This window comes from Streptomyces sp. NPDC015345 (genome assembly GCF_043078805.1).
In the GTDB taxonomy this organism is placed as follows: Bacteria; Actinomycetota; Actinomycetes; order Streptomycetales; family Streptomycetaceae; genus Streptomyces.
In genome coordinates this window covers 1,244,242-1,299,190 of sequence record NZ_JBIBTX010000001.1, presented here as the reverse complement: position 1 = coordinate 1,299,190, position 54,949 = coordinate 1,244,242, and the positions used below count along the sequence as shown (strand labels likewise).

Below are 54,949 nucleotides of genomic sequence, written 5' to 3'. Positions count from 1 at the left end.
TACGTCCCGCCCGTCTCCCGCCGCCACCCTTCTGAGGAAGGGCTCCGCCCGCTGTGCCGTCCCGGTCGAGATCACCCGCCCGGAATCGGACGAAGAGACGCTTGTCGTCCCCGAGCCGGACGTCCCCTGGATCACGCTCGTGCACAACGATCCGGTCAACCTCATGAGCTACGTGACGTACGTGTTCCAGACGTACTTCGGGTACTCGAAGGAGAAGGCCACCAAGCTGATGATGGACGTGCACCAGAAGGGCCGCGCTGTCGTGTCCACCGGCAGCCGCGAGGAGATGGAGCGCGACGTGCAGGCCATGCACGGGTACGGGCTGTGGGCCACCCTTCAGCAGGACCGCAAGTAGCGGCGGACCGGAAGCAGCGACGCATCTGATGCCAGGACAATTCGAAGCGATTCCCGGGGGCGGCGCCGCCGTCGCGCTCGACGAGGTCGAGATCTCGATCATCCGTTCCCTCGCCGTGCAGCTCCTGGAGCTGATCGGTCCGGGCCCGGGCGGCGAGCCCTCCGACGACCCCCTCGCGGAGCTGTTCGCCGAGGGTCCCAGCGAGCCGCCCGCCGATCCGGTGATGCAGCGCCTGCTCCCGGACGCGTACGGCGGCCCCGGCAGTGAGACCGGAGACGTCGGGCAGGAGGACGAACTGCGGGCCTATTCGGCCGAGTTCCGCCGCTTCACGGAGAATGACCTGCGGGCCAAGAAGCGGGACGACGCGCTGGTCGTGATCCGATCGCTCGACTCGCTGGCGTCCTCGGGCGAGGGCGGAACTGTCCTGAAACTGTCGTCGGAGGAGTCGCGGCACTGGCTCGGCGCCCTCAATGACCTCAGGCTCGCGATCGGCACCCGCCTGGAGGTCACCGACGAGGAGGACGCCGATCTGCTCTACCGGCTCCCCGACTCCGACCCCCGCAAGCCGATGGTGATGGCCTATCTCTGGTTGGGCGGACTACAGGAGACGCTGGTCGGGACGTTGCTGGACTGAAAACCGGTGCATATGACAGCGAAATTTGCCGCACTGGACACCTGCCGCCCCCGTAGCGAACTGTTCGCTCAACGAACGCTCAAATCCGGATAACGATCCCATCACTTCATTGCCCGCATTTGCCGCGCGAGGAGAACTTTGTCCGCTTCTCCCTGTGGCGTGTGTCACAGGTGGCTGATTCCCTCACTGTTGCCGTCGTGATAAATCTTCACGACCGCTCGTTGACGCCACCCATGTCATCGAGGGCGCTCTGGCCGGCAGACCGCCGGTAGCACTCCATACATATCCGGGGGGATCAGGACCTGATCCGCAGCCATCAACGCGATACGCGGGCGCGGATCAACATGGAGAAAGGCGTCACCATGACCTCAGTGCAGGTCGAAGAGCAGTACGACGGGCACGACGGCAATGGTGCCGTGCAGGCCGCGGGCGGCCCGTCCGGCGAGGGCGAGGGCTACCAGCGCGGTCTGGGAGCCCGGCAGATCCAGATGATCGCGATCGGCGGTGCCATCGGCACCGGCCTGTTCCTCGGCGCGGGCAAGGCCATCCACAAGGCCGGCCCCAGCCTCATCCTGGCGTACGCCATCGCGGGCCTCGTCATCTTCTTCATCATGCGGGCGCTCGGCGAGCTGCTCATGTACCGCCCCGTGTCGGGCTCCTTCTCGGAGTACGCGCGCGAATTCATGGGCCCGTTCTTCGGCTTCGTGACCGGCTGGACGTACTGGCTCTTCTGGGTCGTCACCGGCATCACCGAAGTCACCGCCGCCGCCCAGTACATGCAGTACTGGACACACGGATCCGTTCCACAATGGGCGTACGCGCTCGTCTTCACGGTCATCCTGTACGGCGCGAACCTCATCTCCGTGAAGCTCTTCGGCGAGCTGGAGTTCTGGTTCTCGATGGTCAAGGTCACCGCCATCATCGGCATGATCCTGATCTGTATCGGCATCCTCACCATCGGCTTCTCCGACGCCGGTGACACCGCGACCGTGGCCCACCTGTGGAACCAGGGCGGTTTCTTCCCCAACGGCATCGGCTCCACGCTGATGACGCTCCAGATCGTGATGTTCGCCTTCCTCGCCGTCGAACTGGTCGGTGTCACCGCGGGCGAGTCCAAGGACCCGAAGACCGTCCTGCCCAAGGCCATCAACACCGTGCCGTGGCGCATCGCCGTCTTCTACGTCGGCGCGCTGATCATGATCCTGTCGGTCGTCCCGTGGACCACCTTCAAGCCCGGCGTCTCGCCGTTCGTCGCCGCCTTCGAGGAGATGGGTCTCGGCGTCGGCGCCGCGATCGTGAACTTCGTGGTCCTCACCGCCGCGCTCTCCTCCTGCAACTCCGGCATGTACTCCACCGGCCGCATGCTGCGTGACCTGGCGCTCAACGGCCAGGGCCCGAAGTTCTTCACCAAGCTCACCAAGAACGGCCTGCCGCTGGTCGGCACCACGGTCTCCGCCGGGTTCATGATGTTCGGCGTCTGGATCAACTACCAGTGGCCGGGCGAGGCGTTCAACTACGTCGTCTCCTTCGCGACCATCTCCGGCATGTGGGCCTGGATCATGATCCTGGCCTGCCAGATCCGCTACCGCCGCAAGGCCGACCGCGGCGAGCTGCCGCAGTCCACCTTCCGGGCCCCGGGCGCCCCGTACACCAGCTGGTTCGCGCTGCTCTTCATCGGCATGGTCATCGTGATGATGGGCGTCGACAAGGACGCGCGGATCTCCCTGTACGCCGCTCCGGTCTGGGCCGCGATCCTCGGCGTCTCCTACCTGGTCCTCAAGAGCCGCAACCCGCAGGCGGCGGCCTTCAACAAGCGGAAGATCGGCCTCCGCGAGGAGGCCTCCGGCGACCGCCTCTCCAAGGACTGACCGGCTCCCCAAGGCCTCTGTCCAGCATTCGGGCCCGCCCGTACCACACTTCGGTACGGCGCGGGCCCTCTGCTTATCCTGGCGCCATGCTGACCATCACCCAGGCCCTCCACGACCAGATCGTCGCGCACGCGCGCCAGGACCACCCCGACGAGGCGTGCGGCGTGGTCGCGGGTCCGGCGGGCACCGGCCGCCCCGAGCGCTTCATCCCGATGCTCAACGCCGCGCGCTCGCCCACGTTCTACGAGTTCGACTCGGGTGACCTGCTCAAGCTCTACCGCGAGATGGACGACCGCGACGAGGAGCCCGTGGTCATCTACCACTCGCACACCGCGACCGAGGCGTACCCCTCCCGCACCGACATCACGTACGCCAACGAACCCGGCGCCCACTACGTCCTGGTCTCCACCGCGGACACCGACGACGCGGGCCCCTTCCAGTTCCGCTCGTACCGGATCGTGGACGGGGAGGTCACCGAGGAAGAGGTAAAGGTCGTACAGGCATACTGATCTTTACCCACGAGGGCGGCAGGACCCAGGAAGCCGGTGCGAACCCGGCACGGTCCCGCCACTGTGACCCCGCCCCCCACCCGGCGGGGGAGTCAGGTACTGACCTGCCGCCTTCCTCCACGCAACGCAGGGGACGCGGAAATCCCCTGGAGGAGGCAGTACGTCATGTCCCGCGCCCTTCGCGTGCTCACCGCCGCGGCCCTGCTCGTCCCGCTCGCCGCGTGCTCCACCTCGTCCGGCGACAGCTCGGGCAAGCCCGCCGCCAAGGCCCCCGGCTTCCCGTACACCGTCACCAACTGCGGTGTGAGGACGACGTACGACGCACCGCCCGAGCGCGCCGTCACCATGAACCAGCACGCCACCGAAGTGATGCTGGAACTCGGCCTCAAGGACCGCCTGGCGGGCACCGCCTACCTCGACGACAAGGTCCTGCCGAAGTACGAGAAGGCGTACGAATCCCTCCCCGTGCTCGCCGAGGAGTACCCCTCCTACGAGAAGCTGCTCTCCGCCGACCCCGACTTCGTCTACGGCGGCTACGCCAGCGCCTTCCTCGCCGGCGACGGCCGCAGCCGCTCCGCGCTCGCCAAGTCCGGGATCAAGAGCCGCCTCAACGTCGAGGGCTGCGCGAAGCGGGCGGTCACCATGGACGACGTGTACCGCGAGGTGCGGGAGGTCGGTGCCACCTTCGGGGTGCGTGAGCGCGCCGAGAAGTGGGTGAGCGGGGCGAAGCGCGAACTGGCCGCCACCGCGAAGAAGTCGAAGAACTCGCAGAACTCGAAGAATTCGCAGAGCGGGAAGCCGGTCTCCGTCTTCGTCTACGACAGCGGTGACAAGACCGCGTTCACGGCGGGCGGCCGCGGCATCGGCAACGACATCATCGAGCGGGCGGGCGGCCGCAACGTCTTCGCCGACGTCGACAAGGCCTTCAGCGACGCGTCCTGGGAGAAGGTCGTCGAGCGCCGCCCCGAGGCCATCCTCATCCTCGACTACGGCGCCACGACCGTCGCCCAGAAGAAGAAGCGCCTCCTCGACGACCCGGCCCTCGCGGACGTCCCCGCCGTCAAGCACGAGCGCTTCGCGGTGCTGCGGCTGTCGGACGTGGTCACGGGGGTACGAGCGCCGGAGGCGGTGAGGAAGCTGGCGGGCCAGCTGTGAGCGCCCTGGAGATCCGGCCCGGGGGCGGCACATCCCAGCCCGTCCGGCGTTTGAGGACGAGCCCGGAGGGCGATCGGCGGGGGTCGAAGGGGCGGCGCCTCTTGATCCTGACGGCACTCACCGCGGCCCTCGCGGCAGCGACCGTCGCCGGCCTCGCCCTGGGCTCCGTACGCATCCCGCCGAGCCAGGTCCTGGACATCCTCACCGGCGGTGCGGAACCCTCTCCGTTCCGCACGATCGTGCTGGACGTCCGCCTGCCCCGAGTCCTGCTCGGCGCGGCCGTCGGCGCCGGCCTCGCGGTCATCGGCACCGTCCTCCAGGCACTGGTACGCAACCCCCTCGCCGACCCCTTCCTCCTCGGCGTCTCCTCGGGCGCCTCCGTCGGCGCCGTCAGCGCGATCGTCCTCGGCGGTGTCTTCGGCCTGGGCGCCGCCCTCAGCACCGCCGTCACCATCCCCGCGGCCTCCTTCGCGGGCGCGCTGCTCGCGCTCGTCCTCGTCTACGCCCTGGCCCGAAGCGGTGGCGGAGGCTTCGCCACCGGGCGGCTGATCCTCGCCGGCGTCGCCGTCTCGTACGTGCTCACCGCCCTGACCAGCCTCATCCTCGTCACCGCCGACAGCGCCGACCACCTCAAGGAAGTCCTGTACTGGACGCTCGGCGGCCTCGGCGGCGCCCGCTGGGACATGCTCGCCCTGCCCTGCGCCGTCCTGGCCGTGGGCACCGCCTTCCTGGTGGCGCTGGCCCGCCCGCTGGACCTGCTGCTCGTCGGCGAGGAGGGCGCCACCGTCCTCGGCCTGGACACCGCCCGCTTCCGCGCCGCCGTCTTCGTCCTCGCCTCGCTCCTGACCGGCGTCCTCGTCGCGTACAGCGGGGCCATCGGCTTCGTCGGCCTGATGGTGCCGCACGCCGCCCGCATGCTGGTCGGCGCCGCCCACCGCACCCTGCTCCCGGTGGTGGCGCTGATGGGTGCGGTCTTCCTGGTCGCCGCCGACCTCGCCGCACGCACGCTCGCGGCGCCCCAGGACATCCCGGTCGGCGTCCTCACCGCCCTCACCGGCGGCCCGTTCTTCCTGTGGCTGCTGCACAGGAGCCGTACGCACGAAGGGGCGCCCGCGTGAAGCTGCGCACCGAGAACCTCGGCTACACCACCCCCGGCGGCGCCCGTCTGCTCGACGGCGTCTCACTGACCGTCGCCGACGGCGAGACGGTCGGCATCGTGGGGCCCAACGGCAGCGGCAAGACGACCCTGCTGCGCTGCGTGTACGGCGCGCTCACCCCGACCGCGGGCCGCGTCCTGCTCGACGGGGACGACCTGACGGCGCTCGGCGCCAAGGCCCGCTCGCGGCGCGTCGCCACCGTGCCGCAGGACGGCCAGGCGGGCTTCGATCTCACCGTGCGGCAGGTCGTCGCGATGGGCCGCTCCCCGCACAAACGCTTCTGGGAGGGGGACACCGCGCGGGACGAGGAGCTGGTGGGGGCCGCCCTGGCGCGCGTCGGCGCCGAGGCCGTCGCCGACCGCTCCTTCGCCGCGCTCTCCGGCGGCGAACGCCAACGCGCCCTGGTGGCACGCGCGTTGGTGCAGCGACCCACGGTCCTCGTTCTCGACGAGCCGACCAACCACCTCGACATCCGCTACCAGCTGGAGATCCTCGGCCTGGTCGGCGGCCTCGGCACGACCAATCTCCTCGCCCTGCACGACCTGAACCTCGCGGCGTACTACTGCGACCGCCTGCACGTCCTGCGCGCCGGCACGCTGATCGCCTCCGGCACCCCCGAGGAGATCCTGACCAGCGATCTCCTCGCCGAGGTGTACGGCGTGACGGCGGAGGTAGCGGTGCACCCCGCGACCGGGTCGCCGACGGTCACCTACCTCCCCGCGCCCAGGTGACAGCCGTCCGACATCAGCCGACATCCAGCCGGTGGACGGAAACCATCCATCATGTGAGATCACATTCCAGAACCCGGACCGGGAATCGATACGATGAGCGCATGGTTTCCCACGACGTGAGCGACAAGATGCCGGGCATGCTGCTCGTGGCGCGTCTGCACGTCGACCTGTGCAGGCTCAACAGCGCCATCTGTTCGCGCTGACCCCTGCCGCCGTACGGCCGGAAACGGGCCGCGGCGCCTCAACCGCGTACGACCGCGCACACCGGTGCACGACAACGACCGGACCGCCGCGCGCCCCTTCACCTGAACTCTCCCGACAGGAGCCCTCAGCCATGGCCATCGAGGTCCGCATCCCCACCATCCTCCGCAGCTACACCGACGGCGAGAAGGCCGTCCAGGGCAGCGGCGACACCCTCGCCGAGCTCTTCGGCGACCTCGACTCGCGGCACGCGGGAATCGCCGAGCGCATCGTGGACGGCGACAAGCTGCGCCGCTTCGTGAACGTGTACCTCAACGACGAGGACGTCCGCTTCCTCGACGGCATCTCCACGAAGCTCAACGACGGCGACAGCGTCACGATCCTGCCGGCCGTCGCCGGCGGCATGGTCTAGGCCCGATCCCGGATGCCTCGCTACGACTCCCCGCTCGCCGCCGTCGGCAACACGCCGCTCGTCCGCCTGCCGCGCCTGTCCCCCTCCGACCAGGTCCGCATCTGGGCCAAGCTGGAGGACCGCAACCCGACCGGCTCCATCAAGGACCGGCCGGCGCTGCACATGGTCGAACAGGCCGAGAAGGACGGCCGGCTGACGCCCGGCTGCACGATCCTGGAGCCGACCTCCGGCAACACCGGCATCTCGCTCGCCATGGCGGCCAAGCTCAAGGGCTACCGCATCGTGTGCGTCATGCCGGAGAACACCTCCCAGGAGCGGCGCGACCTGCTCGCCATGTGGGGCGCCGAGATCATCTCCTCCCCGGCGGCAGGCGGCTCTAACACCGCCGTCCGCGTCGCCAAGGAACTGGCCGCGGAGCACCCGGACTGGGTGATGCTCTACCAGTACGGCAACCCCGACAACGCGGGCGCCCACTACGCCACGACGGGCCCGGAGATCCTCACGGACCTGCCCTCCGTCACCCACTTCGTGGCGGGCCTCGGCACCACCGGCACCCTCATGGGCGTCGGCCGCTACCTGCGCGAACAGAAGCCGGACATCAAGATCATCGCCGCCGAGCCGCGCTACGACGACCTCGTCTACGGCCTGCGCAACCTCGACGAGGGCTTCGTCCCCGAGCTGTACGACGCCTCCGTCCTGACCAGCCGCTTCTCCGTCGGCTCGGCCGACGCGGTGACCCGCACCCGGGAACTGCTCAAGGAGGAGGGCATCTTCGCGGGCGTCTCCACCGGCGCCGCGCTGCACGCCGCGATCGGCGTCGGCAAGAAGGCGGTGGCGGCGGGCGAGCAGGCCGACATCGTCTTCGTCGTCGCCGACGGCGGCTGGAAGTACCTGTCGACCGGCGTCTACACCGCCCCGACCACCGAGGCGGCCATCGAGACACTCCAGGGCCAGCTCTGGGCCTAGGGCCTGTCTGACCATGCCCGCCTGCCCTCCGGGCGACGCGACGCGAATTGTCAGACAGGCCCTAGCCGCCGCGCGAAGACCGCTGCCCGGGCCGGTTCCCCGACCCGGGCAGCGGCGTTCCCCGACCCGGGCAGCGGCGGCCGAGGCCGCCCGGCGACGCTCACCCCGCCAGATACTTCACCTGGTCCCACAGCACCGGATCCACCACCCCGGCCCTGCGCCGGAACTCCCACAGCGGTACGTCCCGCAGCTCATCGGTCTCCAGGAAGCTGGGACGGCCATGCGCGTCACCGACCGCGCCCGGCGGCAGCGGAATCACGCCCGCCCGCTCCTCGTGGTACTTGCTGGTGATCTTCGCGACGCGCGCCCGCTCCCCGCGCACCGACAGGACCAGGCACGGCCGGTCCTTGCCGCCGGGCCCGTCCTCATAAGGCACCCGCGCCCACCAGATCTCCGCGGGCCGCGGGACGGGAAGCCGCCGCCGGGGCCCCCGCGGCGGCCGCTTCCCGGGCGGGGCGCCCGGCGGACGGGTGCCGGGCCGCCGGGGCCCGCGCCCCCAGCCGTCCACCAGCGCGACGACCAGCGCGAGTACCACCACGGCGGCCAGCGCGAGCCACCAGGACGTGTCCATACGCACGACGGTACCGGTGCGCCACCCGTACCGCCCGCCACTGAACCCCCGGCCCGCACGCCCGCCCCGCACGCCCCCCGAACCGGTGACAGCGCAGGTGAGTTCCCCCACAACGGCCCGTGACGGAGGAGCGACCAGGCCTTTTGCGCCTTACGCTCGACGGACCGCACACCCACCCCCCAGCTCTTTCGCCAGCGCGGAGGTTCCAGCTTCATGAAGCTCACCGTCGTCGGCTGCTCGGGGTCGTTTCCGTCCGCGGAGTCGGCCTGTTCGAGCTACCTCGTCGAGGCCGACGGCTTCCGGTTGCTGCTCGACATGGGTAATGGCGCCCTCGGCGAGTTGCAGCGCCACATCGGTCTGTACGACCTCGACGCGATCTTCCTCAGCCATCTGCACGCCGATCACTGCATCGACATGTGCGCGTACTTCGTGGCGCGCTACTACCGGCACGAGGGCGGCCGCTGCGCACCCATCCCGGTCTTCGGCCCCGAGGGCACCGAGCAGCGGCTCACCACCGCGTACGCCGACACGCCATCGGCCTCCTCGATGAGCGAGGTCTTCGACTTCCACACGGTCAAGCCGGCGTCGTTCGAGATCGGCCCGTTCTCGGTGCGTACGGAGAAGGTGCGCCACCCCGTCGAGGCGTACGCCATCCGCGTCGAGCACGGCGGCAGGTCCCTCACGTACTCCGGCGACACCGGCAGCTGCGACAGCCTGGACGAACTCGCCGCGGGGACGGACCTGTTCCTGTGCGAGGCGGCGTTCACACACGGCAAGGAGAACATCCCCGACCTGCACCTGAACGGCCGTGAGGCGGGCGAGTGCGCGCAGCGCGCCGGTGCAGGAAGGTTGCTGCTCACGCACATCCCGCCGTGGACGGACCCGCGGGTGAACCTCGCGGACGCGCGGGCGGTGTACGGGGGGCCGGCGGACCTGGCGGCGGCTGGAGTGACGTACGAGGTCTGATCCCGCCGACGCACGACGAAGGCCCCGGAACCGAACCGGTTCCGGGGCCTTCGACGTGAGCGGGGTGAGGGCTACGCCTTGGTGAGGTCCTCGATCTCCTCCTCGGGCTCACGGCCCGGGGTGGTGAGGTTGAACTTGAGGATCGCGAACCGGAAGACGAAGTAGTACAGCGCCGCGAAGACCAGACCGATCGGGATGATCAGCCACGGCTTGGTCGCGAGGCTCCAGTTCAGCGCGTAGTCGATGAAGCCGGCGGAGAAGTTGAAGCCGGCGTGCACCCCGAGCGCCCAGGTCACCGCCATCGAGACGGCCGTCAGCACGATGTGGAGCGCGTAGAGGACCGGGGCGATGAACATGAAGGTGAACTCGATCGGCTCGGTCACACCGGTCACGAACGACGTCAGCGCCAGCGAGATCATCATGCCCATCACGACCTTGCGGCGCTCGGGGCGCGCGCAGTGGGCGATGGCGATCGCGGCGGCCGGGAGGCCGAACATCATGATCGGGAAGAAGCCCGACATGTACATACCGGCGGACGGGTCACCGGCCAGGAAGCGGGCGATGTCGCCGTGGACGATCTCGCCGCCGTCGTTGAAGGAGCCGAGCTGGAACCAGGCGATGGTGTTGACGAACTGGTGCATGCCGATCGGGATCAGCGCGCGGTTGATGCCGCCGAAGAGCGCGGAGCCACCGGCGCCGAGACCGGTCATCCACTCGGCGAAGTTCTCGATGCCGTGACCGATGGGCTCCCAGACCAGACCGAAGAAGACGCCGACGAGGATGCCGACGAAGGCCATGATGATCGGGACGAGACGGCGGCCGTTGAAGAAGCCGAGCCAGTCGACCAGCTTGGTGCGGTGGTACTTCTGCCACAGCATCGCGGCCAGCAGGCCCATGATGATGCCGCCGAGGACACCTGGATTGTTGTAGACGGCCGGAGCGTCCTCGCCCTTCTTGACCACCGCTTCGGTGACCGGGAAGGCCTCGAGTACCTTGCTGTAGACGAGGAAGCCGACGACGGCGGCGAGCGCGGTGGAGCCGTCCGCCTTCTTGGCGAAGCCGATGGCCACACCGATGCAGAAGAGGAGCGGCAGCGAGCCGGTGATCGCACCGCCGGCGTTGTTGAAGACCGCGGCGACCTTGTCCCAGCCGAGGCCGTCCTTGCCGAAGACGTCATCCTGACCGAGCCGCACCATGATGCCGGCGGCGGGCAGGACGGCGATGGGCAGCTGGAGACTGCGGCCCACCTTCTGCAAGCCCTGGAACAGGCCGGAGCCCCGCTTCTTCGCGGGCGCCGCCTTGGCGGTGGCCGTACTCATGTCTTCCTCCATGTGCGGGTGCTGTCGGGGACAGTTGGGGGTGGACAGCATCCAGGTGGTCTACACCACTCACTGGTGTAGACCTGTTGTAGCACGGTGAAGGTGACATAAGGAACCTGTGATTCCTGTGTGCTGGGCCATATCCGGAAAAGGCCGACGAAAGGCCCCCGGACCCGAGGTCCGAGGGCCTTGCGGAGGGGCCCGGGCGCTACCCGTGCCGCGGAGTCACGCCTTCGTCTGCTCCCGGTCCAACGCCTCCGCCTCCTCCTCCGGCTCCCGCCCCGGCGTCGCCAGATCGAACTTCACGATCACGAAGCGGAACACGAAGTAGTACACGACCCCGAAGCCCAGACCGATCAGCAGGATCAGCCACGGCTTCGTCGCCAGGCTCCAGTTGATGACGTAGTCGATCAGCCCCGCCGAGAAGCTGAAGCCGTCCTTCACGCCCAGCGCCCACGTCACCGCCATCGAGACACCGGTGAGCACCGCGTGCAGCGCGTACAGCAGCGGGGCGATGAAGAGGAACGAGTACTCGATCGGCTCGGTGATGCCCGTGACGAACGACGTCAGACCGACCGACAGCATCATGCCGCCGACCACCTTGCGCCGCTCCGGCCGCGCGCAGTGCGTGATCGCCAGCGCCGCCGCCGGCAGCGCGAACATCATGATCGGGAAGAACCCCGAGGTGAACTGGCCCGCGGACGGGTCACCCGCGAGGAACCGGTTGATGTCACCGTGCACCATCGTGCCGTCCGGCTTCGTGTAGTCACCGAACTGGAACCACACGAACGTATTCAGGAACTGGTGCAGGCCGACCGTGAGCAGCGCGCGGTTCGCGACGCCGAAGATGCCGGAGCCCAGCCAGCCCAGATCCACCAGCCACTTCGAGAAGCTCGTCAGCGCGTCACCGATCGGCGGCCAGATCCAGACGCACAGGCCCGCGAAGACCAGCCCGACGAAGGCCATGATGATCGGCACCAAGCGGCGGCCGTTGAAGAAGCCGAGCCAGTCGACCAGCTTCACGCGGTGGTAGCGCTGCCAGAACCACGCGGCCAGCAGCCCCATCACGATGCCGCCGAACACCCCGGGATTCTGGTACGCCGCCTGCGCGACCGTCCCGTCCTCCGCGACGCAGACGCCGCCCCACATCCCGGCGGCGGAGAAGGTGGTGTCGGTGGGGCAGTCGTCGGGGAAGGCGCGGAGCACCGCGTAGTAGACGAGGAAGCCCGCGACCGCGGCGAGCGCCGTGGAGCCGTCCGACTTCTTCGCCATGCCGATCGCGACGCCGATGCAGAACAGCAGCGGCAGGCCGAGCGAGGAGTCGAGCAGGGAACCGCCCGCCGCCGCGAAGACCTTGGCGACGTTCGTCCAGCCGAGCCCGTCGTCGCCGAAGACGTCCGGCTGGCCGAGACGGTTGAGGATGCCGGCGGCCGGCAGGACCGCGATGGGGAGCTGGAGGCTGCGGCCCATCTTCTGCAAGCCCTGGAACAGGCCGTTCCACCACTTCTTCCTTGGCTTCTTCCGCGGGGCCGCGGCAGCGTCGGAACTCATCGGCGTCCTCCCGGGACAGGCCTGGTTTGGCGGTCGTCGAAAACTGGTGTAGACCAGTTGAGAACGGGTGAGAGCGCCGCCTCGACGGGAACCGGCATGAGGCGACACCTTGATCGTCATCATTGGGCACGCGTGCCGTAACCGCCCGCGAAGATGGTCCAACCGTGCGTTAACGTGACATGGCGGACCCGCGGCGCGCTGAGGGCCGCGTCCTTTGGAACCAGGGAGAAACACATGGCCAGCAAGGCTGAGAAGATCGTCGCCGGGCTCGGCGGCATCGACAACATCGAAGAGGTCGAGGGCTGCATCACCCGCCTCCGCACCGAGGTCAACGACCCGAGCCTCGTCGACGACGCCGCGCTGAAGGCCGCCGGCGCCCACGGCGTCGTCAAGATGGGCACCGCGATCCAGGTCGTCATCGGCACCGACGCCGACCCGATCGCCGCGGACATCGAAGACATGATGTGAGTTCCTGAACCGCACGGCCGCAGGGCCGCACGGCTTCACGGCTTCACGGACGAGGGCCTTCCCCTGACCGGGGAAGGCCCTCACCCATGTCCCGATAGGCTCAGCCCATGTCCTCTACGCCCGCCCCCCGCATCGACGGCCGCACCCCCCAGCAACTCCGCCCCATCACCATCGAACGCGGCTGGAGCAAGCACGCCGAGGGCTCCGTCCTCATCTCCTTCGGCGACACCAAAGTCTTCTGCACCGCCTCCGTCACCGAGGGCGTCCCGCGCTGGCGCAAGGGCAGCGGCGAGGGCTGGGTCACCGCCGAGTACTCGATGCTGCCCCGCTCCACCAACACCCGCGGCGACCGCGAAGCCGTCCGCGGCAAGATCGGCGGCCGCACCCACGAGATCTCCCGCCTCATCGGCCGCAGCCTGCGCGCCGTCATCGACTACAAGTCACTCGGCGAGAACACCATCGTCCTCGACTGCGACGTCCTCCAGGCCGACGGCGGCACCCGCACCGCCGCCATCACCGGCGCCTACGTCGCCCTCGCCGACGCCGTCGCCTGGGCCCAGGGCAAGAAGCTCGTCAAGGCAGGCCGCAAGCCCCTCACCGACACCGTCTCGGCCGTCTCCGTCGGCATCGTCGGCGGCGTCCCCCTCCTCGACCTCTGCTACGAGGAGGACGTGCGGGCCGAGACCGACATGAACGTCGTCTGCACCGGCGACGGCCGCTTCGTCGAGGTCCAGGGCACCGCCGAGGCCGAGCCCTTCGACCGCAAGGAGCTCAACGCGCTCCTCGACCTCGCCGTCGGCGGCTGCGAGGACCTCGCCGCCCTCCAGCGCGAGGCGCTCGAAGCGACACGGTGACGATCACGCGGCGGTGACCTTCGCCGCGCACGCAACCAACGACCCCCTGACGGGCGTTGTTACAAGTAGTCACGAGTACGGGCGCACGGGCACCACCGTGCGCCCGTACGCACCTTGGGGAGGGACCGAACCATGGCCGCGCGCCACCGTCGTATCGCCACCACCGTCGCCGCCGTACTGATCGCCGTACCGGCCGGTGTCGGCCTCGTCGGCTGCAGCGCCGTCGAAAAGGCCCTGGACTGCGTCCAGACCGCCGACACCATCGCCGACAGCGTCACCGACCTCCAGCAGGCCGTCGAGAACGCCGCCGACAACCCCGCCGAGGCCGACCGGGCCCTCGACGACATCGGCAAGAACCTCGACAAGATCAGCGACAAGACCGACGACACCGACGTGAACAAGGCGGTCGACGACCTCGACAAGGCCGTCGACAACGTCCGCGAGGCCATCAAGAGCGGTGACGGCACCCCTGACGTGGGTCCCGTCACCGACGCGGCGGGCGAACTGACGAAGGTCTGCACGCCGTAGCGGACCCGCCGTGCCTCCTGGATGCCTACTTGGATACTGGGGGCATGACCCGCCTCATCCTCGCCACCCGCAACAACGGCAAGATCACGGAACTGAGGGCGATCCTCGCCGACGCAGGCCTCACCCATGAGCTCGTCGGCGCGGACGCCTACCCCGAGATCCCCGACGTCAAGGAAACCGGCGTCACCTTCGCCGAGAACGCCCTGCTCAAGGCGCACGCCCTCGCCCAGGCCACGGGTCTGCCCGCCGTGGCCGACGACTCCGGCCTCTGCGTCGACGTCCTCGGCGGCGCCCCCGGCATCTTCTCCGCCCGCTGGGCGGGCCGCCACGGAGACGACACCGCGAACCTGTCCCTCCTCCTGGCCCAGCTGTCCGACATCGCCCCGGAACACCGCGCCGCCCACTTCGCCTGCGCGGCGGCCCTGGCCCTGCCGGACGGCACGGAACGGGTGGTGGAGGGCCAACTGCGCGGCACCCTGCGCGCTGCCCCGTCGGGCTCGGGCGGCTTCGGCTACGACCCGATCCTCCAACCGGAGGGCGAGACGCGCACGTGCGCGGAACTGACGGCGGAGGAGAAGAACGCGATCAGCCATCGCGGCAAGGCGTTCCGGGGGTTGGTGCCGGTGGTGCGGGAGTTGTTGGGCTGAGGAACGCAAAGGGGCCGTCCGCAGCGGACGGCCCCTTTGTCATGTGCGGCCGATGGGAGTCGAACCCACATGGGCAAATGCCCCGAGGCACCTAAAACCTCTGCTTATACCATTCAGCAACGGCCGCGTACCTGCCCATGGTACCGATGTCCCTGTACTGCACTACGGGCGGCGCCGGTTTCCACCCCTGCACCAGGTGTCGGTGATGGCATGGCAGTTGGGGCATAACAGCCGCAGATTCTCGCGCCGGTCGTCGCTCCAGTCGCCGTTGATGTGGTCGATCTCCAGGGTCATGGGCCGTCCGTTCCATTCGGGCGGGGATCCGCACCCGTCGCAGACCTCGGGGACGCCGACCTCGCGCAGGGCTCGACGCAGCAGGTTGGTCCTGGTGCGGCGTGCCCCGCTGTGCTTGACGAGTACATCCGCGGCTGTCTTCACAGGCGTCGGCCCTGGCCTGCCCCGCTGGTGGGCCTGGCCGAGGAAGTGGGATGTGTCGAGCCCGTCCTCCGCGACCCATTGAGGCAGCAGGGCTCGCCGTCGACTGGTGTCCGGCCTTCCCAGAGCGCGCAGGGTCTGCGCAATCGACGAGCTCTGGGCAACGGCCCGCCGCAGCTCGTCTGAAGCCGGCTTGGGATATGGCCCGCCTCTTTGACGGCGCGGCATATGGGAGACATCGATGCCATAGTCGTCGAACCGTTTGAACAGGTGGCGGCGCAGACCCCGGTATGGGCGCGCCCCCACGAACGCGATGACCTCCTCCATGGTCGAGCAGTTCTTCGCGGCCGCTGCCAGCAGCTCCCGCGTGTAGCGGACCGGCTCGTTCACGACTGACGGCCCTTGCCGCGGCCACGGTAAGTGTCGGTGGTCGAGTGGCAGTTGGGGCACAGGAGCCGCAGGTTCTCGACCCTGTTGTTGCGCCAGTTGCCATCGATGTGGTCGACCTCCAGTGGCAGGGGATGTCCTCGCCACAGTGGTTCCGTCCCGCACATCGCGCACCGCTCTGCGACGCCGAGTTCGGCCATGGCCTGCCTGAGCCGGTCGCTGTGGACACGCCGGGCGCCCGCCGGGTCCTGCTCGACCAGGAGCTGGTCGGGTGTGCGGCGCTGCTTGGGGATGCCGTGCCGGGACGGCTGCTGAAAGTGCGATGTATCGATTCCGTATGCCTTGATGCGACGGCTGATGTGCGTGTGATGACCGCCCACGACCTCGACTCCCAGGTACCGCAGCACGTCGTTCACGCTGCTCGACGCGGCTACCGCTGTTTCCAGAAGCTCCTTGGTCCACCGAGTCGCCTCCCGCTGGAAATGCGACGTATCGACTCCCAGCCTCCGCATCCGTTCACGCACGTACCTCCGCGTCGGACTCTTCGGATCCACTCCCAGCTTGCCGAGTGCCTCGGAGAATGTCCGCGACGACTTCGTCGCCTCCTCCAGGCGTTCCCTGGTGTACGGACTGACCGGCATCTTCCCCTCCGCATCCGACCGCACGTTCGCAGCCCCGTACGGCCTAACGAACCGAAAATCGGACCGTCACGCCCGGAATGCGGAATGGCCCGCCCCACTTGGTGCTGGGGCGGGCCATTCCGGGGCGGGGGGCGGGGAGGGTCAGAACCGCGGGGCCGTTGCCTGGGCCTCCACCAGTTCCGCCGCCTCCTCCTTCGTCTCCACCGACGGCGGTGAGCCCGACAGCGGCTTCTGGGCCGTTTCCTTCATGCAGGCCACCGCGATGACGCCGACGACCGCCGCCGCCATCGAGTAGTACGCCGGGACCATGTCCGTACCCGTGACGCTGATCAGGGATGTGATCACCAGGGGAGCCGTGCCGCCGAAGAGGGAGGCGGAGAGGTTGTAGCCCACGGAGAGGGAGCCGTAGCGGACCGAGGTGGGGAAGAGGGCCGGGAGCGTCGCCGACATCGTGCCGAGGAGGCAGACCAGGGAGAGGCCGAGCAGGAGCATGCCGCCCGAGACCGCGAGCAGGCTGCCCTGCTTGATGAGGAGGAAGGACGGGAGGGAGAGGAACAGGAAGCCCAGCATTCCCGTCATCAGCAGCGGCTTGCGGCCGAAGCGGTCGGAGAGCCTGCCGACCTGGCTCATGATCAGCATCAGGACGATCATCGTGCCGATGAGGATCAGCAGGCCGTGGGAGTCGTCGTAGCCGAGCTCGTCGGAGAGGTACGTCGGCATGTACGACAGCAGCATGTAGTCGGTGACGTTGTACGCGCCGACGAGCGCGACGCAGAGGATCAGCGTCGGCCAGTGCCGCCGGAAGATCTTCGCCAGGTCGCCCTTGGCCGTGGTCTCCACGGTGGAGGCGCCTTCGGACGCCGAGTGGAAGCTGGCGTCCTCCAGCTTCTGGAAGGCGGGCGTCTCGTCGAGTTTGAGGCGCAGGTAGAGGCCGACGAGGCCCAGCGGGCCCGCGACCAGGAACGGCACGCGCCAGCCCCACGACTCCATGGTGTCCGGGCCGAGCGCGGTATTGAGGATCAGGACCAGGCCGGCGGCGCCGGTGTAGCCGGCCAGGGTGCCGAGCTCCAGGAAGCTGCCGAAGTAGCCGCGGCGCTTGTCGGGGGCGTACTCGGCGATGAAGGTGGACGCGCCGCCGTACTCACCGCCCGTGGAGAAGCCCTGGACGAGGCGGAAGAAGATCAGCAGGACCGGGGCCCAGAAGCCGATCGTGGCGTAGGACGGGATCAGGCCGATGGCGAGCGTGCCGATGGCCATCATGATCATCGTGAGGGCGAGGACCTTCTTGCGGCCGATCTTGTCGCCCATCGGGCCGAACACCATGCCGCCGATGGGCCGGACCAGGAAGGAGACCGCGAAGGTCGCGAAGGAGGAGATCAGCTGGACCGTATCGTTCCCGGAAGGGAAGAAGACGTGGCCGATGGTGACGGCGAGGTAGCTGTAGATGCCGAAGTCGAACCACTCCATGGCGTTGCCGAGCGAGGCGGCCTTGACCGCCCGCTTGACCGCGGCTTCGTCCGTGACCGTGATGTCGGTGCGGCGCAGCGGCGGGTTCTTGCGCCGTTTGGCGGCCCGGAACAGTGTGCGGTGGCGTCTGATCGCCTCGGTATCGGCCGCGGTCTCGTCGTGGGCCGCCATGGAGTGGTTCCTTTCGTTCTTCGGACGTGCTCCCCCGAAAATCCCCTCCGGCTCACTTGCTCGGTCATAGCCGATGCAAACGAAAGCCCCCTGCGAGGGGGGCTTTGTCACAGTTTGGGCCGGTGTCGGGACCGGGGGAGCCGTCGGTCAGACGCCGAGGTCCCTGATGATCTTGGCGACGTGGCCGGTCGCCTTCACGTTGTAGAAGGCGTGCTCGACCTTGCCCTGTTCGTCGACGACGACGGTGGAGCGGATGACGCCGGTCACCGTCTTGCCGTAGAGCTTCTTCTCGCCGAAGGCGCCGTAGGCCTCCAGGGTCTCCTTGGAGGGGTCGCCGACCAGCGTGACCTTGAGGTTCTCCTGCTCGCGGAACTTCGCGAGCTTCTCCGGCTTGTCCGGCGACACGCCGATGACGTCGTATCCGGCCGCGGCGAGGACGTCGAGGTTGTCGGTGAAGTCGCAGGCCTGCTTGGTGCAGCCGGGGGTGAGGGCGGCCGGGTAGAAGTAGACGATGACCTTGCGGCCCTTGTGGTCGGCCAGCGAGACGTCCTTGCCGTCGGCGTCGGGCAGGGTGAAGGCGGGGGCGGTGTCGCCGGGCTGAAGTCGCTCGCTCATCTTCGGTCTCCTCGCGGTGGGCATCTGTAAAAGGTGTGGTGACGGAGTCGAGCGTAATAGGGGTGCCGTGGGGTGCGGCGCGCGTGAAGCTGACAGACTGTGGTCACGGATCACGTCCACATCATCGATACGACCTGGAGGCAGCGCGGTGTCGGATGCCAGGACCCCTGCGCAGATCGAGGCGGACATCAAGCGCCGGCGCGACCAGCTGGCCGAGACCCTCGACGAGATCGGGGTGCGCGTCCACCCGAAGACGATCGTCGGGGACGCGAAGGCGAAGGTCGTCTCCAGTGTGGACAACTCACTGGGCCGGGCGTACGTCGGGGCGAACCGATTCGTCTCGGACGTGAAGGGCCGGTTCGTCGCGGAGGACGGTTCACCCCGTATCGAGCGGATCGTCCCGGTCGCCCTGGTGGCCGTGGGGCTCGTCGGGCTGTGCGTGGTGGCCTCGCGGCGCCGCGACAGCTGACCCGGAGGGCCGCATACCTGCCCCCGGAGGGCCGCATACCGTGCCGGTGCGGGTAGGTTCGGTGGCGTGAGCGAGAAGACCCACCACGACGACAAGCTGCCCATCCGGATGCTGCACGACCGCGTGCTCGTGCGGCAGGACACCAGTGAGGGCGAGCGGCGCTCCGGCGGCGGCATCCTGATCCCCGCGACCGCGGCCGTGGGCCGCAGGCTCGCCTGGGCCGAGGTGGTCGCCGTCGGGCAGAACGTCCGCACGGTAGAGCCGGGCGACCGGGTGCTGTACGACCCCGAGGACCGCGCCGAGGTCGAGGTGCGGGGCGTGGCGTACGTCCTGATGCGCGAGCGCGATCTGCACGCCGTGGCCGCGGACCGGTTCGAGGGCTCCGAGGACACGACGGGCCTGTATCTGTAGCCGGGCCCGCCAAGGACCTTCGGCAAGGGGCTGGTGACCACTGTCACCAGCCCCTTACGCATGCCTTTGCTACGGTGGAAGCACCCCGACGAGACGCGCCGTACCGGGTTTCCGCAAAGACGACGCACCCCCATCAGGCGACACGCGCCCGGCGCGTGTCCTACTCGTCGGAGGTGCTGTCATGGCCTGGGTTCTGTTGATCGTCGCCGGTCTGCTCGAAGTGGGCTGGTCGATCGGAATGAAGTACACCGACGGATTCACCCGGCTGTGGCCCAGTGTGTTCACGGGCGCGGGCATCGTCGCGAGCATGCTGCTGCTGTCGTACGCCGCCAGGTCGCTGCCCATCGGTACCGCGTACGGCGTATGGGTGGGCATCGGTGCCGCGGGTGCGGCGGTGCTCGGCATGGTGATCCTGGGTGAGCCGGTCACCGCCGCGCGGATCTTCTTCGTCTGCTTGCTGCTGGTGGCCGTGGTCGGCCTGAAGGCGACCTCCGGGCACTGACCCGGGCCGGGGGCGGCGGGCGCTAGGGCCTGTCTGACAATTCCCGCCTGCCTCGCGACGCCATGCACGCACTCTCGCCGCACCGGGCGCAGAGCCAAGTACATCCAGTACGAGGCCCTACGCCCGGCACGCCGAGAGCACGCACCTGACGCCGCGAGGCCGCCCTCCGGGCGACGACGCGAATTGTCAGACAGGCCCTAGTCGTCCGTCAGGGCGCCGATCGCGCCGCCGTCCGAGGCGCCGCCGTCGTCGGTGGCTCCTCCCGCGTCGGTGCCGCCGTCCGTCGGGCCGCCCGGGGTTCCTCCGTCGGCCGTTCCGCCGTCGGTGGCGCCGCCGTCCGTGGTGGCTCCGCCGTCGGTCTGGTCACCCGTCTGGCCGCCGGTGGCCGGCCCGCCGGTGTCCGTGCCGCCGTCGGTGGTGGTCGCGCCGCCGGTGTCCGTGCCGCCGCCGGTGGTGGTGGCGCCGCCCGTGTCGGTGCCGCCGTCCGTCGTGCCGCCGTCGGTGGGGCCGCCGTCGGTGGGCTTGCCGGTCTCCGGGGGCAGGGTGCCGCCGGTGGTGGTCGGGTCGGGCGGCAGCGGGAGGTCCGCCCCCTGCTCCAGCTCCAGGTCGAAGTCCTTGACCGGCTTGCCCTCCAGGGCGGCCTTGGTGAACTGCGCCCAGACGCGGGCCGGGTAGGCGCCGCCGTTGATGCGGGTCTCGCCGAGGGCGCCGTACAGCGGGGTGTGCGCGCCGGTCTCGGGGTCCTGGCCCATGACGGCGACCACGGTGGCGAGGTCGGGGGTGTAGCCGGCGAACCAGGCCGCCGTGTCGTTCTCGGCGGTGCCGGTCTTGCCCGCGGCGGGCCGTCCCGCGCCCTGGGCGGCGGTGCCGGTGCCGCCCTGGACGACGCTCTGCAGGATGGATGTGGTGGTGTCGGCGGCCTCGCGGGTGACGGCCTGCTTGGTGGTCTGCTCCGGCAGCTCGACCTCCTCGCCGCCCTTGGTGATCTTCTCGACGATCGTGTACGTGCCGTGCTTGCCGTGGTTGGCCAGGGTCGCGTACGCCTCGGTCATGTCCAGGACGCTCGCGGTGGAGGGGCCGAGCGCGATGGAGGGCGATGCGGTGAGGTCGGGGGTGGTCTTCGGGACGCCGAGGGCGATCGCGGTGTCCTTGACCTTGTCGGCGCCGACGTCGACGGCCATCTGCGCGTACACCGAGTTCACTGACTTGTCGGTGGCCTCGCGGACGGTGGTCTCGCCGTAGGAGACCTGGTCCTCGTTCTCGGGGGCGTACGTGCCGCCGCTCCAGCCCTGCACGGGACGCTTGTTGGTGCCGTCGTACACGGTGTTGGGGGTGATGGGGCGGCCGTCCTGGGTGACCGAGCCGTTCTCCACCGCCGAGGTGAACACGAACGGCTTGAACGTCGAGCCGACCTGGTAGTCGCGGCGCGTGGCGTTGTTGACGTACTGCTTGGTGTAGTCGATGCCGCCGTACATCGCGACGACCTTGCCGGTGGCCGGGTCGATGGAGGCGCCGCCCGCGCGGACGTTGCGGTCCACCTTGCGGGCGTCTTTGTCGACCTTCGACATCACCTGGTCGTCGACGGCCTTCTTGAACGCGTCCTGGCGGTCCTTCTGGAGCGTGGTGGTGATGCGGTAGCCGCCCTTGGCGAGGGTGTCCTCATCGATGATCTTGTTGGTGGTGAGGTAGTCCTCGACGGCCTTCACGACATAGCCGCGCTGCCCGGACAGGCCCGCCGCGCCCTTGGCCTCGTCGGGCATCGGGAACTTCGCCTTCGCCCGGTCCGCCTTGCCGAGCCAGCCCTCCTTGACCATGCCGTCCAGGACGTAGTTCCAGCGGCCCGCCGCGCGCTGCTTGTTCTCGGGGTGCGTGGCGACGTCGTACGCGTTGGGGGAGTTGAGCAGGGTCGCGAGGTAGGCGCCCTCGGCGGTGGAGAGGTCCTTGACGTTCTTGCCGTAGTACGCCTGGGCGGCGGCCTGCACGCCGTACGCGTTGCGGCCGAAGTAGCTGGTGTTCAGGTAGCCGGAGAGGATGTCGTCCTTGCTCACCTCGCGGTCCAGCTTGATGGAGATGAAGAACTCCTTCACCTTGCGGGTGACCGTCTGCTCCTGGCCCAGGTAGTAGTTCTTCACGTACTGCTGGGTGATCGTGGAGCCGGACTGCTTGCCCTTGCCGGTGACGGTGTTCCAGGCCGCGCGGACCATCGCCTTCGGGTCGACCGCGGACTCGCTGTGGAAGTCGCGGTCCTCGGCGGCGAGGACGGCGCGCTGGACGTGCAGGGGGACTTCGGACAGCGGGACGTTCTCGCGGTTGACCTTTCCGTCGCGCGCGATCTCCGTCCCGTCCTCGTACAGGTAGACGTTGCTCTGCTTGGTCGCCGCGGCGTTGGCCGGGGGGATCTCCACCAGCAGGTAGCCCGCCAGGAAGGCGCCCACGCAGAGCAGGGCAAGGAGCAGGAAGCCGCCGAGGACCATGCGCCAGGTCGGGAAGAGCCGCCGCCAGCCCGTGCGCTTGGGGCGCTTCGGCTTCTTGGCCTTGCCGGTCCCGGTGGCCTCGCCACCGTCCCCGGCGGGGCCCTGCTGCTGCGGCTCGTCGCTCATGTCTTGCGGAACTCCCGGTTAGCGTCGTACGTCCAGTACGCCTCGTAACCCCCATTGCACACTGTCGCCACAGGAGTCGGCACCAGGCACGCGCCCCCGAGGCGAAAATGCCTGGCGCGTGCGATCCCGGTCACAGTACGATCCTGCGCTTTGGCCCGATTCGGGACGAGGCTCACTGTGAAAGGGATGCACGTGCGCGCAGGACGGTTCCGTCTGTACGCCGCCGTCGCCGAAGGGGGGTTCCGCAGATACGCCACTTACCGGGTCGCGACCGCGGCGGGGGTGTTCACCAACACCGCCTTCGGGCTGATCCTCGCCTACACCTACCTCGCGCTCTGGGACGAGCGGCCCGGCCTCGGCGGGTACGACCAGGCGCAGGCCGTCACCTTCGTCTGGCTCGGGCAGGCCCTGCTCACGGTCATGGCGCTGATGGGCGGCGGCTTCGAGGGCGAGCTGATCGAGCGGATCCGCACCGGTGACATCGCCGTCGACCTCTACCGGCCCGCCGACCTCCAGGCCTGGTGGCTGGCGAGCGATCTGGGCCGCGCCCTCTTCCAGCTCCTCGGGCGCGGCGTCCTGCCGATGGCGGCCGGCGCGCTCGTCTTCGACCTGGCGCTGCCCGAAGATCCGCTGCGCTGGCTCGCGTTCCTCACGGCCGTCTTGCTCGGCGCCCTCGTCAGCTTCGCGCTGCGCTTCCTGGTGGCGCTCTCCGCGTTCTGGACCATGGACGGCGCGGGCGTCAGCCAGGTGGCGATGCTCGCGGGCACCTTCTTCTCCGGGATGCTCCTGCCGCTGAACGTCTTCCCCGGAGCGCTCGGCGAGGTCGCCCGCGCGCTGCCCTGGTCGGCGCTGCTCCAGGTCCCCGCGGACGTGTTCCTCGGCCGGCACACCGGCCTCGACCTGATACGTACGTACGCCTTCCAGCTCGGCTGGGCCGCGGCGCTGCTGACCGCCGGGCGGCTGCTCCAGGCCGTGGCGACCCGACGGGTGGTGGTCCAGGGTGGCTGACCTGTCCCGGGTGCGCTTCCGGCAGGCCCAGGTGCGCGACGGGCTGCGGGCCTATCGGCTGATCTCCGCCATGTGGATCCGCTCCCTCATGGCCTACCGCCTGTCCTTCGCGATGACCGCACTCGGCAACTTCGCGGTGACCGCCTTCGACTTCGCGGCGATCCTGCTGATGTTCTCCCAGGTGGACCGGCTCGGCGGCTACTCGCTGGCCGAGATCGCCTTCCTGTACGGCGCCTCGTGCACCGCCTTCGGCCTCGCCGACCTCTCGCTGGGCTCCATGGACCGCCTCGGCAAGCGGGTGCGCGACGGCACCCTCGACACGCTCCTCGTGCGGCCCGCCCCGGTCATCGCCCAGGTCGCCGCCGACCGCTTCGGGCTGCACCGGATCGGCCGGCTCACGCAGGGCGCGCTCGTTCTCACGTATGCCCTGGTGGTCCTGGACATCGACTGGACGGTGGTGAAGATCCTGACGGTGCCGATGATGCTGCTCGGCGGGGCGGGGATCTTCGGGTCGCTGTTCGTGGCGGGCGCGGCGTTCCAGTTCGTGGCGCGGGACGCGGCCGAGGTGCAGAACGCCTTCACCTATGGAGGTACGACGCTGCTCCAGTACCCGCCGACCGTCTTCGCCAAGGACCTGGTGCGCGGCGTCACGTTCGTCCTGCCGCTCGCCTTCGTGAACTGGCTGCCCGCCCTGTACGTCCTCGGGCGGCCCTATCCGCTCGACCTGCCGGTGTGGACGGCGTTCACGCCGCCGCTGGTGGCCGCGGGCTGCCTCGCCCTCGCCGGGCTCGCCTGGCGCACGGGTCTTCGTTCGTACCGCAGCACAGGGAGTTGACGCCTCATGGAAACCGACCTCATCGAGCTGGACGGCGTCGAGAAGGTCTTCGACGTCCGCAGGAAGACGGGCTTTCTACGGCGCGAGCGGCACGAGGTGCGGGCGGTCGACGGCATCTCCTTCACCGTGCCGCGCGGTGAGATGGTGGGCTACATCGGGCCGAACGGCGCGGGCAAGTCGACGACGATCAAGATGCTGACGGGGATCCTGACGCCGAGCGGCGGCCGGCTGCGCGTGGCGGGCATCGACCCGTCCCGCGACCGCACCCGCCTCGCCCGGCGCATCGGCGTGGTCTTCGGCCAGCGCACCACCCTCTGGTGGGACCTGCCGCTCATCGACTCGTACCGCCTGATGCACCGCATGTACCGCATCCCGGACGCCCGCTACCGCGAGAACCTCGACCGGTGCGTGGAACTGCTCGAACTGGGCGCGCTGCTGGACGTACCCGTGCGCCAGCTCTCGCTCGGCCAGCGGATGCGCGGCGACATCGCGGCGGCGCTCCTGCACGACCCCGAGGTGCTCTACCTGGACGAGCCGACGATCGGCCTGGACGTCATCAGCAAGGCGAAGGTGCGGGAGTTCCTGCGCGACCTGAACGCGCAGTCCGGCACCACGGTCCTGCTCACCACCCACGACCTCACCGACATCGAGCAGCTCTGCAAGCGCGTGATGGTCATCGACCACGGGCGCCTGATGTACGACGGTCCGCTGGCCGGCCTGCACGAGGTGGGCGAGAGCGAGCGCACCCTGGTCGTGGACCTGGAGCGTGAACTGCCGCCCATCGAGATCGAGTCGGCGCGGGTGGTGAAGGTGGAGGGCCCGCGCCAGTGGCTCGCCTTCCCGGCGGCGGAGTCGGCGGCTCCCCTTGTCGCGCGGATCGCGGACCGGTACCCCATGGTCGATCTCTCGGTCAGGGAGCCGGACATCGAGGCGGTCATCGCCAAGATGTACGCGGACAAGGTGACCTCGTAGGCTGCCCCTCATGAGTGACGCTGCATCCTCCGGGGGAACATCGCACGGACCCGCCGGGCCCGAACTGCCCGACCTGCGGGCCGCCGACGCCGACCGTGAGCGGGTCGCCGAGCTGCTGCGGGACGCGCTGGCCGAGGGCCGCCTCGACATGTCGGAGTTCGAGGAGCGCCTGGACGCCACGTACAAGGCCCGCACCTACGGCGAGCTGGAGCCGATCACCCGCGACCTGCCCACGCACGGGGCCGCCAAGGTGTCCATGGTGAAGCGGCCAGGGAGCCCCGAGAGCGATGCCCCGGCCACCATCGACTGGGCGGGGCGGATGGTGGACGGCGAACCGTCCTCGGTCGGCGGCTTCGCCTTCTGGAGCGGGTTCAGCCGCAAGGGCGGCTGGGTCGTGGGGCGGCAGTTCACCGCGTTCGCGATGTGGGGCGGCGGCGAGATCGACCTGCGCGAGGCGTACTTCACCGAGCGCGACGTGGAGATCCGCTGCTTCACCGTGATGGGCGGCCTCCAGGTCATCGTGCCGCCCGAGATGAACGTGGTGGTGCGCGGCCTGGGGATCATGGGCGGCTTCGACGACAAGGCGACCGGTGTGGGCACCCCCGGCTCGCCCCGCGTGGTCGTCAAGGGCTTCGCCCTGATGGGCGGCGTCGGCGTCGACCGCAAGCTGCGCAAGGCCGAGAAGCTGCGGCTCAAGGAGGAGCGGCGCCGGGAGAAGCTGGAGCGCCGGGAGGCGCGTCGTGCGGCGCAGTGGGAACGGGCCGAACAGCACCGCATCGGGCACGAGGAGCGGCACGAGCTGCACATGCGCAAGCGCGAGAAGCGGCGTGAGGGGCGGGGGCCTGGCGGGCCTGGCGGGTCGCCGGACGTGCCGCAGGACAGCCCCGGGGACTCGCAGTAAGGGCCGGCGGGGCTCCAGGCGGCGGCCGAAGGACCGTCAGAGCTGTGCTGCCGCCGAGCCCTTGAGGTGCGAGAGGTTGAAGGTCTCCGCCATCTTGCGGTAGCCCGCGTCGGACGGGTGCAGGTGGTCGCCCGAGTCGTACTGCTCGCGCAGCGTGCGCGGGTCGTACGGGTCCCGCAGGGCGCGGTCGAAGTCGACGAACTCGTCGAAGACCCGGCCCGAGCGGATCTGCTCGTTCACCGACTGGCGGACCGCTTCGAGCGCGGGCTCGTAGCCGCGGTGGCCGCCGAACGGCATCAGCGTCGCGCCGACGACGCGCAGGCCGCGCGTGTGCGCCTGCCGGGTCAGCTCGCGCAGGCCCTCGACGATGCGGTCCGGGTCGTTCTGGTGCGGGTTGCGCAGGATGTCGTTGACGCCGAGGGCGATGACCACGGCCTTCACGCCCGTGCGGTCGAGTACGTCACGGTCGAAGCGGGAGAGGCCCGACGGGTTGACGGCGGGCCGTCCGTTGCCGTCGGACAGGATGCGGTTGCCGCTGATGCCCTGGTTGACGACGCCGTAGCGGGGCGCGCCCGACTCCTCGCGCAGGCGGTCGGCGAGGACGTCGGTCCAGCGGCGGTTGGCGCCCATCGTGGACGTGATGCCGTCGGTGATGGAGTCGCCGAAGACGACGACGGTGCCGTCGGTCTCGGTGCTCAGCACGTCGACCGCGGAGAGGTAGCGCCAGTAGGGGCTCTGCTCGGTGTAGGCGTCGCCCGCGGGGTCCTCGGTGCGGTCGCCCTCGGCGACGAAGCTGATCTGGCGCGCGTGCGGGTGGTACGTCACCGGGCCCGAGGGCGTCGGCGAGTACGTCGTCACCAGCAGGTCGCTGTCGTGCGGGACCCGCAGTCGGGCACCGTCGCTCATCACCTGGGCGCCCGGCGGGATCACCACCGAGGTGTTGCCGTTGAACGTGAGGCGGCGCAGCGTGCCGGGGGCCGCGGCCGGGTCGTTCGAGGCGGAGGCCAGCGCGACGGAGGCGTGGGTGATGCTCAGCGGCGTGGTTCCGTAGAGGTTCGACAGGGTGATGCGGACGCTCTCGCCGCCGACGCTGGTGTGCACGACGTTGCGGATGGAGCGGCCTGCGAACCCCTTGCGTTCCGTGCCCGGTTCGTACCCCGCGGGCGAGGCGGACCAGGAGCCGACCCAGGTGCCGGAGGAGGCGGGGGCGGCGGAGTTGCGGGGGCCCTGCGGACCCGCGCTGATGGTGTCCTGCGAGCCGTCGTCGGTGCCGGCGACGCCGACGTATATGGCGGCGGAAATCACCACTATGACCGCGATGACCGCGGCGAGAAGGGCATAACCGTGTCGCTTGGTCATGCGGGCTCTGTCTCCTCGGGCAGGGGGAGCCCCGAGGCTCCGGTGTGATCATCCCATGATGCGGCATGGTCCGTGAGGCGGCCGACACTGCCCCCTCCGCTCTTTGAGACGCCGGGAACTTGTCGTTCGTTCCAGGAGTAGGGAGGAAGGGACGGAGAACACATGACGCGGAATCATGCGGATGAGGACGAGGCGAACGGGCCAGGTGGAGTGAGTGCAGAGCGCAAATGCGGAGAAAAGGACTGAATCGGGTGATGGCCGCCTATCGGGTGAAGGCGGGCCGTTGGGAGCACCCTCGGCACCCCCCGCGCCCCCGGCGGCTCCGGTGACCCCGGTCGCCCCCGGTGGCTTCACCTACAGCCCCGCCGACGAGGAGAAGCGGCGCGGAGTACGCCGTATGAAGATCACGGCGACGGGACTGCTCGTCTTCGTCGCGCTCGTCTACGTACTGGCGAAGTGGGCACAGCACTCCGGAGCCGGCGCCTGGACGGGGTACGTCGCGGCGGCCGCCGAGGCCGGCATGGTCGGCGCGCTCGCCGACTGGTTCGCCGTGACGGCGCTCTTCCGGCACCCGCTCGGCCTGCCCATCCCGCACACGGCGATCATCCCGAACAAGAAGGATCAGCTGGGCGCCTCCCTCGGTGACTTCGTGGGGGAGAACTTCCTCTCCGCCGACGTCGTACGAGGCCGCCTGCACGCCGTGGGCATCGGCGGCCGCCTCGGCACCTGGCTGGCCCAGCCCGCGCACGCCGACCGCGTGACGGCCGAACTGGCCACGGCGCTCAGGGGCGCGCTGACCGTCCTGCGCGACTCCGACGTGCAGGCCGTCGTCGGCGAGGCCATCACGCGCCGCGCCGACGCCCAGGAGATCGCCCCCGGCATCGGGAAGATGCTGGAGAAGATCGTCGCCGACGGCGGCCACCGCAGGGTCGTCGACCTCGTCTGCGTACGCGCCCACGACTGGCTGGTGGAGCACGCCGACTCGGTGATGGACGCGGTGCAGGGCGGGGCGCCCGGCTGGACCCCGCGGTTCGTCGACAAGAAGGTCGGCGACCGCGTCTACAAGGAATTGCTGCGCTTCGTCACCGAGATGCGGGACATGCCGGAGCACCCCGCGCGCGGGGCCGTCGACCGCTTCCTCGCCGACTTCGCCGCCGACCTCCAGTCCGACTCGGACACGCGGGAGCGCGTGGAGCGCCTCAAGCGGGAGGTACTCGGGCGCGGCGAGGTGCAGGACCTCATCGCCTCCGCCTGGTCGGCCGTACGATCGATGATCGTGGCCGCCGCCGAGGACGAGCGCAGCGAGCTGCGGATGCGTGTGCGGGCCTCGCTGCTCTCGCTCGGCGCCCGGATGGCGCAGGACGGCCGGCTCCAGCAGAAGGTGGACGGCTGGGTCGAGGGCGCGGCGGTGTACGTCGTCACGACCTACCGGGACGAGATCACCTCCCTGATCACGGACACCGTGGCGGGCTGGGACGCGGAGCACACCTCGAAGAAGATCGAGGCGCACATCGGGCGGGACCTCCAGTTCATCCGGATCAACGGCACGGTGGTCGGCTCTCTGGCGGGGCTGGCGATCTATACGGTGTCGCGGCTGTTCGTGGGGTGAGGACGCGCTGCCGTCGGCCTGGCCTGGCGTGGCCCGGGGCTTTCCGGCGGTGGCGGTGCGGGGCCCTCCGGCGGTGGTCGGCGCGGGGCCTTCCGGCGGTGGTCGGCGCGCGTGAGGAAGCGTTTGCCGGGCACTCTGGAGTTGCTCACTCGGAGTTGAGGGGGCCGTCGCCCGCGCAGCGCGACCAGTCGGCAGCGGTACGGCGACGTGGGAACAGCGGAAGGAGCCGCCCGCATGACCGCGTCGTCCACGCCCGCCGCACCGCCGCCGCCTCCTGGCCCTGGCACCGGCCCCGGCTCGGGCCCCGGCTCGGGCTCCGGTCCGGGCTCCGAGGCCACCGTCACCACGGCCGTGCCGGCCCGCCTCGACCGCCTGCCCTGGTCCCGCTGGCACTGGATGATCGTCATCGGCCTCGGCACGGTCTGGATCCTGGACGGGCTCGAAGTCACCACCGTGGGCAACATCGCGAGCCGCCTCTCCGAGGAGGGCAGCGGCCTGGCGATCAGCTCCGCCCAGGTCACCGGCATCGCGGCGGCCCTGTATGTGGCGGGCGCCTGCGCCGGGGCGCTCTTCTTCGGCCGGCTCACCGACAAGTTCGGCCGCAAGAAGCTGTTCATGGTCACCCTCGCGGTGTACCTCGGCGCCACCGCCCTCACGGCGCTCTCCTTCGACGCCTGGTGGTTCTTCCTCTTCCGGTTCCTGACGGGCTTCGGCATCGGCGGTGAGTACGCGGCCATCAACTCGGCGATCGACGAGCTGATCCCGTCCAAGTACCGCGGCCGCGTCGACCTCATCATCAACGGCAGCTACTGGCTGGGCGCGATCGGCGGCTCGCTGCTCTCCGTCGTCATGCTCAACACCGACATCTTCCCCAAGGACCTCGGCTGGCGGCTCACCTTCGCCATGGGCGTCGTCCTCGGCCTGGTGATCCTCCTCGTACGCCGCCACGTCCCGGAGAGCCCGCGCTGGCAGTTCATCCACGGCCGGGGGGAGGAGGCGGAGGGCCTCGTCTCGGCGGTGGAGAGGGAGATCGAGGCGGAGAAGGGGAAGCCGCTGCCGCCGCCCGCCGGTGAGATCACCATCCACCAGCGCAAGAGCATCGGATTCGGCCTGATCGCCAAGACGGTCTTCCGCGACTACCCGAAGCGCGCGGTCCTCGGCCTGTCCCTCTTCATCGGACAGGCGTTCCTGTACAACGCGATCACCTTCGGCTTCGGCGCGATCCTGACCAAGTTCTTCGACATCCCCTCGGGCAGCACCGGCTACTACTTCGCCGTCATCGCCGCGGGCAACTTCCTGGGCCCGCTCTTCCTCGGCAAACTGTTCGACACGGTGGGCCGCAGGATCATGATCTCGTCGACGTACATCGTCTCCGGCGTCCTGCTCTTCGTCACGGCCTGGCTCTTCGACCGGGGCTCGCTGAGCGCGGCGACGCTCACGGCGTGCTGGTGCGTCGTCCTGTTCTTCGCCTCGGCGGGCGCGAGCAGCGCGTATCTGACGGTCTCCGAGATCTTCCCGATGGAGACCCGGGCCATGGCCATCGCCTTCTTCTACGCGATCGGCACGGCGGCCGGCGGCATCAGCGGCCCGCTGATCTTCGCCAAGCTGACCGAGTCGGGCGTCGTCGGCGACACGGTCCTCGCCTTCCAGATCGGCGCGGGGCTGATGTGCGCGGCGGGGCTTGTGGCGGCGGCGTTCGCGGTCAAGGCGGAGAGGCGGTCGCTGGAGGACATCGCGGCGCCGCTGTCCATGGTGGCGCCGGAGGCGGGGCCCGGCGGGGGGCGGCAGGGACGGGAGAGCGGGGTGACGCCTTAGCGGGCGCCGCGTTGGCGGGCGCCGTCGGCCGGATCGGGCGCCCATGCAAGAATCCGGCCATGGCGGTGAAGCCGGAGCGGACGTCGGAACGGACGTCGGAGCGGACGTCGGAGCGGACCTCGGAACGGACCATGGTGGCGGTCCTGATCAGGGACGGCGTACTTCCCATGGAGCTCGGTCTGGTGCACCAGCTGCTGGGCACGGCGCGTTCGACGACGACCGGTGACCTCCTGTACGACGTCCGCACCTGCGCCCCGCGGCCCGGCAGGATCCGTACGGACGCGGACTTCCCGGTCTACGCGGCGCACGGCCTCGACGTGGTCGCGGCGGCGGACACGGTGATCGTCCCGGCGTCGCACGAGAGCGACGAGAGCCTGGGACCGGGCTCCCTGCCCCCGGAGCTGGTCTCGGCCCTGTCGCCCTGGGAGGGCCGCCGGGTGGCGTCCATCTGCACGGGCGCGTTCGTCCTGGCGGCGGCCGGTCTCCTGGACGGCCGCCGGGCGACGACACACTGGCTGTCGTCGGACCGCTTCGCACAGAGGTTCCCGGCGGTGAAGGTCGACGCGGACGTCCTCTACGTCGACGAGGGCGAGGTGCTCACCTCGGCTGGCGAGGCCGCGGGCATCGACCTGTGCCTGCATCTGATCCGCTCCGAGCACGGCGCGGCGGTCGCGGCGGAGGTGGCCCGCCGCACCGTCGTACCGCCCCACAGGGAGGGCGGCCAGGCCCAGTACATCCGCCGCCCGCTGGCGGAACCGCGGCTGACGTCGACGGCGGGCGCCCGCGCCTGGGCCCTGGCACACCTCGCCGACCCCGTGACGCTGGCCGACCTGGCGGCGGTCGAATCGATGAGCGTACGCACCTTCAGCCGCCGCTTCCGCGAGGAGACGGGCCTGACGCCGATGCGGTGGCTGACGCAGCGCAGGGTGGAGCGGGCGCGCGAACTCCTGGAGTCCACGAACCACACGGTCGACCGCATCGCGGCGGAGGCGGGCTTCGGCACGGGCGCGTCGCTGAGGCAGCACTTCGCGGCGGGGGTGGGGGTGTCGCCGGGGGTGTACCGGGCGACGTTCAGGGGCTCACGTACGTAGCCGCTGCCGGGCTGGTTCAGTGGTGTCGGTCGGCGAACAGGTACGAGGCGACGCCGACGGCACCGGCGACCCCGAGCACGGACGGCCAGGCGCCCACCTTCTTGGCGAGCGGATGCGACCCGGCGAACCCGGCGACGTACGCGGCGCTGAGAGCGGCGGCGGTCTTCGCCCCGGCGGCCTCCCGCCACTGCCGCGCGGCGAGGCTCCCGGCGGCGGCGAGCACGACCCCGCCGAGGGGCCGCTTCTTGGTGAACCGGGCGACGCCGTACCCACCGATCAGCCCGCTCGCCGCCATGACCGCGCCCGGAATCCTCGCCATGATCGCCCTGCCTCTCGGTGATACGCCCCAGATGTCTTTCACTCCTGGCCGAGGCTAACGTGTAGCGACCGCAGAGCGAGGGGCGGGCTCAGAGCTTCGGCTCCATGGGGCCGGGCCGCGCGGCCGCCCACGCGGCGAGAACATCCACCGCGGCCGACCGCGGCGCACCGTCGACGGGCACCTCGTCCACCAGCCGCCGCTCGGCGTTGGGCAACGCCACGTCGCGATAGAATTGAAGGTCCTCGTGCCCGTTGAGGGCGGCGTCCCGGGTGGTGGCGCCATAGACGACGCGCGGAATCCCGGCCCAGTAACAGGCGACGAGGCACATGGGGCAGGGCTCACTGCTCGCGTACAGGACCCCGTCCCCAAAGGAGTACCGCCCGAGCCGCCGCCCGGCGTCCCGCAGGGCCATGACCTCGGCGTGCGCGGTGGGGTCGTTCAACTCGACGACGGAGTTGGTCCCGTCCCCCACGACGTCCCCATCCACGACGAGGACGGCCCCGAAGGGTTTCTTGCCGCCGTCTTCCAGTGCGCGCCGGGAGTTGGCGATGGCGTGGTCGAGGAACTTGCGGTCTTGGTCGGTTTCGGGGGTGTAGGGCAAGGGGGCTTCCTCTCCTCGTACGTTTCGCGGCGTGCGCCGTGCATGCGGCGGGTTACACACCTAGGCCGATCTCACACATAGACCCCGCTGCCTCAACGGCGTCAGGGACGGCCCACGCCAACCGCGATGAACCGGGCCCAGGCCGCAGAGGAGACCAGGAGATGGGGTCCACCCGCCTGCTTGGAGTCGCGTATAAGGATGCCCGGAGGGACGAACGCGGCCTCCACGCACTCGGTGGTGTTGCCCCCGCTGTACGAGGACTTGAACCACGAGAGGGCTGAGGGAGACAGAGGCTCAACGGGCATTACAGCTCCTTGCGAACGCGTTGAATCATGGAGGAGGAAGTCTCCATGTCCAACGCTTGTGCGCGGAGGTAGTCGAACGCAAGCCGGTAGCGCTCCAGTTCCTCGTCCTTCTCCAGAAAAAGCGAGCCGGTGTGGAGGTCGACGTACACGACATCCAGCGCTGCCTCGGTGCCGCCGATGATCACGAAGCTCCCGAGCGCGGCAGAGTGAGCCCCTTTGGAGAACGGCAGAACCTGCAGCGTGATGCCGGGTGACTCGTTCGCTTCAAGAAGGCGGTCGAGTTGCCCTCTCATGGTTGAGGGGGAACCCACGACGCGACGGATGACGGACTCGTCGAGGATGGCCCACAGCCGAGGGGGATTCGGCCGCTCCAGGATTTCCTGCCGCTTCATGCGGATGTCCACGAGCCGCTCGATCTCCACTGGAGCGAGCCGCATTTCGTTGGCGTACTGGACGGCGGTGCTGTAAGCACGCGTCTGCAGGAGGCCGGGGACGTAGACGCACGAGAAGTGGTCCTCACGTACGGCCTCGTCCTCAAGCGTGAGCAGGAGGTTCATGCTCTCGGGGATCGAGTCAGTGAACGATCTCCACCATCCCTGCTGCCTGACATCCTTGGCGAGTGCCACAACCGCGCGGCGCTCGGCGTCCGTCGCTGCGTACTCGCGGCAAAGGGCGTCGACCACGAGCCACTTGACCGGGCCGGCTTGTGTCTCATACCGGCTGACCGTCGCCTTCGACACCCCGACGAGGGCGCCGGCTTCCTCAAGAGTCAGGCCCTTGCGGGCGCGGAGCTTTCGCATCATGGCGCCTAGCTGGCGTCGGCGTGTGGTGGTCCGTAGCGACATCTGGCTCCTCCCTGGCGGCCCGGCGCCCGACCCTGAGGGCAGGGATCAGGCTATGTCGCAGGCGAGTTGCCGTTCTAGTGCATTCACTCGAAGGGTCTCCATGAGAAGTTACACAGCGAGAGTTCTCTGTGCCATGCTCGATGTAGTTCACTACGCGGTGTAGCCGTACGGATGCGGCAGGCGCAGCGCTGCGTGGCCTGGAGGGAGCCTCTCCATGTCCATTCACGAAGAGGATGCAAGGCGGCTGCGGTGCGTCTTGCCGTTTGAGGCGGCGGCTGCGGAGCTGCATCAGCTCCGCAAGGAGGTGAAGCACACCCTGGAGCAGTGGGGTGCGCGAGACCTCACTGACGAGGCGGAACTGGTCGCGACCGAACTGGTGACGAACGTCATTAAGCACGTTGGCGAAGGGGCCTCCGCAGCCCTGGTCCTTGAGGTGAGAGGTGACTGCCTTCGGGTGGAGGTACACGACAAGAGCCGTACTGTGCCGGCTCTGCGTGCCGTGTGCGGGGAAGCGGAATGCGGGCGTGGCCTCCACCTGCTGGCCTCCCTGTGTGAGGAGTGGGGCACCCTGCTCACGGAGACCGGAAAGGCTGTCTGGTGTGACCTCTCCATCGAGTCGGCCCGCCACTGCATGCGGGTACGGCGGGCCACGCTGGTTCTTACGGAGTACCGACGAGTGGCCGGCGCGAGTTCTGCCGTGCCGACTTCCGCGGTTCTAGAGGAGTCGGTCACGGATGTGATCACCGACCTGCTCCATTGGCTACAGGCGCAGGGCGGGGACCCGGGCCAGACGCTTGACCGGGCGCAGATGCACTTCGAGGCGGAGGCTGACGTGGCGTAGACAGGAGACACCACGCTTGCCGGCACGGACGGAGTCAGTGGTTCTTAGCGGTTTTGGATCGCCCCCAATATGGTCTGGGCGTCAGCGACTTGGTCCTCGTCGAGCAGTGTCAGGGCGATGCGGATGGGGGCCTGGATGTCCTCGCGGTCGGCAGCGGCGTGGAGCATCGCCTCGATCGCTTCCTCCGCCCCGGCCATGCGGAACGAGGTGACAGTCTGTGGGAACTCCTGCGTGTCCAGGTTCATGCCCAGCATCCACGCGATGAATTGAGCATGCCGAAACCGGCCCTCCGCCACGTGGTGGAGATAGTCGGCGATGTCGGCGGCGTGCTTCTCAGGAGCAAGGTGCCGGTCCCCCATCGGCCGGGGGACCGGCACCTTGGCCTGTACCGGCAAACGTGCGGCTTTCCTGCGGGCATGCAGCACGCGCCTTCTGCGACTCCGTAACCAGGCCTCAGAAGCCGGCCGCCGCCGCAGAAGAGAGGCAAGAACTTGCGCGGCGGCATCGGGATCAGCTCTCTCGACCGTGGCGGCCGTGCGCAGGGCGAGGAGGTATGGCAGTGAGTGCGGCAGCCTCATGTCACGTGCCTGTGCTTCTTCTTCGAGGACCTTGTAGATGCGCTCCAGAGGTCCCGGCTCGTCCGGTACGCGCTCCCCCTTGTAGCAGGAGATGCTGGACAGCCCCACATTCGCCTTGCTCGCGATCACCTTGTGGGGGACGGCCACGGCCTCCACGATCTCGCTGAAGGCGACGAAGAACGCCTCCCTGATTCCCCCTGCGGGCCCGCTGTGTTGCTTGATTCTGCGTGCGGGTCGTTTGGTCATGCCAGCCCTTCGCCACCGATGCTCGAAGTTTACGGAGACCTTCCATACTGCTCCGCCCGCCCCCGGTTGAATAGGCATTTCGTCGATTGCGGCAGTGCAACATCTTGCAGTGCCGCAATTCATCGTCACGACTGGCTTTTGGAGGTGGCCTTGGGTCAGGGTCTCTAGTGCTGGCTGATGCCGGAACGATCCTCGGTTTCGGTGGGGACGCAGAAGACCTGACGTAAGGGGTACGTGGTGGAGATGCCGTCGTGGACGGACACGAGGCTCGGTACGATGAAGCGCGCCGGCTTGTGGCTGGTGACCGTGGTGGGTGAAGGGAACGTCTTTACCAAGGAGGACGTGAAGGCGGCCTTCCCAGGGGTCAGTCAGGCCGACCGCCGGGTACGTGACCTGCGGGACCACGGCTGGCAGATCAACACGAACCGTGAGGACGCTTCCCTCGGCCAGCATGAGCAGCGCTTCGTGAAGCAGGGGGAGCCGGTGTGGCAGCCGGGTAAGGGCACGCGGCCCGGCACCTCGATCACTCAGACCCGGCGGCGTGAAGTGCTCGCCCGAGACGGGCACTTCTGCCGGTCGTGTGGCATCGCGCCAGGTGAGATCTACGCCGGCACCTATGAGTCGGCCCAGATCGACATCGCCCGCCGGGCGGTACGGCTGCCGGACGGTGCGGAGAAGACGCAGCTCGTGGCCGAATGCAACCGCTGTCGGGTAGGCGGGCGCGGCGCGGTGACTGCGGACCTCGGAGACATGTTGAAGCGCGCCGAGGGGCTCAGCGGCCTGGACCGCAGGATGCTCTCTTCCTGGATGGAGCGCGACCAGCGGGAGTTCAGCGCGGCGGAGGCGTTCTGGGCGGATTACCGGTCGCTTCCCGAGGAGTCGCGGGCGACGATTCGCGAAGCTATGAAGCCGTCGGTCGAGTAGGCGGCGTCACCTCTTGCCATCTGGGCCACGCTTCCTCCCGTGAGGTGGGAAGCGTGGCCGGCAGCAGTAACTACCCCTTAATTCTAGGAGGATCACGTGGGTAAGGACTTTGGCCGGCCGCCGCTAGCGGATGAGAACAAGACGCGGGTCGATGAGCGGCTGAAGGAAGTCGTGGCCGGGAATGGCGTCCGTGAGACGCTCACCGTTGAGTGGCGTACGCAGCCGCTGCATGTCGAGGTCATCGACATGCCGGTGGAGGCGCTCTACTACAACCCGGCAACACACCGCATCCAGGCTCAGCGGAGCCATGACCCCGAGCGGGACAAACTGCTTGATGAGTCCCCCTGGGCGCCGGATAGCCAGGATTACCTCCACCACCTGTTGCGGATGCTGCCAGAGGACCCTTCCAAGGAAGACCCCGCCTTCAGGGAACTGACGGAGAGCCTTCGCACTGACCGTCAGAAGGAACCCGGGCTCATCACGCGGGACGGCATCCTTGTCAACGGCAATACGCGTCGCGCGGCCCTGAAGGAGCTGGGGGTAGCGAACATCCGGGTCGGTGTGCTGCCCGAGTCATGCACGTGGGACGACATCAACTCAGTGGAGCTGTCGCTCCAGCTCCGGCCGGATCAACGCCGCGAATACTCTTACATCAACCGTCTTCTGGCTATGGAGGAGCAGCACAATCTGGGGCGTACGCTCGCGGATGTGGCTCGGGAATTCCGCATTCGTACCCAAACGTGTGAGCAGGACCTGTGGGTGCTGTCCTGCCTTCGCGATCTGATCGAACGGTCAAGCGACGGAAGCGCGCGGCTTCGGCTCCTGGACTTCGAGAAGCACCAGGAGAAACTCCGCGAGGTGTACCGCCGGTACTCGAAGGAGACGTTGGTAAGCAGGGACAACGCTGAGCGTCTTAAAGAGACACGGCTTGCAGCCATCGTTCTTGAGTTCTCCAAGACGGACGTACGTCTTATTGAGCCCGATTTCAGGGAGCGGTACTTGGAAAAGAGGCTGCCAGCCGCGTTGAGGACGGAAACCGCGGCACCGGCGGCAGGTGTGGCCATCCCCGGGCTCAACCGAACCGTCAAGTCCACCGCACCCGCAGTCGCCCAGGCTAAGGCGCTGACCGACATCATCCTGAAAGCGAAGGCCGTCACGACCGTGGATGACGCCTTGCTCACCGAGCGGAGCAAGACGGCCGCCGAGACGTTCAGCGCCGCACACGAGGCATTCGAGAGCGCTCTGGAGCCCGCGGGCAAGGACGCTCGGGTTCGTAAGCGCAAGCAAGCGGCACAAGACCGCATTACCGACGCCTGCCAGGACATCGAGCAGTGCATCACCGACCTCACCCTTGCCAAGGCTTCCGGCAGCCTTGACGAGGAGGCCTTTGATGAGGCGGTCCTGAGTCTCCGAGAGACCCTGACGAAGCTCGCAGTAGCGACCCAGCGCAGTATCAAAGCGCCTGGTGACGGTGTCTCCTGGCTCCGCGAATCGGTTCGGAAGGAGGGAGTGTGACCGCGACTGCGGAGCCGTCACTGCGGATTACCTCCGATGTCACCCGCACCCGTGCCGTCCTGCGTGCGGCCCCAGGGCATGAAGCGGATTTCGCCAGGCTGGCAGCTCGGTTTCCCGGCGCCGGGCAGCGCACCCTCCTGTCAGCGGAAGTCGAACTTGACGACTTTCTCACCGGGCTCGAGGCACTGACTAGCTGGCCCTCTCCAGATGTGGAGTGGGAAGAGGAGCTGGCAACCCTCGTCGGAGGCGTGCTCGACGACGCTGAGCGTGCCGAGCAGTGGCTGGAGGAACCCGCCGCGGCTGCCTCCGAAACGGCAGACACCGTACTCGACCAGCTCGGCCCGGCGTGGCGCGCTGATCTTACTGACTTCCAGCGGCGGGACATCGCGCGGCTCCTGTCCCTGCGGCACGGAGCGAACTTCTCCGTGCCAGGGGCTGGCAAAACCCGAGTCGGCCTCGCGGTGTTCGCCGCGATGCGTGAACGGGGTGATGTGCGCCGGCTGCTTGTCGTCAGCCCCAAGTCCGCTTACGAATCATGGGGCTACGAAACTGCGGAGTGCTTCAAAGAGCCGCTCACCGCCCGGGTTATGAAGGGTTCTCCTGACCCGGGAACCGATGTTTTGGTCGTGAACTACGAGCGGCTTGACCGCTCCCTCGCCGGGCTTGCGACGTGGCTTCGTGGCGCACCATCGATGATCATTCTCGACGAGGCGCACCGCATGAAGCTTGGAGCACGGGGCATCTACGGCAGTGCCTGCATGGCACTGGGACCGCTGGCTCGGCGACGCCTCATTCTCACCGGAACGCCCGCTCCCAACGGCGCGCGTGACCTGGAGAACCTGTTGTCCTTCGTCTGGCCTGGACATGGCCGCAGAGTGGTCACCAACGCCGTAGCCGGTGGAGATCTCGCCCACGCGAGTAAGGTGCTGCGGCCTCTGTTCACCCGGACCACCAAGAACGAACTCGGGCTCCCTCCCTTTGAAACACGCATTCGCTATGTAGGGCTGCCGTCTCTGCACCGAGAGGTATACGACGCGCTCGTCGGCCGCTACACCGCTCGGGCCGAGGCTGGACGGGAAGACTTCGACGCTCTGGGCAAGGCCATGCTCCGCCTGCTCATGGCGGCGACCAGTCCGGCTCTGCTTATGGAGGGGGAGAGCCGGTATGCGCCGCTTGACTACCGAGTGCCACCTTTGGAAGTGCCACAGACGGATTCTCTGTATTCGCTGCTCAAGCAGTTGCCCGACTATGAGCTCTCCCCGAAGTACAAGGAAGCGCTGAGTATTGTCGCGGAGAACGCAGCTTTGGGACGAAAGACTCTGGTATGGACGACCTTCGTGCGGAGCATCACCACAATGGAGCGGCTCTTCTCCGCTTACCAGCCAGCTGTGGTGCACGGAGGAACACCTGATCGTGAGGAGCAGCTCAAACGGTTCAGAGAAGACCCCGACTGTCATGTGCTTCTTTCTAACCCCGCGACTCTAGGCGAGGGCATCAGCTTGCACCACGTATGCCATGACGCTGTGTATGTGGACCGTGACTTCATGGCGGGCCGGTTCCTGCAAAGCCTCGATCGTATTCACCGGCTCGGACTCGCGCCTGGAACAGAGACGCGGGTTACGGCACTAGCGGCGGAGGGGACGATTGACGAGGTAGTCGCCTTGCGGCTAGGCGAGAAGCTCGAATTCATGGGAAAGATCCTGGACGACCCATCCGTGCAGCAGCTCGCGGATCTTCAGGAGGAACCCTCGCTCGCGGCAGGTATGGATATGGCCGATGTTCGAGCGCTCCTTCGGCACATTGATTCTCGTGCCGTGAGGTGAAGGGGGACGCGACGCGTGGTGATCAGTCGGGGAGCCGCCCGTGGGGAATTTCCGCGCCCTGGAGAGGGGTATCCGCCTGATCCAGGGCCGCTGCGATAGCGCGGCCGACTGCTCGCGCCACGGGTGGTGGGAACGCGTTGCCCACTTGTCGGCAGACGGATGTCTTTGTTCCCGTAAACGTCCAGCTGGGCGGAAAGCCTTGCAGCAGGGCGAGTTGGTTCGCGGTCAGCTTCACCGGTAGCTGATCGTGAGGTGACGGGGGCTCGTCGGCGACACTGGAACCGTTCACTCCAAGCTCCGCCCAAGCCTGTCTCGCCCGGGATGGCCCCAAATCTGGGCCTCCGTGCTTCCGCGAGCCGCCGCACAGTGTTGGTGCGATCCGCTGGGCCTGAGCGGCCCAGGTGTCGGCGAGTTTCCATCCCCTGGATGCCATCGACTCGCGCAACACGTCGCCTACGCAGGATGAGTCTGTGGCGGGAGTGAGCGCCACGGGCCAGCGGAAGTTAGCGAAGGCTTGCGCCTCCATGGCTACCAGGACCGCGCGCGGCCGTAGTTGTGGAACGCCGAAGTCGCGGGCGTACAGAAGGCGCCACTCCGCGGTATAGCCAAAGCCCGAGAGTGTGCGGAGGATGTCTGCCCGATAGGCCGAGAACTTCTTCTGAAGCAGCCCTCTGACGTTCTCCAGCAGGATCGCCCTCGGTCGAACAGTCGGCACGAGGGCGAGTACCGCCGGGATCAGATCGCGTTCGTCGAGCAGCCCGAGCTGTGGGCCGGCGACCGAGAACGGCGGGCAGGGGGCGCCGGCCGCCATGAGGCAGGGGCGAGCCGACGTAGCGGCACGCGCGCATTCCGCTGACCGGACATCTGCCTGCACAACATTCCAGTCCGGTCGGTTCCGCCGCAGTGTCCGGCAGGCGTCGTGGTCGAGTTCTACCAGGGCCTGGTGGTTGAAGCCGGCTTGCTCGAGGCCGAGAGCCTGGCCGCCCGCGCCAGAGCACAGCTCGACACAGGTGCGGTGGCTAGTTGTGACGGGTTCATGAAGCACAGCTGATCCATTCGATGCATGACTTCCTCGACGAGAGGCAGCTTGCCGCTACTTGCCGCGGCAAGTAGCGGCAAGCTACGGTTCTCATCCGATGAGGGCATCTATAGAACCTTTGAGCGATAGGCGAGCGAGTGGCTGAATCAGGGCTGAGCTGGCGGAACGAAGGTCTGGGCACGCGGGTCCGCGTCGCGTTGTGGCTTCGGGATGAGGTTGGCGAGGGCGGAGTCTTCTCCAGGGCCAGACTCCGCGCGGCGATTCAAGGTGCGGAGCAGGTGGATCGCCGCATGCGCGACCTGCGCCCTGCCGGATGGATCATCAGGACCAACCGTGACCGGCCGAGCCTGCAGCCTGACCAGCTGTACCTGGAGGCGATTGGACGCCCTGTCTGGGAGCCCGAGCACAGGGCGGCAGGTCTGCGTCAGATCAGTTCCAAGACCAGGCGGCTGGTGCTGGAGCGGGACGGCCACGCCTGTCGTCGGTGCGGGCATACGGCTGGCGAAGCGTACGCGGATGATCCGAGCGCACATGTACGGCTCACCGTGGGTCACGTGAACCCGCACAGGTCCGGCAGCGCAGCCGAAGCTGAGGACCTGATTACGGAATGCGCTCGCTGCAACGAGACCGTGAGGCACCTCACGGGGGTGCAGATGACCAAGGAGCAGGTCTGGGACCGGGTGACGGAGTTGCCCAGGCGCGATAAGCAGGAGCTGCTCAGCTGGATGAAAGCCGATGGGCGCGCCGTGTCACAGATGGAGAGGGTATGGGCGATGTATCGGCAGCTTCCGGCGGTCCTGAGGGAGGATCTCAGGCGGGACTTGGACGGTCTCTTGGGGAGCTGACACCCCTCTGAGGTAGTCGGCCGGTCATGTGCCACCTGGTCCGGAGGGATGCGACACTTGCGTGTCTGCAACATCGCCGTACCAGGAGGAGCCGATGGGGACCGCCCGCCACAAGCTGACCTCGATCGAGATCTGCGCGGGTGCCGGCGGCCAAGCTGTTGGGCTTCACCAGGCTGGCTTCCGGCACCTCGCGTTGGTGGAGATCGACAAGCATGCCGCTGAGACGCTGAGGGTGAATATCGCGGCGCGTCCCTCGTGGAGCTGGGAGAAGGAACACTGCCTGGTTCGTGAGGTGGACGTCACGAAGTTTGAGCCGCTTGAGGAAGTTCCTGACCCGGAGAGCCATGAGACGAAGCGGGGCTCTGGTCGGCAGAAGCAGATGCTCCGCCGGGGCCAGCTTGATCTTCTTGCTGGTGGCGTTCCCTGCCCGCCCTTTTCGGCGGCGGGGCATCAGCTGGGCCGGGACGATGAACGTGATCTTTTCCCTCGCATGTTGGATCTCGTTGAGGATCTAAGGCCTCGCGCGGTCATGATCGAGAACGTCCGGGGGCTGGTGCAGCCGGAGCGTAAGTTCCGCTATTACCGCAACCACATCAAGAACCGACTGCGAAAAGCCGACTATGTCATCTGTGGCTGGCGCGTTCTGGAAGCCCAGGATTACGGGGTTCCTCAGCTCAGGCCCCGCGCCATCCTCGTCGCAATCCGCAAGGATGAGTACCGCGGCTTCGACTGGCCAGTTCCTCAGAAGAAGCTGTTCCGGGTAGTCGACGCATTGGGTCCCAGCATGGAAAGGCGGCTTGGGGCGGGTACCGAACGCTTCGAGAAGTGGCATCGTGAAGCGAATCTCGGCACCGTCGCTCCGACGCTGGTGGGCGGATCCAAAAAGCACGGCGGAGCGGACCTTGGTCCGACTCGAGCGAAGAGGGCCTGGGCGGCTCTGGGCATTGATGGCATGGGTGTAGCCAATGACGAGATCAGCATGGTTGACCCTGACCGGGACCTGGGCAACCTGACTAGGGGGCCGAAGCTCACGGTCCAGCAAGCTGCCATCATCCAGGGTTTCCCAGGTGACGACGACCCTGAGGGCCCGTGGCAGTTCAGCGGAGGCAAGACGGCCCGCTATCGTCAGGTTGGTAACGCGTTCCCGCCTCCGGTCGCCGCGGCTGTGGGCAGAGCCATTCATGAGGCACTGTCCCGTAAGGGCGCGGTTCTTGAGGATCCGAACCCTGCGTATGAGCCTGAGGACGATCCGTCACTAGTCGCCGCTGAGGTCCCTATGCAGCAGAGCCTGCCGACGATCGAGGACGACGCGGAGAACGCTGCTAGCGCACTCCTCCGGTGACTCGTGCTCCCAAAAGCGGAGAACTGTCCATCCGGCGGCTGACAGCTGCTCATCAGTGTCGCGGTCGCGCTTCACATTGCGGACGACTTTCTCGGACCAGTAGCCCGCATTCGTCTTAGGCGGGACGTAGTGCTCAGGGCACCCATGCCAATAACAGCCGTCGACGAAGACCGCGACCTTTATGGGGCGGAATACGATGTCGGCTGTCCGTCGAAGGCCAGGAAGAGGCTTCGCGGCGACGCGGTATCGCAGCCCCTGAGCGTGCAGCAGGCGTCGGAGCAGCCATTCCGGCTGGGTATCTCTGCTCCGAATCGCCTGCATGTTGCGCCGCCGAGCCGCCGACGAGGCCCATGATCCCGCTGGAGGGGTCCACTTTTCGTTCTCGGGCACGGCGTCGTTCTCCCAGAGTGCTGCTCTACAGAACAGAGGACGGCATCAGGTGGTGCTGTTACCACCATGGCACGCCTCATATACCGCCCCCGACCCACACCAACACCCCTCCGCCCCCTCCGGCGGCCAAGCCACCGCCCGCCCCCGTGCCGCCAGTGTCGTCGCGTACTGGGGGAGCAGGTTCGGGTCGGCGGGGGAGGTGGATTCTGAGGCTGCGAAGGCCTCGTAGGACGGGACCGTGCCGGTGACGATGCCGAGGTTCGGGGTGCCCGAGGCGGACAGTTCGCGCAGGGAGGACTCTATGGTCGCCAAGTGCTCCTCGTGGGAGGGGTATTCGGCGGTGAGAGGCGGGTACGCCGTCAGGAGTTCTGCCAGTTCCCGTTCCGGCCAGTGCAGGATCGCCACCGGGAAGGGGCGCGACAACGCCGCGCGGTACGAGCCCAGTTCCGCCTGGAGGCGGGTGATCTCCGCGCGGAGTTCCGCGGGGTTCTCCGAGCCGAGGGACCAGGTCCGCTTCGGGTCGTGGAGTTCGTCCAGGGGGACGGGGGACGTCGAGACCCGGTCCGCCAAGGCGTCCCACGCGTCGTGGTCGGCGCCCAGCAGGCGGCGTACGCGGTGGCGGCCGAAGAGGATGGGGTGCGTCGCGTTCGCGGGGTTCTGGGTCTCCGGGGAGAGCAGCAGGGTGGCCGCCTCGGTGAACGTGGCGTGGGCCTGTTCCAGTTCGTCGTGGGACTCCAGGGACTCCGCGACGATCACCCAGGGCGCCGGGTCCCGGGGTGCCGCCGCGCGCACGCCCTCGATGATCGCCCTCGCCTCCGCCTCGTGGCCGTACTCCCAGAGGTTCGAGGCCTTCAGGGCGCGGATGAGGAGGGGGGCGGCCGGGGGCCGCTGGGCGTCCGCGGACAGCAGGCGGTCGTAGAGCCTCGTCGCGCGGTCGCGGGCGCCGGCCAGTTCGAGGTGGGCGGCGGCCTGGAGGAGCAGGGCTTCGGCGTCCTCCGGGTACAGGCCGGCCGTGCGTTCCAGGCGCGCGGCTTCGGCGATGTGGTCGGCGTCGACGTGATCGGCAGCGGCGGCAGGCTTCTCGGGGCGCATACGGGACACCGTACTGCCGAGCGGGTCTCTTGCAGGAGGGCCCGGTCACCCTCCGGTCGGGGGCGGTCCCTGCCCGCCCATGGAACGGCCATGGAGCGGCCATGGAGCGGCCATGGATTGTTGTGGGGGCAGCGTCTATCCTCCCGGCGGCCGTCGGCCGCAGGGGTGTGAGGGGGCGTTGTGCGGGAGCGGGACTCGATTCCGGTGGTGCAACAGGGGCGACGCGGTGTCCGGCGCTCCCTTGGGGCGCGCGTGCTGTGGGGTGGGGCCGAGGCCGCCGTCACCCTCGGGCTCGTACTCCTGCTGTTCGTCGTCCATCAGCTGTGGTGGACCAACCGGCAGGCCCGCGCCGCCGCCGAGCGGACGGTCCAGGCCCTTGAGGAGGAGTGGGGAGACCCGGGCTCCCCTCTTGAGGAGGGGCGGGAGTCCTCGGCTGCTTCCTCTTCTTCCTCTCCGCCGCGTTTGGTCCCTTCACCGTCCTCGCCGTCCTCGCCGTTCTCGGCGCCCTCGCCGCCTTCGGGTGCTTCTTCCTCGGGCGGCGGGTCCTCCGGTGGATCCGGTGAGGCCTCCGTACGTACCGGCGATCCCGCGCCCCGCTGGGACCAGGCCTACGCCATCCTCCGCATCCCGGAAATCGGCGTGCGCGTGCCCATCGCCGAGGGCACCGGCAAGGGCGGCGTTCTCGACCGGGGGTACGTCGGGCACTACCCCCGCACCGCCCAGCCCGGCCAGGCCGGGAACTTCGCCCTCGCCGGGCACCGCAACACCCACGGCGAACCCTTCCGGTACATCGACCGGCTGCGGCGAGGGGACGAGCTGCGGGTCGAGACCCGCGGTGCCGTGTATACGTACGTCGTCGACAAGCGGCTGGCGCGGACCTCCGCCCGCGACGGGGGCGTCATCCGGGACGTGCCGCGCAGCGAGGTGCGGGAGGGGTACGGGTACCGGGCGCCGGGGTACTACATCACGCTCACCACCTGCACCCCCGAGTACACCTCCAAGTACCGGCTCGTCGTGTGGGGGACCCTGCGGTCCATGCGGCCCCGGTAGGGGCTCGGCGCGGCCCCCGGTAGGAGCCTCAGCCCCGCCGCTCCCGCAGCAGCAGGACCCCCGCCGCCGCCACGACCGCGAGCCCCGCCGAGACCGCCATCGCGACGTCCGCCCCGTGCGCGAGGTCGCCCGAGGCCGTGGCGACCGCGATCATCAGGGCGACGCCCGCCGCCGAACCGATGTACCGCGCCGTGTTGCCGGCCCCCGACCCCATCGCCGCGCGGTCCGCAGGCACGGACTCGACGGCCAGCAGCGGGAGGGCGGCGTTCAGGAGGCCGCTGCCCGCGCCGGAGATCACGAGGCCGGGCAGCAGGCGTGGCCACGAGCCGGAGGAGACCGCGCCCAGCATCGTCAGGACGGCCACCGCGTGCAGCGCGAAGCCGAGGGCGAGCTGGTGGCGCGCGGAGATCCGGCCCCCGAGCCGCCTCGCCTGGAGCGCCACGGCGAACGAGGCCCCGGACCACAGGAAGATCAGCCACGCGGCGCCCATCGCGGACATGCCGATCGTGTGCTGGAGCAGCGCGGGCAGGTAGCTGAACAGCGCGATCACGGAGAAGCCGGTGAACAGCGCGCCGGTGGAGGAGGCGAGGAAGAGCGGGCGGCGCAGCAGGCCGAGGTCCAGGACCGGTGCCGCCGCGCGGCGCTCCACCGCGACGAACACGGCGGTGAGCAGCACGGCGGCCAGCAGTAGTGCCCCCACCGGCGCGCGCAGCCAGCCGTCGCGGCCCAGGGTCAGCGCGGCCACCAGCGCGGTCGCCGCGAGGCCGAGCGTGAGCGCCCCGGCGAGGTCGGTCCGGCCGCCCCGCGGGGTACGGGACTCCGTCAGCGCGCGGGGCGCGAAGGCGGTGACGAGCAAGGAGGCGGCGCCCAGCGCGGCGTACGCCCAGCGCCAGTCGGCCGCGGTGATGGCGCCCGCGGCGAGCGGGCCCACCGCGATGCCGCCGCTGACGCACGCCCCCCAGATACCGGTCGCCCTGACGCGGCCGTGCCCCGCCGGGAACGCGTGTACGAGCAGGCCGAGGCTTGTCGCGAGGATGGCCGCGCTCGCCGCGCCCTGGGCGACGCGGGCCAGGGTGAACAGCAGCGTGGTCTGCGCGAGCGCGCCCAGCGCCGTGGTGACGCCGAGCCCGGCCGTGCCCCACAGGAACACCCGGCGTCGGCCGTGGTCGTCGGCGACGCTGCCGGCCGCCAGGAGGAACGCGGCGAGGCCGAGTGGGGTGCCGTTCAGCAGCCAGGCCTGGGCCGTGAGAGAGGTGCCGAGGGATGCCGCCGTGTCGGGAAGGATCACCGCCGGCGCGGTGTAGGTCATCAGGGCCACGGAGGTGGCGGCGCTCGTGACGGCGAGGGTCGCGGCGGGGCGGGGCGCGATCTCGGCCCCGTGATGGGCCCCGTGATGGGCCGTGCGGTGTGCCGTGCCCGTGTCCGGGGTCGTGCCCGGGGCCGGGGCGGGCGGGGGCGGTGCGGTGGCCGGGGCGGTGGGATCGCCCGGTGCGGAGCGGGGCATGGCTCGGCGCCTCCATGGTTCGGCATTCATGGTTCAGTGAATGAACTCCTCAGGTGCGGATCACCGTAGCAGGGGGAGTTCATTCATTGAACCTGCGTGTCTCAAGTCGGCTAAGGTGGACGCATGGCTCTCGGCAAGGACTACGTCTCGCAGCAGTGCTCGATGGCCCGCGCGCTGGAGGTCATCGGCGAGCGCTGGACCTTGCTCGTCGTCCGCGACGCGCTCTACGGAGTGCGGCGCTACAACGACTTCCTCGTGCACCTCGGCATCCCGCGTGCCGTACTCGCGGGGCGGCTGCAGACGCTCGTCGCGGCGGGCGTCCTGGAGAAGCGGCCCTGCGCGGACGTCCCCTCGCGCCATGAGTACGTCGTGACGGAGCGCGGCCGGCAGCTGTGGTGGACCCTGTGCGCGCTCGGCGCCTGGGGCCGCGACAACTTCACCGAGGGCAAGCCCCTGCGGATCTTCCGCCACGCCGCGTGCGGCACGGGACTGGGCATCGTCGGCGACTGCCCGGCCTGCGGCATCCTCGTACCCGTCGAGGACGTGGAGATGCTGCCGGGCCCCGGACTCGACCCGGAACCCGCGGATCCGGTCAGCCGGGCCCTGGCCAGGCCCCGACGCCTCCTTCAGCCGATCCAGACCGATCCTGTATAACGGGCGGTACGACACACCCCGATGACGGGCGGTACCAAACACCCCGGGGTCGCAGGGAAACGCGGAGAGGAGGGACGACGGTGCGGGAGCTCATCCGTGGTTGGCAGGCCGCCGCGCGTCCGGCCCTGCTCCTGCTGTTCCTGCTCGTCGAGGTCGTCCTCGTCGACACCGGCGGCCTGACCGCCGCCGTCGCGCTCGCCGCGACCGCCGCCGCGGGCTCCGCGCTCGCTGTCTGCTCCGTGATCGCCGCGCGCTGCGCGCCCGTCGTGCCCCGCACCCGAGTGCGTACAGCCATCCGCGACCGTGAACGGCGCACCGCCTTCCTGCCCCAGCGCGACCCCGACGCCCGGGGCCGCAGGCGCCCCCGAGCGCCCGGCCGTCCCCTCCTGACGGCCGCCGCGTAGGGGATCGCACCACCCACCGCACCACCACCCCTCGCGGGTCGTCACGCCGACGCGATGTCTGTCTGCCATCGCCTCCACTCCCGGCACGACGAGACCCCCGGAGGGCTCCGCCATGTTCGACTTCCTGTCCGACTCCTTCTCCGCCTTCATGTCCGTGTTCGCCGGGCTGGTCGAGAACCTCGCCGACCTGCTCGACCCCCTCTTCCACGGCTCGGCCACCGCCGCCGCGATCGTGCTCTTCACCGCCTGCGTACGACTCCTCGTCCACCCCCTGTCGCGCGCCTCCGCCCGCGGCCAGAAGGCGCGCGCCAAGCTGTCGCCGCAGATCGCGGAGTTGCGCAAGAAGCACGCCAAGAACCCGGAGAGGCTCCAGAAGGCGGTCCTCGAACTGCACCGCAAGGAGCAGGTCTCACCGCTCTCCGGCTGCCTGCCGAGCCTCTTCCAGCTGCCCGCGTTCTTCCTGCTGTACCACCTCTTCTCCAGCTCCAGCATCGGCGGCGAGGCGAACGCGCTGCTCGGTCACACGCTCTTCGCCGCGGCCCTCGGCGGACGGTGGACCGACGCCCTGGCCGACGGTGGGCTCTTCGGGGCGCAGGGACTGGTCTATCTGGCGCTGTTCGCCCTTGTCGCGGCGGTCGCCACCTTCAACTACGTGCGCACCAAGCGCCAGATGGCGGCCGCGCCGCAGCCCGGGGCCGGCGACCCCCAGGTGCCGGGCATGGCCGCCATGACGAAGGTGATGCCGCTGATGTCGTTCATGACTCTGTTCACGGTGGCCGTGGTCCCGCTGGCCGCCGCGCTGTACGTGGTGACCAGCACGACCTGGAGCGCGGTGGAACGCGCCGTGCTGTACCGGGACATGCCCGTGGGGGCCGGGGCGCTGGCCTCCGCCGCCTGAGGGGCGCGGGGCGGTCGCTACCGCCGAGTAACGGTCCAGTACGTGAACGGGGTATTGCGGACCGGACGCCTTGCTTGGAGGATCGACCAATCCCTGACCTCCGATGGCCGCATCCATCGGCCGGGCTACCGAAGGAATGGAGTTCGACCATGAAGCTGCTGCGAGTCGGTACGGCGGGGGCGGAGCGCCCCGCGCTGCTCGACGCCGATGGAACCCTGCGGGACCTGTCGGGGCTCGTCACGGACATCGACGGGGCGCTGCTCTCCGACGCGGGCACGCTCGACCGGATACGGGCCGCCGCGGGTGCCGGGGTGCTGCCGGCGCTGTCGGCCGACGGGCTGCGCGTCGGGCCGCCGGTCGCCCGTATCGGCAAGGTCGTCTGCATCGGGCTCAACTACCACGACCACGCCCGCGAGACCGGGGCCGAGCCGCCGGCCGAGCCCGTCATCTTCTTCAAGGCGGCGGACACGGTGATCGGCCCGGAGGACACCGTGCTGGTGCCGCGCGGCTCGGTGAAGACCGACTGGGAGGTCGAGCTCGCCGTGGTCATCGGACGTACGGCGCGCTATCTGGAGTCGCACGAGCAGGCGCTCGCGCACGTCGCGGGGTACGCGGTGGCGCACGACGTGTCCGAGCGGGAGTTCCAGATCGAGCGGGGCGGCACCTGGGACAAGGGCAAGAACTGCGAGACGTTCAACCCGCTCGGCCCCTGGCTCGTCACCGCCGACGAAGTCCCCGACCCGCAGGCGCTGTCCCTGAAACTCTGGGTCAACGGCGAACTGAAGCAGGACGGCACGACCGCCGAGCAGATCTTCCCGGTGGCGGAAGTCGTGCGCTACGTAAGCCAGTTCATGACGCTCTACCCCGGTGACGTCATCAACACCGGCACACCCGCGGGTGTCGCCATGGGGCAGCCCGAGCCCAAGCCGTATCTGCGGGCCGGGGACGTGGTGGAGCTGGAGATCGAGGGGCTGGGGCGGCAGCGGCAGGAGCTGAAGGCCGCGTAGGCGGCGCCCGCGTGCAAGTCGGCCCCACGGGTAAGCCGCCCCGCTCACTCCCCCCACCGGCCCTGATGGCCGCCGCAGGGGCGGAACAAGCCCCTCCGTGATCCTTTGTGGCTAGTTCGGGGCTTACGCCACCACCCCCTGTGGCCACTACATTCACCCCCGACCGCACACACAGGACCGGACGCACACAGGACCAGGCGACCAGGGGGAAACAGGCAATGCTGCGCTCCATAGGGCCCGTAAGCCGCTTCGGCAGATCATTCACGGCGGTGACCGCCACGGCGGCCACCCTGGCGGTCACCGCCGTGAGCCTCGTCGCCTCACCGGCCGCCGCGGCACCCACCGCCTCACCGGCTGCCGCCACGACGGCCCGGCCCGGCGACACCTGTACGGCGGCCGACCTCGGCACCCGCAAGCCGTACATCAAGTCCACCGAAGTCTCCCCGACGATCACCCACTTCAAGGGCTGGTTCGTCACCGAGGGCACCACCGGCAACCAGGTCGTCACCACCAGCACCCAGACGGTCATCTCGGTCTCCGTCGGCGTCACCGGCGGTCTCGAGGGCAGCTTCCCCGTCCAGACCCTCACCGCCGCCGGTGCGACCCTGGGTCTGAGCGTGAAGGTCGACGCCTCCTCCACGAGCACCGAGTCGAACGCGGTCACGTGGAACTTCAACCAGCCCGGCTACTACGGCGTCTACAAGGGCACCAAGAAGGTCACCGGTACGTACGCGAGCCTGAACTGCAACCGTGTCCAACAGAGCGGCGGCGGCTGGGCGTTGAAGTGGATCGAGGGCCCCGGCGGCGGCAGCTTCACCACGTTCACCACCGTGGAGGAAGGCGCGGTGCGCTGCCAGGACAGCGTGCCCGCGAACAGCATCATGGCCAAGGCGCAGGGCCTCCTCGACTGCGGCTCGCCCGCCGCGAAGGCCGAGCGCCCGGCGGGTGCGGTGCCGCCCACGGCGAAGCAGAAGCGGGACCGCCTCGCGCAGCGCCAGGCCGCCACCGGCGGCAAGGCCGCCGGACAGCCCAAGGTCGCCGGACAGCCCAAGGCCGACGGGCCCGGCGCGAAGGCCGGCGCGCCCATCGCGAAGGCCGACCTCAGCTGCGGGTCCGAGCTCTACAGGATCACCGTCCCCGGCAAGCCCCTCTCCTGGGGCGCGCCGCACCTCAGGGCCGACAGTGTCCGCCTGCGACCCTCGACGATCTTCAGCGGCAACCTGGACCAGTGGCGCCTGTGCAACGTGACGGAGCGCGACGGGGTCATGGAGGCGACCCTGTGGAACTTGGGCAACCAGTCATGCGCCAACATCTTCCCGCAGAACGCGGGCACCGACCAGACGCCCCTGATGATGGAGTCCCCCTGCAGGGAGGACGACCTCCAGCGGTTCTACATCTACCGCGATGTACCCGGTAGCTCGAAGATCGGTGTGCAGAACAAGTACACCGGCTCCATGATGGGCCACGACCGGTACGCGGACGGGGAGTCCGTACGCCAGTACTCCAGCGGCAGGCAGGACGGTACGGGTACGTACACCCTGAACCGAGTCTGACGGCGCACGCGCTGTGAGCGGCCCCGCACGAGAATCCGGCGACTTCCCGGTTCCGTGCGGGGCCGCTTTCCGTTGGCCGAGGGGGATCAGGCGGCGATGAATCGCTCCAGTGCCTCCACCACCAGCGCGTGGTCCTCCACCTGCGGCAGCCCCGACACCACCACCGTGCCGATGACCCCGGCGCCCTCGACCGCGATCGGGAACGCGCCGCCGTGCGCCGCGTACGTGTCGAGGTCCAGGCGGGAGGAGTCCTCGAAGGTCGTGCCCTTGGCGCGGAAGCGGGCGCCGACCAGGTAGGACGAGCAGCCGTAGCGCTCGACGACGCGTCGCTTGCGATGGATCCAGGCGTCGTTGTCCGGGGTCGAGCCGGGCAGCGCCGCGTGGAAGAGCTGCTGGCCGCCGCGGGTGATGTCGATCGCCACCGGGGCGCGGCGCTCGCGGGCCAGCTCCACCAGGAGCGAGCCGAGCCTCCACGCGTCGTCGTACGTGAAGCGGGTCAGGACCAGGCGGCGTTCCTGCGCCTGAAGCTCGTCGATGCTCGGCGCGGCGGTCACAGCGTCACCGTCACACCGTCGCGGGCCGAGCGGCGGGCCGCCTCCAGCACGTCCAGGGCCGCGGCGGCCTGGAGCGCGGTGACGGGGTTCTCGCCGGTGCCGCGCAGGGCGTCGGCGATCGCCGCGTAGTACGCGGGGTAGTCGCCGGGCAGCGTCCGCACGGGGCGGCCGCCACCGGTCAGCGGGGACTCCCCGGAGCCGATCCGGCCCCACATCGTCTCGGCCTCCACGCCCCAGGGGTCCTGCGTCGCGGGGCGCCTGCCCTCGCGCAGGGCCGCCTCCTGCGGGTCGAGGCCGTACTTCACGTACCCGGCCTTCGAGCCGAGGACGCGGAAGCGCGGGCCGAGCTGGGCGGTGGTGGCGCTCACGTACAGGTGCGAGCGGACGCCGTTCGTGTGGGTGATCGCGATGAACGTGTCGTCGTCCGCCTGCGCGCCCGGGCGGCGCACGTCCGACTCGGCGTAGACGCGCGCGGCGGGGCCGAAGAGGACCAGGGCCTGGTCGACGACGTGGCTGCCGAGGTCGTAGAGGAGGCCGCCGATCTCCTGCGGGTCCCCGGACTCGCGCCAGCCGCCCTTCGGCTGCGGCCGCCACCGCTCGAAGCGCGACTCGAAGCGCCATACGTCGCCGAGTTCGCCGTCCGCGAGGAGCTGCCGCAGCGTACGGAAGTCGTTGTCCCACCGGCGGTTCTGAAAGACGGAGAGGAGCAGGCCGCGCTCGTCGGCGAGGGCGGCCAGGTCGCGTGCCTCGGCGGCCGTGCCCGCGAGCGGCTTGTCGACGACGACCGGCAGGCCCGCCTTGAGGGCGGCCGTGGCGAGCGGCACGTGCGTCTTGTTCGGCGACGCGACGACGACCAGGTCCAGCTCGTCCGCCCGGGCCCACAGCTCGTCGGCCGAGGCCGCGCAGCGCAGGCCGGCGCCGAACTCGGCACGGGCCTGGGCCTGCCGCTCGGGGTTGGACGTCACCACCGTGTCGAGGGCGAGGCCCTCGGTGGCGGCGATCAGCGGGGCGTGGAAGACGGAGCCCGCGAGGCCGTACCCGACGAGGCCGACGCGGAGCGGGGGAGCGCCGGTGCCACCACCAGTCGCCTCAGCCTCAGTCTCAGTCACATTCGCAGTCATGCGATCCACTTAAGCAACGGTGTTGCCAAAGTGCAAGCGGGCGGCACAATGGCCGGGTGAAGTCGTACGTGAACAGGGCGAACTCCGGAGTGAACCTGCCGGCGCTGCGCGGCCACAACGCCGCGCTGGTGCTCGATCTGCTGCGCGTGGCGGGCCGCGCAGGCATCAGCCGCCTGGAGCTGGCGGAGCGCACCGGGCTCACCCCGCAGGCGGTCAGCAAGATCACCGCACGGCTGCGCGCCGAGGGGCTCGCCGCGGAGGCGGGCCGCCGTGCCTCGACGGGCGGCAAGCCCCGCACGGTCCTGCGCCTGGTCCCCGAGGCGGGTCACGCGGTCGGCCTCCACCTGGACCGCGACGAACTGCGCGCGGTCCTCGTCGACCTGACCGGCGCGGTGGTCGCCGAGCGCCGCGCCCCGCTGGACTTCGGCGCGGGCGCGCGGGCGGTCGTGGAGTCGGCGGCCGGGGAGGTGCGGGGGCTTACGACGAGCGGGGAGGTGGGCGCGGTGCCGGGGCCCGGCGGTGTCGGTGTCGCGCTGCCCGGGCCGCTCGACCACGCGGCGGGTGTGCTGCGGCGCGTGACCGGGTTTCCCGAGTGGGACGGGTTTCCGCTGCGGGACGCGCTGGCGGAGCGGCTCGGGCTGCCCGTCGCCGTGGACAAGGACACCAACGCCGCTGCCCTCGGCCTGGCCCTCGCGGGCGATGACGCCGCCGGTTCCTTCGCGTATCTGCATCTGGGCACCGGGCTCGGCGCGGGCCTCGTGCTCGGCGGCGCCCTGCACCGCGGCGCCCGCACCGGAGCGGGGGAGTTCGGCCACCAGGTGCTGCGGCTGGACGGGCCGCTCTGCGAGTGCGGGGACCGCGGCTGCGTCGAGGCGCTGTGCCTCGCGGCCGTGGCCCGCGGAGACCTCGCCGAGGCCGCGCGGGTCCTCGGCACCGCCGCCGGCAACCTCGTGGGGCTGCTGGACGTCGACCGTGTCCTGCTCGGCGGGCGGACCGTGTTCGCCGCGCCGGAGCTGTTCGTACGTGGCGTGGGCGAGGTCGTCGCCGAGCGCGTCCGGCGTGGCGGCGGGGGAGCGGAGGTGCCCGTCGCCCTCGCGCCCGGCGGGGCGCGCGGCGTCGCGGAGGGGGCCGCGCAGCTGGTCCTCGCACCCCTGTTCGGCCGCGCGGACGCGGCGCTTCCGGCCGGTCGTGCGGTGGCCGATCGGCTGCCCGGTTGATCGGCTTCCGGCCGGTGGTGTGGCGGGCAGTCGGGTGCTCGG

58 protein-coding genes, 1 tRNA gene and 2 riboswitches are annotated in these 54,949 nt (G+C 69.5%); of the genes, 38 read left to right on the top strand and 21 right to left on the bottom strand.

Going from position 1 to position 54,949, the window contains the following annotated elements; all coding sequences use genetic code 11:
* The first annotated feature begins 31 nt into the window (after positions 1 to 31).
* The 10 genes from clpS (at position 32) to ACF062_RS05830 (ending at position 7,988) form a co-directional block, all read left to right on the top strand.
* Complete coding sequence (gene clpS, locus ACF062_RS05875; RefSeq protein ID WP_392136560.1) at positions 32 to 355, top strand: ATP-dependent Clp protease adapter ClpS; 324 nt, start codon at positions 32 to 34, stop codon at positions 353 to 355.
* 28 nt (positions 356 to 383) lie between these two features.
* Positions 384 to 989: a DUF2017 domain-containing protein gene (locus ACF062_RS05870; protein WP_392136125.1), complete on the top strand. Its 606-nt coding sequence runs from the start codon at positions 384 to 386 to the stop codon at positions 987 to 989.
* A gap of 362 nt (positions 990 to 1,351) precedes the next feature.
* Complete coding sequence (locus ACF062_RS05865; protein WP_392136122.1) at positions 1,352 to 2,857, top strand: amino acid permease; 1,506 nt, start codon at positions 1,352 to 1,354, stop codon at positions 2,855 to 2,857.
* Between the two features lie 86 nt (positions 2,858 to 2,943).
* Positions 2,944 to 3,366: a Mov34/MPN/PAD-1 family protein gene (locus ACF062_RS05860; protein ID WP_223774857.1), complete on the top strand. Its 423-nt coding sequence runs from the start codon at positions 2,944 to 2,946 to the stop codon at positions 3,364 to 3,366.
* Positions 3,339 to 3,489, top strand: a riboswitch (cobalamin riboswitch). It overlaps the preceding gene by 28 nt.
* A 42-nt stretch (positions 3,490 to 3,531) precedes the next feature.
* Positions 3,532 to 4,521, top strand: a complete 990-nt coding sequence (locus ACF062_RS05855; RefSeq protein WP_392136118.1) for an ABC transporter substrate-binding protein — start codon at positions 3,532 to 3,534, stop codon at positions 4,519 to 4,521.
* A gap of 107 nt (positions 4,522 to 4,628) precedes the next feature.
* On the top strand, positions 4,629 to 5,639 hold the full coding sequence (locus ACF062_RS05850; protein ID WP_392136557.1) for a FecCD family ABC transporter permease: 1,011 nt from the start codon (positions 4,629 to 4,631) through the stop codon (positions 5,637 to 5,639).
* Positions 5,636 to 6,409 (top strand): ABC transporter ATP-binding protein, encoded by a 774-nt coding sequence (locus ACF062_RS05845; protein ID WP_392136115.1) that lies wholly within the window; start codon positions 5,636 to 5,638, stop codon positions 6,407 to 6,409. The genes ACF062_RS05850 and ACF062_RS05845 overlap by 4 nt, the downstream gene beginning before the upstream one ends.
* Before the next feature lie 101 nt (positions 6,410 to 6,510).
* Positions 6,511 to 6,612 (top strand): putative leader peptide, encoded by a 102-nt coding sequence (locus ACF062_RS05840; RefSeq protein WP_359639510.1) that lies wholly within the window; start codon positions 6,511 to 6,513, stop codon positions 6,610 to 6,612.
* 131 nt (positions 6,613 to 6,743) lie between these two features.
* Positions 6,744 to 7,022, top strand: a complete 279-nt coding sequence (locus ACF062_RS05835; protein ID WP_392136112.1) for a MoaD/ThiS family protein — start codon at positions 6,744 to 6,746, stop codon at positions 7,020 to 7,022.
* Positions 7,023 to 7,034: 12 nt separating this feature from the next.
* Positions 7,035 to 7,988 (top strand): PLP-dependent cysteine synthase family protein, encoded by a 954-nt coding sequence (locus tag ACF062_RS05830; RefSeq protein WP_392136109.1) that lies wholly within the window; start codon positions 7,035 to 7,037, stop codon positions 7,986 to 7,988.
* A 160-nt stretch (positions 7,989 to 8,148) separates the two neighbouring features.
* Here the strand turns inward: ACF062_RS05830 and ACF062_RS05825 are convergent, their stop codons facing one another.
* On the bottom strand, positions 8,149 to 8,619 hold the full coding sequence (locus ACF062_RS05825) for a type II toxin-antitoxin system PemK/MazF family toxin (RefSeq protein WP_392136106.1): 471 nt from the start codon (positions 8,617 to 8,619) through the stop codon (positions 8,149 to 8,151).
* 213 nt (positions 8,620 to 8,832) lie between these two features.
* On the opposite strand from ACF062_RS05825, the gene ACF062_RS05820 reads away from it, so the two are divergent.
* On the top strand, positions 8,833 to 9,585 hold the full coding sequence (locus tag ACF062_RS05820) for an MBL fold metallo-hydrolase (RefSeq protein ID WP_392136103.1): 753 nt from the start codon (positions 8,833 to 8,835) through the stop codon (positions 9,583 to 9,585).
* 71 nt (positions 9,586 to 9,656) lie between these two features.
* On the opposite strand, the gene ACF062_RS05815 is transcribed toward ACF062_RS05820, so the two are convergent.
* A complete protein-coding gene (locus tag ACF062_RS05815; protein ID WP_223774850.1) occupies positions 9,657 to 10,904 on the bottom strand; it encodes a PTS transporter subunit EIIC in 1,248 nt (415 codons plus the stop codon).
* 225 nt (positions 10,905 to 11,129) lie between these two features.
* Positions 11,130 to 12,455, bottom strand: a complete 1,326-nt coding sequence (locus ACF062_RS05810; RefSeq protein WP_223774849.1) for a PTS transporter subunit EIIC — start codon at positions 12,453 to 12,455, stop codon at positions 11,130 to 11,132.
* Positions 12,456 to 12,689: 234 nt separating this feature from the next.
* Here ACF062_RS05810 and ACF062_RS05805 point away from each other — a divergent pair, with 234 nt between their 5' ends.
* From ACF062_RS05805 to rdgB, 4 genes are all read left to right on the top strand, one after another.
* On the top strand, positions 12,690 to 12,923 hold the full coding sequence (locus ACF062_RS05805; protein ID WP_160505264.1) for a glucose PTS transporter subunit EIIB: 234 nt from the start codon (positions 12,690 to 12,692) through the stop codon (positions 12,921 to 12,923).
* 107 nt (positions 12,924 to 13,030) lie between these two features.
* Positions 13,031 to 13,777, top strand: a complete 747-nt coding sequence (gene rph, locus ACF062_RS05800; RefSeq protein WP_223774848.1) for a ribonuclease PH — start codon at positions 13,031 to 13,033, stop codon at positions 13,775 to 13,777.
* A 132-nt stretch (positions 13,778 to 13,909) separates the two neighbouring features.
* Positions 13,910 to 14,305 (top strand): hypothetical protein, encoded by a 396-nt coding sequence (locus ACF062_RS05795; protein ID WP_223774847.1) that lies wholly within the window; start codon positions 13,910 to 13,912, stop codon positions 14,303 to 14,305.
* Between the two features lie 44 nt (positions 14,306 to 14,349).
* Positions 14,350 to 14,952, top strand: a complete 603-nt coding sequence (gene rdgB, locus ACF062_RS05790; RefSeq protein ID WP_392136098.1) for an RdgB/HAM1 family non-canonical purine NTP pyrophosphatase — start codon at positions 14,350 to 14,352, stop codon at positions 14,950 to 14,952.
* 44 nt (positions 14,953 to 14,996) lie between these two features.
* On the opposite strand, the gene ACF062_RS05785 is transcribed toward rdgB, so the two are convergent.
* The 5 genes from ACF062_RS05785 to bcp all read right to left on the bottom strand — a co-directional run bounded on the left by ACF062_RS05785 (position 14,997) and on the right by bcp (position 18,668).
* Positions 14,997 to 15,079: transfer RNA gene (locus ACF062_RS05785), tRNA-Leu, on the bottom strand.
* A gap of 35 nt (positions 15,080 to 15,114) precedes the next feature.
* Positions 15,115 to 15,777 carry an HNH endonuclease gene (locus ACF062_RS05780; RefSeq protein ID WP_392136095.1) on the bottom strand — a complete coding sequence of 221 codons (663 nt, stop codon included), beginning with the start codon at positions 15,775 to 15,777 and terminating at the stop codon, positions 15,115 to 15,117.
* Positions 15,774 to 16,415, bottom strand: a complete 642-nt coding sequence (locus tag ACF062_RS05775; protein ID WP_392136092.1) for an HNH endonuclease signature motif containing protein — start codon at positions 16,413 to 16,415, stop codon at positions 15,774 to 15,776. Before ACF062_RS05775 ends, ACF062_RS05780 begins: the two co-directional genes overlap by 4 nt.
* Before the next feature lie 141 nt (positions 16,416 to 16,556).
* Positions 16,557 to 18,053, bottom strand: a complete 1,497-nt coding sequence (proP, locus tag ACF062_RS05770; protein WP_392136089.1) for a glycine betaine/L-proline transporter ProP — start codon at positions 18,051 to 18,053, stop codon at positions 16,557 to 16,559.
* A gap of 147 nt (positions 18,054 to 18,200) precedes the next feature.
* The gene (gene bcp, locus ACF062_RS05765) at positions 18,201 to 18,668 is read right to left on the bottom strand and encodes a thioredoxin-dependent thiol peroxidase (RefSeq protein WP_223774844.1); all 468 of its coding nucleotides are present in this window, start codon (positions 18,666 to 18,668) and stop codon (positions 18,201 to 18,203) included.
* Positions 18,669 to 18,816: 148 nt separating this feature from the next.
* On the opposite strand from bcp, the gene ACF062_RS05760 reads away from it, so the two are divergent.
* From ACF062_RS05760 to ACF062_RS05750, 3 genes are all read left to right on the top strand, one after another.
* Positions 18,817 to 19,137: a DUF3618 domain-containing protein gene (locus tag ACF062_RS05760; RefSeq protein WP_356578692.1), complete on the top strand. Its 321-nt coding sequence runs from the start codon at positions 18,817 to 18,819 to the stop codon at positions 19,135 to 19,137.
* A 66-nt stretch (positions 19,138 to 19,203) separates the two neighbouring features.
* Positions 19,204 to 19,548 (top strand): co-chaperone GroES, encoded by a 345-nt coding sequence (locus ACF062_RS05755; protein ID WP_223774842.1) that lies wholly within the window; start codon positions 19,204 to 19,206, stop codon positions 19,546 to 19,548.
* Between the two features lie 63 nt (positions 19,549 to 19,611).
* A riboswitch (guanidine-III (ykkC-III) riboswitch) is annotated at positions 19,612 to 19,677 on the top strand.
* A 52-nt stretch (positions 19,678 to 19,729) separates the two neighbouring features.
* On the top strand, positions 19,730 to 20,050 hold the full coding sequence (locus ACF062_RS05750) for a multidrug efflux SMR transporter (protein WP_127912809.1): 321 nt from the start codon (positions 19,730 to 19,732) through the stop codon (positions 20,048 to 20,050).
* Between the two features lie 197 nt (positions 20,051 to 20,247).
* On the opposite strand, the gene ACF062_RS05745 is transcribed toward ACF062_RS05750, so the two are convergent.
* A complete protein-coding gene (locus ACF062_RS05745; RefSeq protein WP_392136085.1) occupies positions 20,248 to 22,650 on the bottom strand; it encodes a transglycosylase domain-containing protein in 2,403 nt (800 codons plus the stop codon).
* 186 nt (positions 22,651 to 22,836) lie between these two features.
* Here ACF062_RS05745 and ACF062_RS05740 point away from each other — a divergent pair, with 186 nt between their 5' ends.
* The 4 genes from ACF062_RS05740 to ACF062_RS05725 are packed head-to-tail and all read left to right on the top strand — an operon-like array spanning position 22,837 to position 26,366.
* A complete protein-coding gene (locus ACF062_RS05740; RefSeq protein ID WP_392136082.1) occupies positions 22,837 to 23,658 on the top strand; it encodes an ABC transporter permease in 822 nt (273 codons plus the stop codon).
* Entirely contained in the window at positions 23,651 to 24,493 is an 843-nt protein-coding gene (locus tag ACF062_RS05735) for an ABC transporter permease (protein WP_392136079.1), read from the top strand. The genes ACF062_RS05740 and ACF062_RS05735 overlap by 8 nt, the downstream gene beginning before the upstream one ends.
* A gap of 6 nt (positions 24,494 to 24,499) precedes the next feature.
* A complete protein-coding gene (locus tag ACF062_RS05730; RefSeq protein ID WP_392136077.1) occupies positions 24,500 to 25,465 on the top strand; it encodes an ATP-binding cassette domain-containing protein in 966 nt (321 codons plus the stop codon).
* A gap of 10 nt (positions 25,466 to 25,475) precedes the next feature.
* Positions 25,476 to 26,366 (top strand): DUF1707 domain-containing protein, encoded by an 891-nt coding sequence (locus tag ACF062_RS05725; RefSeq protein WP_392136074.1) that lies wholly within the window; start codon positions 25,476 to 25,478, stop codon positions 26,364 to 26,366.
* A 36-nt stretch (positions 26,367 to 26,402) separates the two neighbouring features.
* Here ACF062_RS05725 and ACF062_RS05720 read toward each other — a convergent pair whose 3' ends face one another.
* On the bottom strand, positions 26,403 to 27,725 hold the full coding sequence (locus tag ACF062_RS05720; RefSeq protein WP_392136071.1) for an SGNH/GDSL hydrolase family protein: 1,323 nt from the start codon (positions 27,723 to 27,725) through the stop codon (positions 26,403 to 26,405).
* 397 nt (positions 27,726 to 28,122) lie between these two features.
* On the opposite strand from ACF062_RS05720, the gene ACF062_RS05715 reads away from it, so the two are divergent.
* The 3 genes from ACF062_RS05715 (at position 28,123) to ACF062_RS05705 (ending at position 32,240) form a co-directional block, all read left to right on the top strand.
* Positions 28,123 to 29,334: a DUF445 domain-containing protein gene (locus tag ACF062_RS05715; RefSeq protein WP_356578703.1), complete on the top strand. Its 1,212-nt coding sequence runs from the start codon at positions 28,123 to 28,125 to the stop codon at positions 29,332 to 29,334.
* A 234-nt stretch (positions 29,335 to 29,568) separates the two neighbouring features.
* The gene (locus ACF062_RS05710; RefSeq protein ID WP_392136068.1) at positions 29,569 to 31,149 is read left to right on the top strand and encodes an MFS transporter; all 1,581 of its coding nucleotides are present in this window, start codon (positions 29,569 to 29,571) and stop codon (positions 31,147 to 31,149) included.
* Positions 31,150 to 31,280: 131 nt separating this feature from the next.
* On the top strand, positions 31,281 to 32,240 hold the full coding sequence (locus ACF062_RS05705) for a GlxA family transcriptional regulator (protein ID WP_392136553.1): 960 nt from the start codon (positions 31,281 to 31,283) through the stop codon (positions 32,238 to 32,240).
* A gap of 16 nt (positions 32,241 to 32,256) precedes the next feature.
* On the opposite strand, the gene ACF062_RS05700 is transcribed toward ACF062_RS05705, so the two are convergent.
* The 4 genes from ACF062_RS05700 to ACF062_RS05685 all read right to left on the bottom strand — a co-directional run bounded on the left by ACF062_RS05700 (position 32,257) and on the right by ACF062_RS05685 (position 34,310).
* The gene (locus ACF062_RS05700) at positions 32,257 to 32,559 is read right to left on the bottom strand and encodes a hypothetical protein (protein ID WP_392136066.1); all 303 of its coding nucleotides are present in this window, start codon (positions 32,557 to 32,559) and stop codon (positions 32,257 to 32,259) included.
* Positions 32,560 to 32,647: 88 nt separating this feature from the next.
* Positions 32,648 to 33,160 carry a nucleoside deaminase gene (locus tag ACF062_RS05695; RefSeq protein ID WP_392136063.1) on the bottom strand — a complete coding sequence of 171 codons (513 nt, stop codon included), beginning with the start codon at positions 33,158 to 33,160 and terminating at the stop codon, positions 32,648 to 32,650.
* 101 nt (positions 33,161 to 33,261) lie between these two features.
* Positions 33,262 to 33,465 (bottom strand): DUF397 domain-containing protein, encoded by a 204-nt coding sequence (locus ACF062_RS05690; protein ID WP_392136060.1) that lies wholly within the window; start codon positions 33,463 to 33,465, stop codon positions 33,262 to 33,264.
* Entirely contained in the window at positions 33,465 to 34,310 is an 846-nt protein-coding gene (locus ACF062_RS05685) for a helix-turn-helix domain-containing protein (protein WP_392136057.1), read from the bottom strand. The genes ACF062_RS05690 and ACF062_RS05685 overlap by 1 nt, the downstream gene beginning before the upstream one ends.
* A 214-nt stretch (positions 34,311 to 34,524) precedes the next feature.
* Here ACF062_RS05685 and ACF062_RS05680 point away from each other — a divergent pair, with 214 nt between their 5' ends.
* Positions 34,525 to 35,151, top strand: coding sequence for an ATP-binding protein (locus ACF062_RS05680; protein WP_392136055.1), 627 nt, complete (start codon positions 34,525 to 34,527; stop codon positions 35,149 to 35,151).
* Positions 35,152 to 35,195: 44 nt separating this feature from the next.
* Here ACF062_RS05680 and ACF062_RS05675 read toward each other — a convergent pair whose 3' ends face one another.
* A complete protein-coding gene (locus ACF062_RS05675) occupies positions 35,196 to 35,975 on the bottom strand; it encodes a hypothetical protein (RefSeq protein ID WP_392136052.1) in 780 nt (259 codons plus the stop codon).
* A gap of 237 nt (positions 35,976 to 36,212) precedes the next feature.
* Between ACF062_RS05675 and ACF062_RS05670 the strand changes: the two genes are divergently transcribed.
* From ACF062_RS05670 to ACF062_RS05660, 3 genes are all read left to right on the top strand, one after another.
* Positions 36,213 to 36,899, top strand: a complete 687-nt coding sequence (locus ACF062_RS05670) for a hypothetical protein (protein ID WP_392136550.1) — start codon at positions 36,213 to 36,215, stop codon at positions 36,897 to 36,899.
* 96 nt (positions 36,900 to 36,995) lie between these two features.
* On the top strand, positions 36,996 to 38,414 hold the full coding sequence (locus tag ACF062_RS05665) for a transcriptional regulator (protein ID WP_392136049.1): 1,419 nt from the start codon (positions 36,996 to 36,998) through the stop codon (positions 38,412 to 38,414).
* Positions 38,411 to 40,237 (top strand): DEAD/DEAH box helicase, encoded by a 1,827-nt coding sequence (locus tag ACF062_RS05660; RefSeq protein ID WP_392136046.1) that lies wholly within the window; start codon positions 38,411 to 38,413, stop codon positions 40,235 to 40,237. The genes ACF062_RS05665 and ACF062_RS05660 overlap by 4 nt, the downstream gene beginning before the upstream one ends.
* A 22-nt stretch (positions 40,238 to 40,259) precedes the next feature.
* On the opposite strand, the gene ACF062_RS05655 is transcribed toward ACF062_RS05660, so the two are convergent.
* Entirely contained in the window at positions 40,260 to 41,282 is a 1,023-nt protein-coding gene (locus ACF062_RS05655; protein ID WP_392136043.1) for a DNA cytosine methyltransferase, read from the bottom strand.
* A gap of 272 nt (positions 41,283 to 41,554) precedes the next feature.
* Between ACF062_RS05655 and ACF062_RS05650 the strand changes: the two genes are divergently transcribed.
* Both ACF062_RS05650 and ACF062_RS05645 read left to right on the top strand, forming a co-directional pair.
* Entirely contained in the window at positions 41,555 to 42,121 is a 567-nt protein-coding gene (locus ACF062_RS05650; RefSeq protein WP_392136041.1) for an HNH endonuclease, read from the top strand.
* 94 nt (positions 42,122 to 42,215) lie between these two features.
* Positions 42,216 to 43,463 carry a DNA cytosine methyltransferase gene (locus ACF062_RS05645; RefSeq protein WP_392136038.1) on the top strand — a complete coding sequence of 416 codons (1,248 nt, stop codon included), beginning with the start codon at positions 42,216 to 42,218 and terminating at the stop codon, positions 43,461 to 43,463.
* Here ACF062_RS05645 and ACF062_RS05640 read toward each other — a convergent pair.
* Positions 43,377 to 43,853, bottom strand: a complete 477-nt coding sequence (locus ACF062_RS05640; protein ID WP_392136035.1) for a very short patch repair endonuclease — start codon at positions 43,851 to 43,853, stop codon at positions 43,377 to 43,379. The genes ACF062_RS05645 and ACF062_RS05640 overlap by 87 nt on opposite strands.
* A gap of 45 nt (positions 43,854 to 43,898) precedes the next feature.
* The gene (locus tag ACF062_RS05635; RefSeq protein WP_392136032.1) at positions 43,899 to 44,945 is read right to left on the bottom strand and encodes a hypothetical protein; all 1,047 of its coding nucleotides are present in this window, start codon (positions 44,943 to 44,945) and stop codon (positions 43,899 to 43,901) included.
* 252 nt (positions 44,946 to 45,197) lie between these two features.
* Between ACF062_RS05635 and ACF062_RS05630 the strand changes: the two genes are divergently transcribed.
* Entirely contained in the window at positions 45,198 to 45,995 is a 798-nt protein-coding gene (locus ACF062_RS05630; protein WP_392136030.1) for a class E sortase, read from the top strand.
* Positions 45,996 to 46,023: 28 nt separating this feature from the next.
* Here ACF062_RS05630 and ACF062_RS05625 read toward each other — a convergent pair whose 3' ends face one another.
* Positions 46,024 to 47,499 carry an MFS transporter gene (locus ACF062_RS05625; protein ID WP_392136027.1) on the bottom strand — a complete coding sequence of 492 codons (1,476 nt, stop codon included), beginning with the start codon at positions 47,497 to 47,499 and terminating at the stop codon, positions 46,024 to 46,026.
* Positions 47,500 to 47,622: 123 nt separating this feature from the next.
* Here ACF062_RS05625 and ACF062_RS05620 point away from each other — a divergent pair, with 123 nt between their 5' ends.
* The 5 genes from ACF062_RS05620 (at position 47,623) to ACF062_RS05600 (ending at position 52,015) form a co-directional block, all read left to right on the top strand.
* Entirely contained in the window at positions 47,623 to 48,153 is a 531-nt protein-coding gene (locus tag ACF062_RS05620; RefSeq protein WP_392136024.1) for a winged helix-turn-helix transcriptional regulator, read from the top strand.
* An 80-nt stretch (positions 48,154 to 48,233) separates the two neighbouring features.
* Entirely contained in the window at positions 48,234 to 48,557 is a 324-nt protein-coding gene (locus ACF062_RS05615; protein WP_392136021.1) for a DUF6412 domain-containing protein, read from the top strand.
* A 112-nt stretch (positions 48,558 to 48,669) separates the two neighbouring features.
* On the top strand, positions 48,670 to 49,455 hold the full coding sequence (locus ACF062_RS05610; RefSeq protein WP_392136018.1) for a YidC/Oxa1 family membrane protein insertase: 786 nt from the start codon (positions 48,670 to 48,672) through the stop codon (positions 49,453 to 49,455).
* Between the two features lie 149 nt (positions 49,456 to 49,604).
* Complete coding sequence (locus ACF062_RS05605) at positions 49,605 to 50,462, top strand: fumarylacetoacetate hydrolase family protein (RefSeq protein WP_392136015.1); 858 nt, start codon at positions 49,605 to 49,607, stop codon at positions 50,460 to 50,462.
* A gap of 218 nt (positions 50,463 to 50,680) precedes the next feature.
* Positions 50,681 to 52,015, top strand: a complete 1,335-nt coding sequence (locus ACF062_RS05600) for a hypothetical protein (protein WP_392136012.1) — start codon at positions 50,681 to 50,683, stop codon at positions 52,013 to 52,015.
* An 86-nt stretch (positions 52,016 to 52,101) separates the two neighbouring features.
* On the opposite strand, the gene ACF062_RS05595 is transcribed toward ACF062_RS05600, so the two are convergent.
* Both ACF062_RS05595 and ACF062_RS05590 read right to left on the bottom strand, forming a co-directional pair.
* On the bottom strand, positions 52,102 to 52,569 hold the full coding sequence (locus ACF062_RS05595; protein WP_392136009.1) for a heme-degrading domain-containing protein: 468 nt from the start codon (positions 52,567 to 52,569) through the stop codon (positions 52,102 to 52,104).
* Positions 52,566 to 53,690 carry a Gfo/Idh/MocA family oxidoreductase gene (locus tag ACF062_RS05590; RefSeq protein WP_392136006.1) on the bottom strand — a complete coding sequence of 375 codons (1,125 nt, stop codon included), beginning with the start codon at positions 53,688 to 53,690 and terminating at the stop codon, positions 52,566 to 52,568. Before ACF062_RS05590 ends, ACF062_RS05595 begins: the two co-directional genes overlap by 4 nt.
* Before the next feature lie 56 nt (positions 53,691 to 53,746).
* On the opposite strand from ACF062_RS05590, the gene ACF062_RS05585 reads away from it, so the two are divergent.
* Positions 53,747 to 54,907: an ROK family protein gene (locus ACF062_RS05585; RefSeq protein WP_392136003.1), complete on the top strand. Its 1,161-nt coding sequence runs from the start codon at positions 53,747 to 53,749 to the stop codon at positions 54,905 to 54,907.
* Positions 54,908 to 54,949: the final 42 nt, after the last annotated feature.

Coding starts and splice junctions, on each gene's coding strand:
- ACF062_RS05870 (WP_392136125.1), top strand. CDS start 384: ATGCCAGGACAATTCGAAGCGATTCCCGGGGGCGGCGCCGCCGTCGCG.
- ACF062_RS05865 (WP_392136122.1), top strand. CDS start 1,352: ATGACCTCAGTGCAGGTCGAAGAGCAGTACGACGGGCACGACGGCAAT.
- ACF062_RS05860 (WP_223774857.1), top strand. CDS start 2,944: ATGCTGACCATCACCCAGGCCCTCCACGACCAGATCGTCGCGCACGCG.
- ACF062_RS05855 (WP_392136118.1), top strand. CDS start 3,532: ATGTCCCGCGCCCTTCGCGTGCTCACCGCCGCGGCCCTGCTCGTCCCG.
- ACF062_RS05840 (WP_359639510.1), top strand. CDS start 6,511: ATGGTTTCCCACGACGTGAGCGACAAGATGCCGGGCATGCTGCTCGTG.
- ACF062_RS05835 (WP_392136112.1), top strand. CDS start 6,744: ATGGCCATCGAGGTCCGCATCCCCACCATCCTCCGCAGCTACACCGAC.
- ACF062_RS05830 (WP_392136109.1), top strand. CDS start 7,035: ATGCCTCGCTACGACTCCCCGCTCGCCGCCGTCGGCAACACGCCGCTC.
- ACF062_RS05825 (WP_392136106.1), bottom strand. CDS start 8,619: ATGGACACGTCCTGGTGGCTCGCGCTGGCCGCCGTGGTGGTACTCGCG.
- ACF062_RS05820 (WP_392136103.1), top strand. CDS start 8,833: ATGAAGCTCACCGTCGTCGGCTGCTCGGGGTCGTTTCCGTCCGCGGAG.
- ACF062_RS05815 (WP_223774850.1), bottom strand. CDS start 10,904: ATGAGTACGGCCACCGCCAAGGCGGCGCCCGCGAAGAAGCGGGGCTCC.
- ACF062_RS05810 (WP_223774849.1), bottom strand. CDS start 12,455: ATGAGTTCCGACGCTGCCGCGGCCCCGCGGAAGAAGCCAAGGAAGAAG.
- ACF062_RS05805 (WP_160505264.1), top strand. CDS start 12,690: ATGGCCAGCAAGGCTGAGAAGATCGTCGCCGGGCTCGGCGGCATCGAC.
- rph (WP_223774848.1), top strand. CDS start 13,031: ATGTCCTCTACGCCCGCCCCCCGCATCGACGGCCGCACCCCCCAGCAA.
- ACF062_RS05795 (WP_223774847.1), top strand. CDS start 13,910: ATGGCCGCGCGCCACCGTCGTATCGCCACCACCGTCGCCGCCGTACTG.
- rdgB (WP_392136098.1), top strand. CDS start 14,350: ATGACCCGCCTCATCCTCGCCACCCGCAACAACGGCAAGATCACGGAA.
- ACF062_RS05775 (WP_392136092.1), bottom strand. CDS start 16,415: ATGCCGGTCAGTCCGTACACCAGGGAACGCCTGGAGGAGGCGACGAAG.
- proP (WP_392136089.1), bottom strand. CDS start 18,053: ATGGCGGCCCACGACGAGACCGCGGCCGATACCGAGGCGATCAGACGC.
- bcp (WP_223774844.1), bottom strand. CDS start 18,668: ATGAGCGAGCGACTTCAGCCCGGCGACACCGCCCCCGCCTTCACCCTG.
- ACF062_RS05750 (WP_127912809.1), top strand. CDS start 19,730: ATGGCCTGGGTTCTGTTGATCGTCGCCGGTCTGCTCGAAGTGGGCTGG.
- ACF062_RS05745 (WP_392136085.1), bottom strand. CDS start 22,650: ATGAGCGACGAGCCGCAGCAGCAGGGCCCCGCCGGGGACGGTGGCGAG.
- ACF062_RS05740 (WP_392136082.1), top strand. CDS start 22,837: ATGCACGTGCGCGCAGGACGGTTCCGTCTGTACGCCGCCGTCGCCGAA.
- ACF062_RS05730 (WP_392136077.1), top strand. CDS start 24,500: ATGGAAACCGACCTCATCGAGCTGGACGGCGTCGAGAAGGTCTTCGAC.
- ACF062_RS05725 (WP_392136074.1), top strand. CDS start 25,476: ATGAGTGACGCTGCATCCTCCGGGGGAACATCGCACGGACCCGCCGGG.
- ACF062_RS05720 (WP_392136071.1), bottom strand. CDS start 27,725: ATGACCAAGCGACACGGTTATGCCCTTCTCGCCGCGGTCATCGCGGTC.
- ACF062_RS05715 (WP_356578703.1), top strand. CDS start 28,123: ATGAAGATCACGGCGACGGGACTGCTCGTCTTCGTCGCGCTCGTCTAC.
- ACF062_RS05710 (WP_392136068.1), top strand. CDS start 29,569: ATGACCGCGTCGTCCACGCCCGCCGCACCGCCGCCGCCTCCTGGCCCT.
- ACF062_RS05705 (WP_392136553.1), top strand. CDS start 31,281: ATGGTGGCGGTCCTGATCAGGGACGGCGTACTTCCCATGGAGCTCGGT.
- ACF062_RS05700 (WP_392136066.1), bottom strand. CDS start 32,559: ATGGCGAGGATTCCGGGCGCGGTCATGGCGGCGAGCGGGCTGATCGGT.
- ACF062_RS05690 (WP_392136060.1), bottom strand. CDS start 33,465: ATGCCCGTTGAGCCTCTGTCTCCCTCAGCCCTCTCGTGGTTCAAGTCC.
- ACF062_RS05685 (WP_392136057.1), bottom strand. CDS start 34,310: ATGTCGCTACGGACCACCACACGCCGACGCCAGCTAGGCGCCATGATG.
- ACF062_RS05680 (WP_392136055.1), top strand. CDS start 34,525: ATGTCCATTCACGAAGAGGATGCAAGGCGGCTGCGGTGCGTCTTGCCG.
- ACF062_RS05675 (WP_392136052.1), bottom strand. CDS start 35,975: ATGACCAAACGACCCGCACGCAGAATCAAGCAACACAGCGGGCCCGCA.
- ACF062_RS05645 (WP_392136038.1), top strand. CDS start 42,216: ATGGGGACCGCCCGCCACAAGCTGACCTCGATCGAGATCTGCGCGGGT.
- ACF062_RS05635 (WP_392136032.1), bottom strand. CDS start 44,945: ATGCGCCCCGAGAAGCCTGCCGCCGCTGCCGATCACGTCGACGCCGAC.
- ACF062_RS05625 (WP_392136027.1), bottom strand. CDS start 47,499: ATGCCCCGCTCCGCACCGGGCGATCCCACCGCCCCGGCCACCGCACCG.
- ACF062_RS05620 (WP_392136024.1), top strand. CDS start 47,623: ATGGCTCTCGGCAAGGACTACGTCTCGCAGCAGTGCTCGATGGCCCGC.
- ACF062_RS05610 (WP_392136018.1), top strand. CDS start 48,670: ATGTTCGACTTCCTGTCCGACTCCTTCTCCGCCTTCATGTCCGTGTTC.
- ACF062_RS05605 (WP_392136015.1), top strand. CDS start 49,605: ATGAAGCTGCTGCGAGTCGGTACGGCGGGGGCGGAGCGCCCCGCGCTG.
- ACF062_RS05600 (WP_392136012.1), top strand. CDS start 50,681: ATGCTGCGCTCCATAGGGCCCGTAAGCCGCTTCGGCAGATCATTCACG.
- ACF062_RS05590 (WP_392136006.1), bottom strand. CDS start 53,690: ATGACTGCGAATGTGACTGAGACTGAGGCTGAGGCGACTGGTGGTGGC.